Source organism: Oleiphilus sp. HI0128 (assembly GCF_001635365.1).
Genome location: NZ_LWGG01000638.1, coordinates 1 through 46,194 on the forward strand (window position 1 = coordinate 1; position 46,194 = coordinate 46,194).

General features: G+C 45.1%; 30 protein-coding genes and 1 pseudogene. 17 read left to right on the forward strand and 14 right to left on the reverse strand.

All coding sequences use genetic code 11. The features are described from left to right. From hflK to A3763_RS07960, 4 genes are all read left to right on the forward strand, one after another. Positions 1-1,196, forward strand: a 1,196-nt coding sequence (hflK, locus tag A3763_RS07945; RefSeq protein WP_369823100.1) for an FtsH protease activity modulator HflK, incomplete at its 5' end; no start/stop codon positions are given. Then, positions 1,197-2,069, forward strand: coding sequence for a protease modulator HflC (hflC, locus tag A3763_RS07950; RefSeq protein WP_068513442.1), 873 nt, complete (start codon positions 1,197-1,199; stop codon positions 2,067-2,069). 206 nt (positions 2,070-2,275) lie between these two features. Next, on the forward strand, positions 2,276-3,487 hold the full coding sequence (locus A3763_RS07955) for an ATP phosphoribosyltransferase regulatory subunit (RefSeq protein ID WP_068513439.1): 1,212 nt from the start codon (positions 2,276-2,278) through the stop codon (positions 3,485-3,487). A 114-nt stretch (positions 3,488-3,601) separates the two neighbouring features. Beyond that, positions 3,602-4,897 (forward strand): adenylosuccinate synthase, encoded by a 1,296-nt coding sequence (locus tag A3763_RS07960; RefSeq protein ID WP_068513457.1) that lies wholly within the window; start codon positions 3,602-3,604, stop codon positions 4,895-4,897. A 90-nt stretch (positions 4,898-4,987) separates the two neighbouring features. On the opposite strand, the gene cmoB is transcribed toward A3763_RS07960, so the two are convergent. The 7 genes from cmoB to A3763_RS07995 form a co-directional block, all read right to left on the reverse strand. Further along, positions 4,988-5,974, reverse strand: a complete 987-nt coding sequence (gene cmoB, locus A3763_RS07965) for a tRNA 5-methoxyuridine(34)/uridine 5-oxyacetic acid(34) synthase CmoB (RefSeq protein WP_068513437.1) — start codon at positions 5,972-5,974, stop codon at positions 4,988-4,990. Positions 5,975-5,982: 8 nt separating this feature from the next. After that, positions 5,983-6,723 carry a carboxy-S-adenosyl-L-methionine synthase CmoA gene (gene cmoA, locus A3763_RS07970; protein WP_068513432.1) on the reverse strand — a complete coding sequence of 247 codons (741 nt, stop codon included), beginning with the start codon at positions 6,721-6,723 and terminating at the stop codon, positions 5,983-5,985. Then, on the reverse strand, positions 6,723-7,079 hold the full coding sequence (locus tag A3763_RS07975) for a hypothetical protein (protein ID WP_068553207.1): 357 nt from the start codon (positions 7,077-7,079) through the stop codon (positions 6,723-6,725). Before A3763_RS07975 ends, cmoA begins: the two co-directional genes overlap by 1 nt. 61 nt (positions 7,080-7,140) lie before the next feature. Continuing rightward, on the reverse strand, positions 7,141-8,136 hold the full coding sequence (locus A3763_RS07980) for a serine/threonine protein kinase (RefSeq protein ID WP_068513426.1): 996 nt from the start codon (positions 8,134-8,136) through the stop codon (positions 7,141-7,143). 74 nt (positions 8,137-8,210) lie between these two features. Continuing rightward, positions 8,211-8,801, reverse strand: coding sequence for a sigma-70 family RNA polymerase sigma factor (locus tag A3763_RS07985; RefSeq protein ID WP_082880414.1), 591 nt, complete (start codon positions 8,799-8,801; stop codon positions 8,211-8,213). A 21-nt stretch (positions 8,802-8,822) separates the two neighbouring features. Then, positions 8,823-9,647 carry a mechanosensitive ion channel domain-containing protein gene (locus A3763_RS07990; RefSeq protein WP_068513423.1) on the reverse strand — a complete coding sequence of 275 codons (825 nt, stop codon included), beginning with the start codon at positions 9,645-9,647 and terminating at the stop codon, positions 8,823-8,825. A gap of 21 nt (positions 9,648-9,668) precedes the next feature. Next, entirely contained in the window at positions 9,669-9,911 is a 243-nt protein-coding gene (locus A3763_RS07995; protein ID WP_068513420.1) for a hypothetical protein, read from the reverse strand. A gap of 159 nt (positions 9,912-10,070) precedes the next feature. Between A3763_RS07995 and A3763_RS08000 the strand changes: the two genes are divergently transcribed. The 4 genes from A3763_RS08000 to A3763_RS08015 all read left to right on the forward strand — a co-directional run bounded on the left by A3763_RS08000 (position 10,071) and on the right by A3763_RS08015 (position 14,782). Continuing rightward, a complete protein-coding gene (locus A3763_RS08000; protein WP_068513417.1) occupies positions 10,071-10,895 on the forward strand; it encodes a mechanosensitive ion channel family protein in 825 nt (274 codons plus the stop codon). A 59-nt stretch (positions 10,896-10,954) separates the two neighbouring features. Continuing rightward, entirely contained in the window at positions 10,955-12,064 is a 1,110-nt protein-coding gene (locus tag A3763_RS08005) for an OmpA family protein (RefSeq protein ID WP_082865138.1), read from the forward strand. A 338-nt stretch (positions 12,065-12,402) separates the two neighbouring features. Next, positions 12,403-13,512 (forward strand): OmpA family protein, encoded by a 1,110-nt coding sequence (locus A3763_RS08010; RefSeq protein WP_068507820.1) that lies wholly within the window; start codon positions 12,403-12,405, stop codon positions 13,510-13,512. A 139-nt stretch (positions 13,513-13,651) separates the two neighbouring features. Further along, entirely contained in the window at positions 13,652-14,782 is a 1,131-nt protein-coding gene (locus A3763_RS08015) for an NAD(P)/FAD-dependent oxidoreductase (RefSeq protein WP_068513414.1), read from the forward strand. A gap of 23 nt (positions 14,783-14,805) precedes the next feature. Here A3763_RS08015 and A3763_RS08020 read toward each other — a convergent pair whose 3' ends face one another. Both A3763_RS08020 and A3763_RS30075 read right to left on the reverse strand, forming a co-directional pair. Beyond that, complete coding sequence (locus A3763_RS08020) at positions 14,806-15,306, reverse strand: ComF family protein (RefSeq protein ID WP_156490357.1); 501 nt, start codon at positions 15,304-15,306, stop codon at positions 14,806-14,808. Positions 15,307-15,345: 39 nt separating this feature from the next. Then, positions 15,346-15,579 (reverse strand): annotated as a pseudogene (locus A3763_RS30075) (double zinc ribbon domain-containing protein); the annotation flags it as partial. Between the two features lie 65 nt (positions 15,580-15,644). Here A3763_RS30075 and bioB point away from each other — a divergent pair. The 9 genes from bioB to A3763_RS08065 all read left to right on the forward strand — a co-directional run bounded on the left by bioB (position 15,645) and on the right by A3763_RS08065 (position 26,009). Then, on the forward strand, positions 15,645-16,715 hold the full coding sequence (gene bioB / locus A3763_RS08025; protein ID WP_068513447.1) for a biotin synthase BioB: 1,071 nt from the start codon (positions 15,645-15,647) through the stop codon (positions 16,713-16,715). Between the two features lie 108 nt (positions 16,716-16,823). Further along, positions 16,824-18,038, forward strand: a complete 1,215-nt coding sequence (gene bioF / locus A3763_RS08030) for an 8-amino-7-oxononanoate synthase (protein ID WP_068553262.1) — start codon at positions 16,824-16,826, stop codon at positions 18,036-18,038. Next, on the forward strand, positions 18,031-18,798 hold the full coding sequence (locus A3763_RS08035) for an alpha/beta fold hydrolase (protein WP_068511407.1): 768 nt from the start codon (positions 18,031-18,033) through the stop codon (positions 18,796-18,798). The genes bioF and A3763_RS08035 overlap by 8 nt, the downstream gene beginning before the upstream one ends. Then, positions 18,795-19,586, forward strand: a complete 792-nt coding sequence (gene bioC, locus A3763_RS08040; protein WP_068511408.1) for a malonyl-ACP O-methyltransferase BioC — start codon at positions 18,795-18,797, stop codon at positions 19,584-19,586. The genes A3763_RS08035 and bioC overlap by 4 nt, the downstream gene beginning before the upstream one ends. Before the next feature lie 81 nt (positions 19,587-19,667). Further along, a complete protein-coding gene (gene bioD / locus A3763_RS08045; RefSeq protein ID WP_068509783.1) occupies positions 19,668-20,372 on the forward strand; it encodes a dethiobiotin synthase in 705 nt (234 codons plus the stop codon). Between the two features lie 157 nt (positions 20,373-20,529). Then, positions 20,530-20,772, forward strand: a complete 243-nt coding sequence (locus A3763_RS08050) for a flagellar basal body rod C-terminal domain-containing protein (RefSeq protein ID WP_068509785.1) — start codon at positions 20,530-20,532, stop codon at positions 20,770-20,772. A gap of 61 nt (positions 20,773-20,833) precedes the next feature. Then, entirely contained in the window at positions 20,834-21,817 is a 984-nt protein-coding gene (locus A3763_RS08055) for a putative metalloprotease CJM1_0395 family protein (RefSeq protein WP_068509787.1), read from the forward strand. Between the two features lie 402 nt (positions 21,818-22,219). Then, on the forward strand, positions 22,220-24,013 hold the full coding sequence (locus A3763_RS08060) for an acyl-CoA dehydrogenase C-terminal domain-containing protein (protein ID WP_068509789.1): 1,794 nt from the start codon (positions 22,220-22,222) through the stop codon (positions 24,011-24,013). Between the two features lie 211 nt (positions 24,014-24,224). Beyond that, a complete protein-coding gene (locus A3763_RS08065) occupies positions 24,225-26,009 on the forward strand; it encodes an acyl-CoA dehydrogenase C-terminal domain-containing protein (protein ID WP_068509790.1) in 1,785 nt (594 codons plus the stop codon). Between the two features lie 74 nt (positions 26,010-26,083). Here A3763_RS08065 and A3763_RS08070 read toward each other — a convergent pair whose 3' ends face one another. From A3763_RS08070 to A3763_RS08090, 5 genes are all read right to left on the reverse strand, one after another. Next, the gene (locus A3763_RS08070; protein WP_068509793.1) at positions 26,084-28,267 is read right to left on the reverse strand and encodes a hypothetical protein; all 2,184 of its coding nucleotides are present in this window, start codon (positions 28,265-28,267) and stop codon (positions 26,084-26,086) included. A gap of 94 nt (positions 28,268-28,361) precedes the next feature. Further along, a complete protein-coding gene (locus tag A3763_RS29500) occupies positions 28,362-35,237 on the reverse strand; it encodes an immunoglobulin-like domain-containing protein (protein ID WP_068509794.1) in 6,876 nt (2,291 codons plus the stop codon). Between the two features lie 440 nt (positions 35,238-35,677). Beyond that, on the reverse strand, positions 35,678-37,180 hold the full coding sequence (locus tag A3763_RS08080) for a hypothetical protein (RefSeq protein ID WP_068509796.1): 1,503 nt from the start codon (positions 37,178-37,180) through the stop codon (positions 35,678-35,680). A 28-nt stretch (positions 37,181-37,208) separates the two neighbouring features. Beyond that, complete coding sequence (locus A3763_RS27515) at positions 37,209-44,927, reverse strand: immunoglobulin-like domain-containing protein (protein ID WP_068509798.1); 7,719 nt, start codon at positions 44,925-44,927, stop codon at positions 37,209-37,211. 108 nt (positions 44,928-45,035) lie between these two features. Beyond that, on the reverse strand, positions 45,036-45,473 hold the full coding sequence (locus tag A3763_RS08090) for a hypothetical protein (protein WP_156490428.1): 438 nt from the start codon (positions 45,471-45,473) through the stop codon (positions 45,036-45,038). Positions 45,474-46,194: the final 721 nt, after the last annotated feature.

Consider the following 46,194-nt stretch of genomic DNA (forward strand, 5'->3'; position numbering starts at 1 on the left):
TAAAAAATGTAACGGAGTCTTCTATGGCCTGGAATGAGCCGGGTGGTAATCGTAATGATAACGACCCTTGGGGTTCTAATAATCGAGGGAATAAAGGCGGCAATAATCAAGGGCCACCTGATCTCGATGAAGCTTTAAAACAACTGATGGATAAGCTGAATGGCTTGTTTGGTTCAGGCCCGAAAAAAACTGGTGGCTCTTCTGGCGGTTCAAGCCAGGGTGCTGGTGGTGTATTTATTTTGGCATTGATTGCGCTGGTCATCTTTTTAGGCTTTAAGTCATTTTATACCATTGATGAGCAGGAAAGAGGCGTTGTCCTTCAATTAGGTAAGTACAACCGAACCTTGGACCCGGGCTTACGCTTTGTGATTCCTGTTGTCGAGAAGGTCATTCCTGTAAACGTAACTAATGTTCGAAATGCCGAGTTGAAGCAAGAAATGCTGACTCAGGATGAGAACGTGGTTCAGGTTGAACTAAACGTTCAGTATACGGTATCGGACCCAGTAGCATTTGCTTTACGCGTTGAAGATCCAGAGCGTAGTTTACAACATGCTGCTGAATCAGCATTACGGCATGAAGTGGGTAGTACAGATTTGAACCCAATTCTAACGGCTGGCCGTGCTGTGCTTGCAGAAAATGCGCGAACGCGTCTGCAAAGCTTTATGGATTCCTACGACACGGGTGTTAACGTTAGTATTGTTAACGTTAAAGAAGCGCGTGCACCTGCTGCTGTTCAGTCAGCCTTTGATGATGTTCAAAAGGCTAATCTGGATAAAGAGCGTTATGTAAACGAAGCAGAGGCTTATGCCAACACCGTTGTTCCCGAAGCGCGTGGTAAGTCTCAGCGAATGTTAGAAGAAGCGAACGCATATAAAGAGCAGGTTATCTCTCAGGCACAAGGTGAGGCTGATCGTTTTAAGAAGTTACTTGTTGAATATAAAAAAGCGCCAGAAGTTACCAGAGACCGTTTATATCTTGACGCAATCTCATCGGTATACAGCAATAGCAGTAAAGTCTTGGTGGATGTAGAAGGCGGCAACAATATGATGTATTTGCCTTTGGATAAGCTAATGTCTAACCGCTCTGTTAGTCTATCAAATGATGATAGCGTAGATCAGTCTGTGTCAGATATTGCAGACCAAGTTATTGAGGAGCTTCGTTCAAGAAACAACCGTACATCCAGGGAGAGCAGATAAATGTCTAAGTCTTCATTATTATCTTTGATTTCATTACTGGTTGTTGTCGTTGTTCTATCTGCATCGATTTATGTAGTAGATGAGCGAGAAGTGGGTATCAAGCTTCAGTTTGGTGAAATCGTTGAAACAAACATTCAGCCAGGTGTGCACTTCAAGATGCCTTTCTTTCAGAATGTTCGTTTGTTTGATGCGCGTCTTCTAACCTTAGATGCACAGCCAGCACGTTTTCTTACCGTGGGTAAGAAATTTGTAATCGTTGACTCTTTCATTAAGTGGAAGATTGTCGATGTTAAAGCTTATTACAAGGCAACAGCGGGTAATCGTTGGCAAGCCACGACCTTGTTGGCGAACTCAACCAACAAAGGCTTACGAGACGAATTTGCATCTCGCAGCTTAACTGAGGTGGTATCGGGTGAGCGTGATCAGTTGATGAGTATCATTACCAAGAAGCTAAATGAGCAAACGGTTAGTGAGTTTGGTATTCAAGTGGTCGACGTGCGTGTGAAAGGAATTGACCTGCCTGAAGATTTGAGTAAAAACGTATACCGTCGTATGGCGACTGAGCGTGAGCGGGAAGCAAGAGAAACTCGTTCGCAGGGTAAGGAGCTAGCAGAAGGTATTAAGGCAAACGCCGATCGTCAAAAGATTGTACTGGAAGCTGATGCTTATCGTAAGTCGGAAGAAATACGTGGTGAAGGTGATGCCATTGCTGCAAACACCTATGCTGAAGCCTTCAATAAGGACCCAGAGTTCTATTCTTTTACGCGTAGTTTGAAAGCTTATACAGATACATTCTCTGGTAAAGATGATGTCTTGCTGCTTAAACCAGATAGCGACTTCTTTAAGTATATGAAGAAGCCTGACGCGAAGTAATCTAAGTTAATTTCGCTCTATCAAAACGCGAATAGATAAGTTCTATTCGCGTTTTTTTATGCTTTTTGCAAACATTGGTTTTTTTGTGCGCAATAAAACTGTAAAATCGCGTGCTTTTGGGTCTTCTAGAATTTGAAGGCCAATTTCAGCCCTTATTTTGCTGAAATAATGTTGTTTGATAAGACTGTCCATAAGAGAGAATTTGCATGAGTGTGTCTGAACGCTGGTTACTGCCAGATGGGGTTGATGAACTGCTGCCACCAGAAGCGTGGAAAGTAGAGCAGATGCGCCGGTCGATGCTCGATATTTATGCTTCCTATGGTTACGAGCTGGTATCACCGCCGCTTATAGAGTATTTAGAGTCATTGTTGACGGGGACTGGAAACGAGTTAGATTTACAGACGTTTAAGGTGACCGATCAGCTCACAGGCCGTTTGATGGGGGTACGCTCTGATATAACGCCTCAGGTAGCAAGAATTGACTCGCATATGCTTAAAACTAACGGTATTAGCCGACTATGCTATGCAGACACCGTGCTACATACTAGACCTGCACACATGCTTACTAACCGCTGTCCGATGCAAATTGGCTGTGAATTATTCGGTGAGAAAAGCCAGGCGGCAGACCTTGAAGTAATTTCTTTGATGCTAGATACGCTAAATGCCGCTCAGGTAGGTCGTATACATATTGATCTGGCGCATGTCGGAATTTACCGAGGGCTGTTAGAATCTGCAAGCTTTGATGAAAGTACTGAAATTAAAGTGTTTGATGCACTTAGTCGAAAATCTATACCTGAATTGGACGCTTTAGCTCAAGCAGATGATGCAAATAAAGAGATAATTTTACTTATTAGAGATATTGCCAACCTAAGTGGTGGTGTTGAGTCTCTAGAAAAAATTCGTCAAAGTGTTGAGCGTTTAAAGCTAAGCGCTAACGAAGGTATTGTTTCCGCTATTGCTGAGCTGCAGAGAATTATTGATCAAATTCAGCTTCGTTTTGATGGTGTTGAAATCGGGATCGATTTTTGTGAGTTACGTGGATACAGCTATCATACTGGTATTTTGTTTTCAGCGTTCAGCTTGGGTTATGGATATGCCTTAGCGAAAGGTGGCCGCTACGATGATATCGGTAAAGGTTTTGATCATGGTCGGGACGAACGTTCGCGTCCTGCTACCGGCTTTAGCGCAGATCTAAAAGCTATTTTGAAAGTCTCTAGCTTGGCTGCAGAAACGCCTGAAAAGGAAAGAGTCTTTGCACCTCTGTCTGATGATAAAAAATTGCATAGTGAGGTAGCAGCGCTACGTAAGTCCTATCAGGTAGTTCAAGCGTTAAATGCTGCAGATACTGCGAAAGGGTATTCTTGTAGCAAACAGCTGGTATTAAAAGATCAACAATGGGCTCTTGAGCCTGTTGGCTAGTGTTATTTCGGGCGGCTAAGATAGCGGTCCATTCAGTTTAAAGGCTTGTCAGTATCTTGTTTAGCTGGCAATTAGCAATAAAAGCATTGTGCTTTTTCTATGAGAAGAGAAGTTATGGGTAAGAATGTTGTCATTTTGGGCACCCAATGGGGTGACGAAGGCAAAGGTAAAATCGTTGACTTATTAACAGATCAGGTTGCGACGGTAGCGCGATTCCAGGGTGGCCATAATGCCGGTCATACACTGGTAATTGACGGGGAAAAGACAGTATTACATTTGATTCCTTCCGGAATTCTACGTGATAACGTTACTTGTCTGATTGGTAATGGCGTCGTGCTTGCTCCTGATGCTCTTATCAAGGAAATGACTGAACTTGAAGAAAAAGGTGTGCCGGTTAAGGAGCGCTTAAAGCTGAGTTTGGCTTGCCCATTAATTTTGCCTTATCACGTTGCGCTTGATCAAGCGCGAGAGATAGCGAAAGGTGCTGATAAGATCGGTACGACTGGTCGCGGAATCGGCCCAGCGTATGAAGATAAAGTTTCTCGTCGAGGTCTAAGGTTAGGTGACTTGGTTGATGCAGAAAACTTTGCTAAAAAGCTTAAAGAAATTATGGAATACCACAACTTTGTATTGGAAAACTTCTACAAAGTTGAGCCTGTAGATTATCAAAAGACGCTTGATGATGTGCTTGAGATGGCGAAGGTTCTTTTACCGATGGCGGTTGATGTCACGGACGAGCTTCACGCATACCGTAAAGCGGGTGAGAATATCTTGTTTGAGGGTGCCCAGGGCTCCTTGCTAGATATTGACCACGGTACCTACCCATTTGTAACATCTTCAAATACGACCGCAGGTGGCACGGCGACCGGTAGTGGTTTCGGTCCTATGTACCTTGATTACGTACTGGGTATTACTAAAGCTTATACAACTCGAGTTGGTTCTGGTCCATTCCCAACAGAGTTGTTTAATGATCAAGGTCGTCATCTTGCCGAGAAAGGCCATGAGTTTGGTGCAACCACTGGTCGTCCACGTCGTTGTGGTTGGTTTGACGCGGTTGGTTTACGTCATGCTATTCAGATCAATTCGGTGTCTGGTATTTGTTTGACCAAACTTGATGTACTAGATGGTCTTGAAGAGATTCAGGTTTGTGTAGGTTATAAGACTAAAGCGGGTGAAGAATTAACACGCCCACCGCTTGATGGTCGAGGTTATGAAGATCTGGAACCTGTATTTGAGTCGCTACCTGGTTGGTCAGAAAGCACTTTAGGTGTGCAGAAACTAGAAGACCTTCCTGAAAATGCTCGAAGCTATATCAAGTACATTGAAGAGAAGATTGAAGCGCCTGTTGATATTATTTCAACCGGCCCTGATCGTGTTGAGACGATTGTGCTGAGACATCCTTTCGACTGATTTAGCTAATCAATACTTAAAAAGCCTGATTGCTTTATGCTTTCAGGCTTTTTTTATGAGCGAGTGTTTTGAGTTGAGAGTGACTACAAGCTATTTTTTATTTGCAATGAAAGTCGCACGCAAAGGGGCAGGGTAGCCTTCAAGCGTTTTGCTCTGGTCTGTTGGGTCTAGGAAGTCCTTTAAGGATTGGAACTTCATCCAGTCCGTGCTTCGCTGCTCTTCAGTTGAGGTGATGTTGCTCTCTACACAGCGAATATTAGTGAAACCGGCTCGCCTTAGCCATAAGCTCAGGGTTTCTTTAGTTGGTAGATACCAGACGTTTCGCATCATGGCGTAACGATCCTCTGGCATTAGACTATAGCCTAGCTCACCTTCACAAATGAGCGTTTCCAGCACCAGTTCGCCGCCCTGGCGCAAGGTCCCCTTGAGCTCCAATAGGTGATCGATAGGTGAGCGGCGATGGTAAAGCACGCCCATTGAGAAAGTTGTGTCAAAGGCCTCTAGCTGTGGTGTCACATCTTCCATTCGTACTGGGAGCAAATGGATGGGTGCTTGAGGGCCACAATATTTCTTTAGAGTCTCGAACTGTAGTAAGAATAAAAAGTTCGGGTCGATCCCAATAACATTTTGTGCGCCTTCGCCCAACATACGCCAGCAGTGATAACCAGAACCGCAGCCTACATCGAGTATAATCCGGTTTTTTAAGGGGGTGATGTGGTCTTTGATACGTTCCCATTTCCAGTCTGATCGCCACTCCGTATCGATATGAACGCCGAATAAGTCATAGGGTCCTTTTCGCCAGGGTATTAAACCTCTAAGTGCTTGTTCAAGCTGTTTAAACGTATCACTATTTAGGCCTTCCTTGCTGTCGGCACCAACACGTGAAGCATCTAGATTGACGATGTCGGAGTTTAAAACTGGCAGAGAATGATAGGCCTCCAACCAACGCTTTAAGTCACCATGAGGCTTTTCTTGAAGCTTATGTTTGAGTAGGGGGATTAAAGTCTCCAACCAGGGTTCGAGCTTGTTGCTGCGCATGAAAGCAAATAAGTCGTCATAGAGAGGGTAGAAATCCATCGTTATACCTAAGCTGCTTTAATCGCTATCAGCGACATAAAGTTGAAACATTGATACCAAAGGTGGGAGTGAGTAAACCCGGCCTCTTTCAAACGCGCTTGATGGGCTTCTAGGGTGTCTGGCATTAGTACCTTTTCAAGGGCGCTTCGCTTTTGGCTCACTTCCAGTTCACTATAGCCGTTTGCGCGTTTAAACAACCAGTGCAGTTCTTCTAGCTCGCTTTGCTCATTTTGATTGTCAAAACAGATCTTTTCGGAAAGAATTAGTACGCCACCCGGCTCCATTGCAGCATAGATATCTTTGAGGAGTTTTAAGCGCAATGCAGGGTCAACAAACTGCAGGGTGAAATTTAACGTCACGACTGAGCAAGGTTGAAACGCCAGCTCTGTGATATCCTTACACACAAGTTCAACGGGAGTTTCTTCGTTATCTATTTTGATATAGTGGTTGCAGCGATCAAGCATCGACTCTGAGTTATCGACGGCGATGAGTTGGCAACTTTTGTCTCTTAAGCCATGGCGCATAGCAAGTGTTGATGCACCTAGGGAACAACCCAGGTCATAACATGCTGAATCGTTCTGAGCGTAGCGCTCAGTGATGAGACCGATCATCGGAATTATCGTGGTGTAACCGGGAACCGAGCGACGGATCATGTCAGGGAAAACTCGGGCAACTGCTTCGTCAAACTTGAAGTCGCCTACGCTATCAAGCGCTTGAGAAAAAATAGTGTCAGGTTTTTGTTCAGTCATTACTTGCTTACCAGTTCTCCACAGCGTACACCGCGATTTTTATAATCGACTAACAAACCCTGCATGCCATCATTTTTATCTGACTGGATAAATAAATAGCCTTGATGACAAACGGCTGTTTGGTTTGAAGGTTTGTGAGAAAGTCGGTATTCGCCTTGATCAAGTTTTTCTATAAAAATAGCTTTATATTCAGCGACAGGGTAGTCATCTTTTTGTTTGTTATGCTGAATGAGCCCATTTTGTTCCAAAGTGAAAAAGGTTACGAAAACTGTTATGAAAATGGCGATGACAAGTGTCGACTTTTTTACCTTGTCTTGCTCTTCTATTTCTTGATCGTTTGGTGCTTGTTCGTTCATTGTTTGTTCCAGTAATAATCTTAGCGGCCTAGTTTATGCGATGCGTGACTGAAGACAAGTCTTAGTAAGCTTGGAGCTTCAGTGGTGGTTCATCCAAAATTGATAGCTGCTCTCTCAGCTCAAGTATATGTGATGACCAATAGCGCTCGGTATTGAACCAAGGAAAGTGCATTGGAAATGCAGGGTCGGTCCAGCGACGTGATAACCAGGCAGCATAATGCATCATACGCAAAGTACGTAGGGTCTCGATAAGTTTGAGCTGGCGCGTATCAAACTCGCAGAACTCTTCATAGCCTTCAACCAGCTCGATCATTTGCTGGGTTTGTTGATGCCGGTCTCCTGAAAGCATCAACCATAGATCCTGAATTGCAGGGCCATTCAGGCAATCATCAAAATCGACAAAGTGTGCTTGGTCTTCACGCCAAAGAATATTGCCAATGTGGCAGTCGCCGTGAAGTTTAATCGGGTTGAATGGGCAGCTCTTCCATATATGTTGCATCTTATCAATCAGGTCTTGGCTTAAGGTTTCGTATGCCGGTCGAAGCGATCTGGATAGAAAGTCGTTGTCTAGCAAGAACTGTCTGCTCTTGATCGCCCAGTTTTCGATGCAAAAGTTTTGACGGTGCTTAAAGGTTTCTGCGTTACTGACCTGGTGTATTCGGCCGATGTTACAACCGATTCGGTAGAGTGTGTCGGGTATTTCAATCTCGGGTGCATATCCGCCTTGGCGCTTAAATAATGCAAAACGGAAATCTTGGTAATCGTGAAGTGTGCTGCCATTTATTAGCATCGGTGGGACGACAGATATGTCGTTTTCTAGCAAGCTTCTGGTAAATTCATGCTCTTCAAGAATGGCTTCAGTCGTCCAGCGTTGGGGGCGATAAAACTTAGCGATAATAGGCGTGCCATCTTCAATTCCTACCTGATAGACCCTGTTCTCATATGAGTTAAGGCTAAGGATGCGAGAGTCGCTAAATAGCCCGATTGACTCGACTGCGTCGAGTACGAAGTCGGGTGTAAGTTGTGCGTAAGGATGTTCGTTATCAGGTGAACTCAAGGTGTCTTGTCTCTTAGAGAATCGTCTAGGTTAAATACCGCTATTGTAGCATGGGAGGCGGCTTAGTGGCGGACTTAGTGTTGATATGCTTTCATGTGCTCTTTCAGTGCTTCCTGAGCTCGATAAAGGCGCATCTTAGTAGCACTTAGTTTTAGGTCACAGACTTCGGCCACTTCTTCGATGCGTAATTCTGCTGTGTAACGTAGGGTTAGAATTTCTCGTTCTTTAGGTGCTAATAATTGCATTGCGCTATCGAGGTCGCGTTTTGTGGTGTTGATGGTGCTTGTTCTTTCTTGGCTTGGATCATCTGTTAACATTGCTTGCAGTTCTCGGGTGCGTTTACGCTTGTCTGCAGCACTCAAGCAGGTATTCGTGGCAATTCTAGCGATCCAGGTTTTAAAACTGGAGCGACCCTCGAATTTGACTAGCGAGTGGAAAACTTTAAGCATGACTTCCTGCGATACATCATCAGCATCATCAAGATTTCCGAGCATCTTCAGGCAAATATGAAAGACCAGCTTTTCGTATTTTCGAATAAGCTTTTCGTATGCACAGGTACGATAGGGCAGCTCTTCCTGTGCTTGGGTGACCCACTCATTGTCAGGGTCATTATTGGCAGGAAGAGCTACATGGTTGTGCTTGGTTTCTACGCTATTAAGCGTCATGCTAGTAATTGGTAAGCAGAGTTATTGCGATAGAATCTCCACTTGAGAATCAATTAGTTTACTGTTGGGGATTGTGATTTTGCGGCCGTCTTCAGTTTCTATAATCAGCGCAGTAGAGCAGATCTCAATTACTTCACCAGAAACGTTATCAACCTTAATTTTGTTACCCGGAACATATAGTTCACGAGCATAAACGCCTGCAACGACATTTCCGGCAACATGTTTTGTGCCTAAACCGAGTGCAAGTGCAACTGCTCCTGCAGCAGAGAGCAAAAAGATAATAACAACCTGGTTTAGCAAATCGGTTTCAATCTCTAGTTGGTTGATCGCCAGTGACACTACAATGATAACAATTAGCGCATAAATAATTCCGCCAATTGTACGTTCATAACCTAGGTTAATGCTGGCAAGTGAGGCCTCAATGGCAGTTCGCACAAGTCCTGCAATGAATAAACCGATCAAGGTTAGAATAAGAGCGCTAATCACTTTTGGTATATACAGCACGAAGTGATCAATGGTGGCGGAGACTCTATCCAGGCCTAAAGCATCTGAAGCAGAGATGATAAATGTGAGAAATACAAGCCAGTAAATTATCTTAGATAGCAGTATTGACGGCCCTGAGCTCATGCCTGCTTTCTTCAGTGCAACATCAATGCCCGCTGTTTCGGCTAAGCGGTCAAGGCCGATTTTTGAAAATAGCTTTGCTATGGCTCCGGCTAGAAATTTAGCGACAAAGTATCCACCTATCAGTAGGCCTAGTGCGGTGAGTAGGCTAGGTAAGAATTCAGCGATCTTAGCCCATAGTATCATCGGATCGGCTAGGGTTTCTTTCATTGCTTCGAGCATTACTAACTCCTGATAGGTCGCTTAGGTCTGTTGGTCAGACTGATTGTTCTTGGGAGCAAGTTGGTCACTATTTTTAAGTGCCAAGTTTGCGAACATCGGGGCAAACAACTCAGCCATGGTTACCCATATTTTGACCAGCGCAAAGCTCATCGTGTCGTGTTGACTTGTTTGGGTGCGTGTCTTCTGGAGTACCGATTTTATGTTGTCAGATTTTGGTTTTTCATCGGATTTGAACAGTGCGTCAAGATCGTCGAGGTCATCCATAGTGTTGGTCTCAATTTGAATTGATGAAATTACAGAAATTATGACATAAGTCGATAAAAGAAAGTCACAAAATAAAATTAAAAAATAAATTGTGACTTTTGGCTTTCTTAGGAGTGTAATTTGATGGAATTAAAACTAAAAGGTATTAGGAGATAAATAATGGAACAGCAACTACAGGATATTTGGAAGCAGGTAGAAGAGCCCGTCATGCTTTATGGAGGGCAGGTAGTATTAGCGATACTGTCTTTAATTATTGGCTGGTGGATTGTTAACAGGATTTCGTCGCTGGTAAATAGTAGTCTGCATAAGAATATGCCAGATGAAACGTTGGCAAAATTCTTCTCAAGCGGTGTCGAAATAGTTTTAAAAGTATTGCTCGTAATTAGTGTTGCCTCAATGGTCGGAATTGAAACGACATCGTTTGTAGCTGTGCTTGGTGCTGCGAGTTTGGCAGTGGGCCTTGCCTTACAAGGGAGTCTTTCTAACTTTGCGGGTGGTGTCATGATTCTAATATTCCGCCCAATACAGGTGGGTGAATACATTAGTGCACAAGGCCATGAAGGAACCGTCAAGGATATCGGTATATTTGTAACAACCTTACTGACCTTGGATGAGCGTATTATAATCGTGCCAAACGGGCCCTTGGCCAATGGTTCCATTACTAATTATTCCCGTAACGAAACACGCGCTGTTGAGATCGCGATCGGTATTAGTTACTCTGACAATATAAGAGAAGCAAAAGAAGCAATGGAATTAGTGTTGCGAACCGATCAGCGGGTGCTTGATAATAAAAATAATTTGGTAGGCGTATCGAATTTAGGTGACAGTTCGGTTGATTTTCTGGTTCGTGCTTTTGTTCGCTCGGAAGACTACTGGAGCTTTTACTTTGACGCGAGACCGTTACTTAAGCAAGCTGTTGAAGAAGCTGGTGCAACAATACCTTTCCCTCAGCGCGATATTCATTTGCTCAAAGAAAGTGCCTAAATATAGTTACATATACGAATTAATAGTTTTAGATAAATGAGAGTTCTGGAGAACTGATTATGAAGAAGAATTTACTACTTGCGGGTGTCCTTGCTGCTGGCGTATCAACTGCAACTGTCGCTGACGAATATCCAAATTTTGAGGCATTTTTAGGGGGGGCTTTTTACCACCATGATGACGACCGCTCATTTGATGACGCATTTAGCCTGGAAGGTGGTATTGAACTTCCTGTAAACGAAGTGATGTCTCTTGAAGCATGGTTATCTGCTTATGAGGTTGAAGGGAAATATAGTGGTGCTGAGCTTGATGCAGAGCGCATCAATCCCGGTCTGTTGTTCCATTTGAAGCGTGGTGATGTGCGTCCATTTATTTCTGCTGGTTTCAGTCATTTAGAATATGAAACAGAGGGTGGCGATGACCACAGTGAGTCATTGATCAATTTAGGTGTGGGTGTTAAAAAGTACTATGACTCAAACTTGATTCTTCGAGCTGAAGTGCTTGCGATGAATAGCCTGGATAACGAAGTGCTGGATGTTGGTGCTCGCTTAGCTGTTGGTTATGCATTTGGTCGTGATGTCGCGCCAGCAATGATGGTGGAAGCACCTGTCATCACTCCTGTTAAGCAAGTGGTTCAGAAGCAAGAGCCTGCTCCCGTTAAAGAGGAAGTTAAGCCAGCGCCAGTTCAAAAGGTAGTGATCAAAGACTCTGACAAAGATGGCGTAGCGGACAACATCGATAAGTGCGCGGGTACTAATGCTGCGTTTAAGGTCGATGCGTCGGGATGTCCCGTCATGCTGACAGAAACTGTTTCTATCCAGATGGATGTCAAGTTCCCGTCAAATAGCTCTATACTTTCTAAGGATAACTACCCGGAAATCGAGAAAGTTGCCGAGTTTATGCAGCAGTTTGAGAAAACTGTTGTGACCGTAGAAGGGCACTCTGATGATCGCGGTAATGATGCATACAACAAAGCTTTATCGCAGCGTCGTGCAGATTCTGTAAGTAAGGTTTTGACTGATAAGTTTGGTTTGCCTGCTGCTCGTGTTAAGTCTGTAGGTTTTGGTGAGGAGCAGCCTATTGCTGATAATGCTACATCTGAAGGTAGAGCGGCTAACCGTCGTGTTGTAGCGGTAGTTGAATCAAGTATTAAGAAGGCTGCGACTAAATAAGCGCTTAATCAATATCGGCCTCATGGTTTGAAGGCCGATCTCTATCTTAAACCGCTCTGCACCGAAAAGTGCAGGGCGGTTTTTTGTGAGTGAGGGATAGTTTTAATTCTTCAGAAGGCGTTTTGAGTTAATATTTTTAGATCGAAGCGCTAACTGCCTAGCAAATGCGACAAAAGCGCATGGAATTGTATGAGATTCCTTGGTAAGTTTGCGCCTTAAAAGTAACGGGAATTGCATTAACAGTTAATCAGCGTCACCGAAGTTTGTACGAACGTATCAAGTTCTTTCCAATTATAATCTACGTGAGTTGTGGTGCGCGATTTAAGGATAGCCGAAACATGAACTTTAAAATCATACTTGCCTTATTGGCTTGCTTTTTAGCTCACCCCGTGAGTGCAGAATTTATTCGAGATGGTGAATTATATCTTGGTGCAGCAGGGTATTTGTTCGACTCAGATCGCAATCTTGAGGAAGGGCTTAGCTTTGAAGCTGGGTTTGAGCGACCATTAAGTAGTGACTTATCCTGGGACCTGTGGTTTTCCATGTATAACGCTGATGGCAAAAGGGGAGGTCCTGATAGCCGGACTAAACGTTTGTCTCCAGGCGTGCTCTATCACCTGAATGAGGGTAACACCCGAGCTTTCTTATCGGCGGGCATGGGCCATCAGAAGTTTGACTTGAAAAGTAGCAGCAAAGTAAAAGAAACTGCAATTCACTTGGGCTTAGGAGTAAAGGCCTATCAGGATACCAACTATATTTTTCGTGGTGAACTGTTAGCTTTGCATGGTGCCGATCATGAGCAAACAGACTTAGGTGTCAGAATGACTTTGGGTTATTCATTTGGTCGAGAGTTTATTCGAGAGGCTCCAGAGCCTGAACCAGAGCCAATTCCGGAACCAGAGCCGGAACCGGAGCCAGAGCCCGAACCAGAACCCGAACCAATACCGGAGCCTGAGCCTGAGCCTGAGCCAGAACCAACTGATGAAGATTTAGATGGTGTATTCGATGATACTGATTTGTGCCCTGGTACAAACCCATCATTCCGTGTAGATGAAACGGGTTGTGCCGTCATGTTGACCAAGCAGGTTGCAATTACCATGGATATTAAGTTTGCAGCGAAAAGTGATGAGTTAACGCTAGAATACTACCCGGAAGTTAAGAAGATCGCAGACTTTATGAAAGAAGTCGTATCAACGACTTTGACGGTGGAGGGACACACGGATTACCAAGGCAGTCGTCGGTACAATCTGAAGCTATCTCAACGTAGAGCTGAGTCTGTTAGGCGAGTATTGGTTGACGAGTTCGGCATCGCTGAAGAGCGAGTTGCCGCAAAAGGCTTCGGTGAGGAGCAGCCGATTGCAGACAACGAGACTGAAGATGGGCGCGCTAAAAATAGGCGAGTGGTCGCAGTGCTTGAGGCTCAGGTGACCAAAGAAGCATTGCGTTAAGTCAGCTCTAGTCTTTAGAGCAATAGTATGAGGGTCTACATGGGTCGAAGTTTCGGTCTTGTAGGCCTTTTTTGTTTAATGTAGGGTCATAGCTGCTCGCTAAAGGAGTTAAGAGAAGAATTGTGAGGCGCAAATAGCGATGGAACAGTTTAATGTGGATTGCCTGGTGATCGGAGCTGGAGTTGTTGGTTTAGCAATAGCGAGGCGAATAGCTCTTGAGGGTCGGGAAGTTTTGCTCGTCGATAAAGAATCCAGCATTGGCACGCAGACTTCTTCACGCAATAGTGAAGTGATCCATGCAGGAATATATTACCCAAAAGGTTCCTTAAAAGCTCAGCTATGCGTGGCTGGGAAAGAAATGTTATATGACTATTGTGCTAAGCATCACCTTCCTTTCAAAGCTTGTGGAAAATTGATTGTTGCGACAAGTGATGATCAGATAGCTCGTCTTCAGGAAATTAAAAACCAAGCTCAACTTAATGGTGTAGACGATCTTCGCTTCATCGGTTCTGTAGAACTTAATAAGCTAGAGCAAGCGATAGTGGGTAAAGCAGCCTTATTGTCGCCTTCGACAGGCGTTTTGGATAGTCATGCCTATATGCTTCAATTGCAGGCTGATCTTGAGGCAAACGGTGGTCAGTGCGTGTTTAACTCAGAGCTCCAGATAACCGGGCAGGATGAGGGTGGAGTTGAGCTTACTCTCAATGGCGGGGAGGCTCTGATAAGAACGAAGTGCTGCATCAACTCTGCAGGTCTAAATGCTCAGCCTCTTGTTAATGATTCTCCAGCCATTTCTATTGCCGAGTTACCGAAAGCTTTCTTTGCCAAAGGAAGTTACTTTGCTTATAGCGGCGCAGCTCCTTTTGATCATTTAGTCTATCCGGTTCCTGAGCCGGGAGGTCTGGGTGTTCATCTTACGCTTGATATGCAGGGAGCTGCTAAATTTGGCCCGGATGTTGAGTGGCTGGACGTGACTGATGTTGAGCACATTGACTATAAGGTGGACCCGAAAAAACGGGAGCAGTTTTACGCAGAGGTGAGTAAATATTGGCCTGAAGTAGAGCTCGATAAAATGCATGCTGATTACTCCGGTGTCCGGCCTAAAATTGTCCCTCCCGGAAACATGGCAGCTGACTTTTCCATACAAGGGCCTGCTGATCATGGTGTAGCAGGCTTAGTAAACTTACTTGGAATTGAGTCGCCAGGTTTAACATCTTCTTTGGCTATTGCAGAGTATATTTACTCTATTCTGAAGAAAGAAAAACTATAACATTACTCTTTATGGCTATTTGCCTAGCTGGCTTTTGGTGTTCTGGCCAGACTCCAGATATCAACGCGACTCGCCCCTTTATCAAGGAGTAATTGGCTACATATTTCGCTGGTCGCTTTTGTGGTCACGACGTCATCAACTAACACAATGTGTTTGTCTTTGACTACTTGAGGGTTATCTATAGTAAAACATCCTTTGAGGTTTATTAGTCGCTGAACTTTGTTAAGACTTTTTTGGTCGGCGCTCATCTTGGATTTAACTATCAACTTTGTATTTACGGCTAACTTTTGATGTTTCCCTAACAGTACTGCTAACGATTCGGCTTGATTGAATCCGCGCTCTTTGAGTTTATCCCTGTGCAATGGAATGGGAACGATAAAGTCTGGTTGGGGAAGGTCCTTATGGTAGAGCTCTAGGTAACGACAAAACTCGAGACCTAAGCTCTTCAGCCAATATTGTTCTCCAGATGATTTAACTCTATAAATGATGCTATTGATCGGGAAGGAATAGTTGAATGGCGCCACACATGTCTTGAACGGGGGAGGACTGCTAAGGCATTCTCCACAGATAAGCTCTTTACAACTCTCGCTATTCATTGGAAGCGAGCATTGCTTGCAGAATGTAACATTCCATTCCAAGTCCGCTAAGCAAGATTTGCAAATCGCTGATTTATTTAGAGTTATGGCGTCGCATAGTAAGCAAGGGGATTGAAAAATAATATCCAGAGCATGCCAGTTGTTAACCAAAAAATGAAATTTGGTTGACAACTTTTTGGTGAAGCTTATCATTACACTCATCCTTAAGCGTTGATGTATAAAGTTGACGCATGTTTTACCATGGTTTTGCACACGAGAACATACTTATGAGCGTACGACACGATTGGACTGCTGCCGAAGTTCAGGCTTTATTCGACTTGCCGTTTAATGATTTGATGTTTAAAGCGCAAGTTGTGCATAGAGACAATTTCGATCCCAACGAAGTTCAAGTGAGTACTTTGCTGTCGATCAAGACGGGTGCTTGCCCTGAGGATTGTAAATATTGCCCGCAGAGCGGACATTACAATACTGGCCTGGAAAAAGAGCGCTTGCTACAGGTTGAAAAAGTACTAGAGAAAGCCAAAGAAGCAAAAGCAAAAGGAAGTAGTCGTTTCTGCATGGGGGCCGCTTGGAAACACCCGAGTGATAAAGACCTACCTTATGTATTAGAAATGGTTAAAGGTGTTAAAGATATGGGGCTTGAGACCTGTATGACCTTGGGTAAATTAACCCAGGATCAGGCCGACCAGCTGGGCGATGCAGGCCTGGATTATTACAACCATAATTTGGATACCTCTCCCGAATATTACGATAAGATTATTACCACTAGAAGCTATCAGGATCGACTGGATACACTGTCTCATGTTCGTGACGCAGGTATGAAAGTCTGTAGTGGCGGCATCGTTGGTATGGGTGAAAAGGCAACTGATCGTGTAGGACTTTTTGTGCAGTTAGCAAACTTGCCAGTTCATCCTGAAAGTGTCCCCATCAATATGCTGGTTAAAGTGAAGGGAACGCCACTTGAAAACGTTGACGACTTGGATAAGTTTGAATTTATTCGTTGTATTGCTGTTGCACGTATCATGATGCCTAAGAGTCATGTGCGCCTATCTGCAGGGCGGGAAGCGATGTCAGATGAGATGCAGTCAATGGCATTTATGGCTGGAGCAAACTCAATTTTCTATGGTGAGTGCCTGTTGACTACTCCTAACCCTGAGTCTCATAAAGATATGCAATTGTTCAAGCGTTTGGGCTTACGCCCTGAACAGCGCATTGAAAAGTCTGATGCCGATCAGGAAGCTCAACTAAATAAGGCGATTGACGCAGAAGCTAATAAGCATTTGTTTTACGAAGCGGCTTCCCCAGCTGGAAATGAACAATCTCAATCACTTGTTTAATTTCTGATGGTTCGCAACGAGTGGTCTGCTTAATCAAATTAGGCCACTGATCCTTTCTTCTGAGTAGATAGGTTTTGTTAGCTGTATAAGCAGTAATTGGTTTAGTGTATGTCTATTTTTGAAGACCTTTGGCAGCAAGAGATTGACGCTCTAAAAGCTAAGAGTTTATTGCGTTCTCATCGCTTGCTAAGTTCGCCTCAGCAGATTGAACCGCTTGTTGATGGTCGTAAGCTTCTTTCCTTTTGTAGTAATGACTATCTAGGTTTAGCGAATCATACTGCGCTGAAGAAAGCAGCCAAATCCTGTATCGACAGGAGTGGTGTGGGCAGTGGCGCCTCGCATCTTGTCGTTGGGCATCATCAAGAACATGAAGCCTTAGAGTGCGAACTTGCAGAGTTTACCGGGCGTGATAAAGCGCTGGTTTTTTCTAGTGGCTATATGGCCAACTTGGCAGTGGTATCTACCCTGGTAGGAAAGGGCGACATTGTGCTGCAGGATAAGCTTAACCACGCCTCGCTTATAGATGGTGGCTTATTGAGTGGAGCTCGCTTTCAACGCTACTTACACAATGACGTTTCCAGCCTTAGTTCTCATTTAGATAAGCTCTCGACACGTAGTCAGCCGGTAGGTGTGAAACAAAGCAAGGCCTTAGTCGTCAGTGACGGCATATTCAGCATGGATGGAGATATCGCACCCCTGAAAGATATTGCAGCAACCTGCACTGCGCAAGGTGCCTTATTAATGGTTGATGACGCGCATGGCTTGGGTGTTATTGGTGAACAGGGAAAAGGCTCATGTAATGTATTTGGACTTGCTCAGAAAGACGTTCCTGTGTTGATGGGTACCTTTGGCAAAGCCTTTGGTACATCAGGTGCTTTTGTTGCTGGTTCAGAGCTTCTAATCGATTACCTGACTCAAGCGGCACGCCCTTATATTTATACAACAGCTATGCCACCGGCGATTGCGGCTGCAACACGAGCTAGTCTTGATCTGATTAAAAAAGCCGATCAGAAGCGAGCACATTTATCCTCTTTGATCACTTACTTTAGGCTTGAGGCACAAGCGCTAGGTTATTGTCTTGTTGAATCAAATAGTCCTATTCAGCCTTTGATTATCGGCAGTAGTGATGATGCTATCGCACTGTCAAACTTCCTGCTTAGTCAGGGCATACTGGTAACCGCTATTCGTCCTCCTACTGTTCCTGCTAATACCTCGCGCTTACGTGTGACCTTTAGTGCTGATCATGATCTAGCCCACGTTGAGCAACTGCTCGATGCCCTCAGTATGGCGATAGATTTAGGTATTGTGACACCAGATGTCTAAGCAAACTGTGCAACATATTGTGTTAGTGAATGGCTGGTCAGCGCCGACCTCGATGTGGGAAGACTTTTTTGCAGAAGGTTTTGACGGATATTCTATTGATGTCTTGAGTCTTGCTGGTCTGACATCCTTGGATGAATGTAGTCGAGCTATTGACGACTGTGTTCAGCCAGGAACGCTTGTTGCAGCTTGGTCTCTTGGTGGTCAGCTGGCTCTTAACTATTTGTCTAACTATAGTTCTGAAAAGTTACGTAAGGGATTTGTTGAAGGCGTGGCTCTTCTTCAATCGACCCCATGTTTCGTTAATCAGGATGGTTGGCCCTATGGCGTCACAACTGAAGACTTTGATTCGTTGCAGGGCTTGGTTGAGGCTGAAGAGTGGTCGCAGCTGGTTCGTCGTTTTTCCTTTTTACTGTTATCGGGAAGTCAGTACCGACACTTGGACAAAAAGTTCCTGCATTTAGTTTATACAGTGGAGTCGCTGCCGCCAAAATCTAGTTTAGAGTTTGGTTTAGGTTTACTGAAAAGCTTGGACTTAAGACAGTGCCTGGAAAATATATCAACTCCAATGTATTGGCTTCTAGGTAGTCATGACAGTCTAATCGCTCAAGACTTGGCAATCTATATCGAGAATCAAGTTGCTGAGAGTCCGGTAGCTAACGAATGTCGCGTAAAGGTAGTTAATGACATGGGGCATTTACCCTGTGCCAGGCATGCTATGGATATTAAAAAGCACTTGTTCTCGTTTTTGGAAACTCTATGACGATTGACTCGATAGAAAAATCCCAGATAGCCCGGTCTTTTGGTCGAGCTGCTGCCAGTTATGACTCAGTAGCGCATTTTCAACGTTGGACTGCTGATAGGCTCTTGAGTAAGATTTCCTTAAACGATTGCCGTCGAATGATTGACTTGGGCTGTGGTACCGGGTATTCGTCTGATAAGTTAAAGGAGAGATTTTCTTCCGCAGAGTATATGGGCGTTGATTTGTCGGTAGATATGCTCACTTATGCGCGTTCTCAGCATGCGGCTGATGGTCAGTTTTGGCTTGCTGGCGACGCCGAAAATTTACCAATAGCGTCCAGTAGCCATGACTTGGTTTTTTCCAGTTTAGCGATTCAATGGTGTGCCGACCTCCCAAAGATGTTTGCAGAAGTACAGCGAATATTAAAACCGGGTGGCATGTTTGCATTTTCTACCCTGATTGACGGTTCCTTGTTTGAATTAAAAGAAGCGTGGCACGAAGTTGATGAACTTCAGCATGTTAATGAGTTTGGTAGCTTTCAGGAGCATAAGCGGGCCTTGGATAATATAGCGTTTGATGTTCGCACCTTTAGTCAAGAGGCTAAAGTTCTTCGATACTCTTCAGTGCGGGAGTTAACTCGTGAGCTAAAAATGTTGGGAGCGCATAACATTACGGCTCATCGACCAACGGGAATGACAGGCAAGGCCAAGCTAAGAGACTTTGTTTCAGCTTATGAGGCGAAGCGTGTAGAAGGCGGTTATTTGCCCGCAACATATCAGGTTTTGTGGGGGGTATTGGTTAAAACGTAGTTTTAGCGTAGGTCTAGTAACTTAGCCTAGAAAACTGTAGCCAATAGACTGACTCAATATTAAAGAAATATAAGGTAATAGATGATGGCGAATGTATATTTTGTCGCGGGTACCGATACAGAAGTTGGAAAGACTTTTTCCAGCTGTGCTCTGTTGGCTGCTGCAAACTCGAAAGGCTTGAGTTCGATGGCTCTAAAGCCAATCGCTGCAGGTGCTGATGAGTATAAAGATGCTAATGATAAAGTAAGCATGCGAAATGAAGATGCTGTCGCCTTGATGTCACATATGTCGGTCGATCTACCGTACAGTCAAGTTAACCCAGTATTACTCAAAGAAGCAGCTTCGCCACATATTGCTGCTGCGCTTGAAAAGCGAACGCCAAGTGCATCGCGTATTACGGGTATCTGTCGTGGAGCGCTGATGAAGAAACCGGATTTCGCACTTATCGAAGGAGCAGGGGGGTGGCGGGTACCGATTAGCCCAAGAGAAACGATGGCTGACTTGGCACGACAGTTGAACTATAAAGTTATTCTAGTTGTTGGTTTGCGTTTGGGGTGTTTGAATCATGCGATGCTAAGTGCAGAGGCAATCAGAAGAGATGGCTTGGAGATAGCTGGTTGGGTTGCGAATAGTTTGTCGAGAGAAACAATGAGCTATGAAGCTGAAAATATAGCGACTTTAAGCTCGGCTTTAGGTGCACCGCTTATTGCTCACTTACCTTTTAGCGAGAGCGGTAAGCCTGAGGAGCTTTGTAAATATGTGAATCTGGACTGTCTAGATTTGTAAGGCTTTGATCAGGCTGGTTGAAAAACATACAGATATTTGCTTAAATAACATACATAAGGAGAGCAGTGTCTGAATTGCTCGAGTAATTAGTATTAGAGTGTTCGCAGAAAATAGTCACAATATTTGCTGAATTCTTTACTTCGTATAGGTGCTTGTCATGAATGTAAATACTGTTTTACAGACCGGTATTCAAGGCTTACAGCAAGGTCAAGAGGGTATGCAGAAAGCTGCAACAGAGATTGTGAATGCGAGTACTGTAAGTAATAGCGAAGGCTCCAGTTCTAGTGTAATTGAACCAATAGTTGATTTAAAATTATATGAAAGGTCAGTTGAAGCATCGGCGCAAGTAGTCAAAACAGCTGACGAAGTTTTAGGAACCTTGCTTGATACCTTGGCTTAATACGTGAGGGCCTTAAGTTTTATTTAATAGCTGGAAGTTACCTCAATAGAGAGGTTTTGTTATGAATATATCGCCGCAAACAAATCTATCTTCGCCAGTTCATGCTGAGCAGAAGACGGTGACGTCTGAGCAAAACTCAAATAACTCCAGTTCAAAAGACTTGGCTTCGGTCAGTACCACGCCAGCGGTTAAAGTTGGCCTGTCAGTAAGTGAGAATTCCCAAGCTGCTGCCAATGCAGCCCTTCCCCAGTTATACAGCCGAATTTCATTGGCTAAGAATAACCAAGAACAACTTTATGTCGACGATGATCAACGAGCAGCGCCTTTTGAGAACGATGAGGTCGCGAGCAAGCTAATTGCTGATGAAGATGGTCGTACAGTTGGGAGTGATGACTCCGACCTTGAAGATGAGGTGCGAACTCAGAATGGCGACCAGCAGAGTGTTGAGCGAAGTTCAACAGAAAGTGCCGGTGAACGCCGTATAGAAGAGCAACAAGAAGCGATTATTGAGGAACAGATAGCGGAGCTTAGAGCAAGAGATCAGGAAGTGAGAGCACATGAGCAGGCCCATAAAGCGGTGGGCGGTCAATATGCTGGTGCCGCATCATTTACTTATCAGTCTGGCCCTGATGGAAATCGTTATGCTGTGGGAGGGGAGGTTTCAATCGATATATCGCCTATTCCCAATGACCCTCAAGCTACAATTTCAAAAATGAATACGGTCAAAGCTGCAGCGAATGCTCCTGCCGAGCCTTCTGGTCAGGATCGTGCTGTGGCAGCTCAGGCTCAAAGGGTAATAGCTCAGGCTCAAGCTGAATTGGTTGAAAAGAGAGCTCAAGAGTTAGAGCAAACACAGCTACAAGCTCAAGAGTTAGAGCAAACACAGCTACAAGCTCAAGAGAATAAAGATCGCCTTGAGAAAGAGAAAGAGCAGACCGACGCTCGAAAAGATGAACGCAGTGCTCAGGTTTTAAGTGTTCAGGAATTCGAAAGAATTGCTTCACTTGATCAAAAAACTGTTTCTGATATTGACGACCTAATCTAAAACAATAAAAAATTACAAATTCCCTTTTCTATTTCAGTGCAGTTTTTAAAAAAGCTGCTAATCTTCTGTTTTACAACTAATTTTGCCGATATGTCGTGGTTTGGTGGCGGTATTTTCCTGTCCGCTATGCGCTTTTTTTTCATATGAATTATCGGATTTTTTGTAAGGAAATCTTGACATTGGCTTTAAGCAAACGTATGTTTCAAACAGTCGTTTGATATTCAATGCTTGAAAATCGAGTAAATGCTCGAATTGAAGTGACCCACTCAACGACCTGCTATGAACGAATAGCTTAATACGGTGGGTGACCTGATTGACTGTAAGAGTCGACGTTAATAAACGAATTTTATTAGTTTTTAACAAGCGTTAAAACGTAAATAAATATATTTGAGGTTTTTAGCTATGCCAGAATACAAAGCTCCCCTACGAGAAATTAAGTTCATCATGAACGAAGTTTTGAACAGTGAACAGCACTACGCAACCATAGGAGCAGATGATGCTTCTCCAGACATGGTCGAAGCGATCATCGGCGAAGGTGCAAAGTTTTGTGAAGAAGTACTAGCTCCTCTTAACCAAGTAGGTGACCAGGAAGGTTGTACTTGGAGTGAAGATGGTGTTAAAACGCCAACAGGTTTTAAAGAAGCATATAACCAATTTGTAGAAGGCGGCTGGCCTTCAATGAACGCGCCTGTTGAGCACGGTGGACAAGGTCTACCTGAGTCCATCAACATCGCTTTGAGTGAAATGATTGGTACTGCTAACTGGTCTTGGGGTATGTATCCAGGCCTAAGCCACGGTGCACGTGCGACAATTCAAGAGCATGGTACGCCTGAGCAGCAGGAAACTTATCTAACTAAGCTGATCAGCGGTGAGTGGACGGGTACCATGTGTTTAACAGAGCCTCAGTGTGGTTCTGACCTAGGTATTTTGACTACTAAGGCTGAGCCAAATGCTGATGGTAGCTACAACATCACGGGTACGAAGATCTTCATCTCTGCCGGTGAGCACGATATGGTTGATAACATCGTTCACATTGTTCTAGCACGTCTTCCTGGCGCACCAGAAGGTACTAAGGGTATTTCTCTGTTTATCGTACCTAAGTTGTTGCCAGATGCAGACGGTAATCCAGGCGAGAAAAACAACGTTACCTGTGGTTCTATCGAGCACAAAATGGGTATCCATGGTAACGCAACTTGTGTGATGAACTTTGATGCATCAAAAGGTTGGTTGATTGGCCCAGAAAACAAGGGTCTAAACTGCATGTTCACATTCATGAACGTTGCACGTATCGGTACTTCTATTCAAGGTCTTGCTGCTGCTGAAGGTTCTTTCCAGGGTGCGCTAACTTACGCTAAAGAGCGTCTAGCTATGCGTTCTTTGACTGGTAAGAAGAACCCGGAAGGTAAAGCTGACCCAATCATTGTTCACCCAGACGTTCGCCGTATGCTTCTAACTCAGAAGTCTATCGCTGAAGGTTCTCGTGCAATGATCTACTACGCAGCGCAACAGGCTGATTTGGTAGAGCACGGTAGTGATGAAGAGAAGAAAGCAGCTGACGAGATGTTAGGCTTCTTAACGCCTATTCTTAAAGCTTTCTGTACTGAAGCTGGTTACGAGGCTGCTAACCACGGTGTTCAGGTATTCGGTGGTCACGGTTTCATCGCTGAGTGGGGTATGGAGCAGATCGTTCGTGATACGCGTATCGCACTAATTTATGAAGGTACAACTGGTATCCAGGCACTTGACTTGTTAGGCCGTAAAGTTCTAATGACGCAAGGTGCTGCACTTAAGAACTTCACTAAGTTGGTTCACACTTTCTGTAAAGAAAATGCAGATAACGAAGGTTTGGCGCAGTTCATTGAGCCGCTAACCAAGCTAAACAAAGAGTGGGGCGATATTACGATGAAGATTGGTATGAATGCCATGAAGAATCGTGATGAAGTTGGTGCAGCGTCAGTTGATTACCTAATGTACTCAGGCTATGTATGTTTAGCATACTTCTGGGCGAAGATGGTTGATGTTGCTCAGCAGAAGCTAGCAGAAGGTACAACAGAAGAAGCGTTCTACAAGACTAAGCTGCAAACTGCTCAGTTCTACTTTGATCGTATCTTGCCACGTACTTTAGCTCACGCTCAAATGATTGAAGCGGGTGCCGAGTCTATGATGGCTGTTGAAGAAGATAACTTCGCTTTCTAAGCTTGAGTTAATCTGATTCAAAAAAAAGCCCGCATTCGCGGGCTTTTTACGTTAAAATGCGCCGCATGATTTAAATGTGCGGCGTTAGGTTTTCCCGGACATAAGTAAATCACACCCGAATAGCCACAAGCAGCTCGGGGTTTTTATTGAAAAATACCTTGTAAGACAAGGTTGTTACGTGTTGGATCAACAGAGGATAGAGGGTAGTTACATGGCTGAGTATAAGGCTCCGTTAAAAGATATTCGTTTCGTGATGAATGAAGTGTTTGGTGTAGAGCAGCTTTGGGCTTCGCTTGCGGGCACAAAAGACACCATCGATATTGATACTGCTGACGCAGTATTGGAAGAAGCGGGTAAGATCACTGCATCACTAATTGCACCTTTAAGTCGTAATGGTGATGAAGAAGGTTGTAAGTGGACTGACGGTGTTGTAACGACTCCAGCGGGTTATAAAGAAGCTTATAAGACTTTTGTTGAAGGTGGTTGGTCAGGTCTTACGGGTAACCCTGAATACGAAGGAATGGGTATGCCTAAAATGGTAGGTGCTCAGTATGAAGAGATGCTTTATTCTTCTGATATCTCTTTTGGTTTATATGTATGCCTAACTTCTGGTGCAAGTTTGGCAATTGATGCACACGCCACTGAAGAGCTTAAGCAGAAGTATCTACCTAAGATGTATTCTGGCGAGTGGGCTGGTGCGATGGACTTAACTGAGCCGCATGCAGGCACAGATCTAGGTATGATCCGCACTAAAGCTGAAGACAACGGTGACGGTAGCTACGCGATCACAGGTACTAAGATCTTCATTACAGGTGGTGACCAAGATCTTTCTGAAAACGTTATTCATTTGGTCCTCGCTAAGCTTCCTGATGCGCCTGCCGGCCCTAAAGGTATTTCTCTGTTCTTGGTTCCAAGAAACAAGGTTGATGAGAACAACGTTGTTGGCGAGAACAATAATGTAACGGTTGGCTCTATCGAGCATAAAATGGGTATCAAAGCTTCTGCAACCTGTGTCATGAACTTTGACGGCGCTCAAGGCTGGTTGGTTGGTGAGATTAACCAAGGTCTAAACGCAATGTTCACAATGATGAACTACGAGCGTTTGAGTGTTGGTATTCAGGGCTTAGGTGCTGCTGAGCGTTCATACCAGAATGCTGTTGAGTATGCATTGGATCGAATTCAGGGTAGAGCGGCAACAGGCCCGGCTCAACCTGAAAAGGCTGCTGACCCACTAATCGTGCATCCTGATATTCGCCGTATGTTGATGACTATGCGTGCTTACAATGAGGGTGGTCGTGCCTTCTCTAGCTATGTTGCGACTTTCTTGGATACAGCGAAATACTCAGATGACGCTGATGAGAAGAAGCATGCATCAGCAATGGTTGCATTGATGACGCCTATTGCAAAAGCATATTTGACTGATCGTGCTTTAGATTGTTGTATTGCTGGCCAGCAAGTATTTGGTGGTCACGGTTTCATTCGTGAGTGGGGCCAGGAGCAGTTGGTTCGTGATACGCGTATTACGCAAATCTACGAAGGTACTAATGGTATCCAATCTTTGGATTTGATGGGCCGTAAGATTGTCGCCAATGGCGGTAAGTTCTACGAACTATTTGCTTCAGAAGTCGCTTCGTTTATTCAGGTAGAGGCTGATAATGCTGACTTGGCTGAATTCGTTAAGCCACTGTCTGCAGCGCTTGAGCGTTTAAGTGATGTAACAGAATATGTTATCAATAGCGTTAAGGATGATCCAAACGCAATTGGTGCTGCATCGGTTGAATACCTGGAATTGTTTGGCTTAACTGCTTACGCTTACATGTGGGCGAAGATGGTTAAAGCGGCAGCACCAAAAGTAGGCTCAGATGAATTTTATGCGTCTAAGGTCAAGACAGCTAAATTCTTCTATAGCCGTTTGTTGCCTAAGACTGTTTCTCTAGCCGAGCTTGTACGTTCTGGTAGTGAAGATATGATGGCTTTGGCTGCGGATCAGTTCTAAGACTGATTTACTCCAGGCATAAAAAAACCTGCTTTTTGCAGGTTTTTTTATGCCTGATTTTTATAGTAGCTAAGCTACTTGGAAATTATATTTCTATTTCCATTATTAATATCAACAGCGAAAATCGCTTTTTCTTCAGAATCGGTAACGAGAAGTGAGTTAGAGTCTGGGTTGAAGCTTAGGCCTGTTAGGTTTTTAAATAAAGGGCCAGAGCCGATCGCACGGTTAGATAAAACTTCCCGGTCACCACTGCTTAAATCAACTGATATTATCGCCTTGAGTTTCTGGTCAGCGATGTAGGCGGTATTCTGTGCAAGGTTCAAATCGATTGCTATTGGGTTGAGCAGGTTAAGCCCCGAGCCAACATCGATCGAAGATACGATTTCAGCGTTTTCTGACTCGGCGTTCCAACGGATGACGGCATTTAAGGCGCTATCGACTGCGTAGATTGATGTGTTTTGCTGGTCGTAAGTGATGTCGCTTGGCTTGGATAGTTTTGATGTTGAGTTTCGAGACAAGCGTTTGTTAGCCGCGATATCAGTTTCGTAGCTGTTTAGATTTACTGATTGAATTCTATCCAGGTAAATGTCACTCACAAGTAATTGGTTGCTCTCTGGCTTAAGTGCTAGCCCTGATGGAAGCTTAAGCTCTGTTGCGCCTAGTCTAGGGGAGGGGGTAATTAAGTTTCTGTCGCCACTAGCTAGGTCAATTTCCCAGATATTTTTTTGCTCGCGCATGCTAACCCATACACTTGATTGAGAGGCGTTAATCTCCAGGTCGACTGGGTTCAATATAGCGGGGCCTGAGCCTAGTTCGAGGTTCGAGTTCGACGCAGAGATAACTTTACGGCTACCTGTCTGTAAGTCGACTTCAAATAGCGCATTGTGATGCCCTTCGGTAATCAAAGCCATATTATTGCCAATGTGCTGAATCGATGTAGGTGCTTCAAGGTTTGGGCCACTACCGTAGCGGTTGCTAACAAAAAGTTCGCGCTGACCTGAAGAAAAGGCAACTGAGAATACGACCTTAAGCTCGGTGTCGTTTACAAGTAATCGTTCATTTTGCTGATCGACGACCAGCTGTTTAAACGTTTTGAACTCTTCACCCTTACCATCGTTTGCTTGGCTCAGTATCGTTCGGTCACCAGTCTCGACATCAATCTCGATAATTGATTTTGAGTCTTCATCAATTAGCCATAATTTGGTCTTTGTGGTGAGCTCCTGGTCTATATCAGTGACTTCAACAACCCCTGCAGCAATATCCGATATGTATGAGAAAGAGCCCGAGGCGCTACCTTGCTCACTTGAAGAAATGATTGAGCTTGTACCTGTTTCTATATCAATGGATAGAACCGTATTATTGCCATTGTCAGAACAGTAGAGCACACCATTGTGAAATACGATTGCAGTTGGTTTTAGTAATTCAAGGCCGGGATTAGCATTGTCTGAGAGGATGGGCCAGCGATTAGGACTTAACTGCTCGTCGATATCAAACACTTTAATGATTGCACCACTTTCTGAATTTTCATTCGCCATCAACAGGTAGAGGATGCCGCCGTCGCTATCGATGGATATATCAATAACATTGTTTAGGCCGTTGGCCAGAGTGGTTAAATTACCGCTGGGGTATTGGCGAGCGAGAATAGCTTGTGAAACTGGCTGCGTTTCCCTTACATCAAGAATAAGTTCTCGCTCTTGGTTTGTGTCAAAAACAGTTGTTTGAGGTTTGATTAGGCTTTCGCTGTCATTTGCAGCATACAAGGTTAGTCTTGGTGAGTTTATATCTGTAGCGTAAGTCTTAAGCTTATTTGCATCGCTTATTAATAATTTATTATCAGAGGTGATAGCCAGGTGGCTTGGTTCTTCAAAAATCTCATCGATTCTTGTAACCCTTAAGTCAAACTTATCTTCGCGTTTATTGCCTGCACCATCAATTGTATTGATGTTCAGTTCACCGATATCAGGTTCGGTTGGAAGATCTACACGCCAGTTTGCGTAATTATCATCACTCGTAACTGGTTCACCATTTACTGTGACGCTTTCGATACCACTATGCTCATCATAACTGGAGCCGCTAATTGTCACCACTGAGTTAGTCGTTGTTCTACTGTAGGTAGGTGATGTGAGCGTTGTTGTTGGCTCCGCTTTATCTCCACCGGAGTTACTACCTCCATCACAGCCAAACAAGGAGAGCGCCATTATCGGCAGGCTCACCTGTAGAGAGCGTTTAAAATTGATTCCATTAAGCAACTTGTTCATATCTATATTCTTTAGCCGGGATATCTGATTGGTTGGCACCAAGCTCGATTTTAGCGCTTGGTGCCTTTGCACAATAAACTTAGTACAGTGCTAACTATTGGATTATCGTTTCAAGAGCCCAGGTGTTTAGCGTTCCTGAGTTGGTGATCGTTGCTTTATCCTCTACTTTGAGTGTCCAGACACCTTGAGTAGACTCACCGTTAAATGCGCTTAAGGCGTTGTGAGGAATAACTGTGCCGCCGATACCGGGGGAAGAGTTACAAACGTTCTCTACAGCGGAGCTTCCCTGATCATCGAATGTTGCGTCGACATCATCGTTGGCGCAACCGAAATCGAACCAGCCGCCGGTTGTTCCAGGTCGGTCCATAATTACAACAGATGTGCCTGCAGGGCTTGTGAGCGTTAGGATCAGGTCTCCTGGTCGGCCATGCGATATATCAATCATAACATTAAGGTCAGCTAACTGACGGTCATCGGATATAGTCATACTGGTTGAGTTCGATGATGACCCCGCATCCAGTCCTGGGCTTGCACTAAATGTTTTAACAAGTGGAATGACTGTGACGGTGCGGGTTTGGGTTAATGCGCTATTCCCCGCCGCGTCAGTGACATTAAAGTGAACTTGATAACTGCCTGGTGTCGACATATCTAGCCCGCTTGTATCAATACTTACGTTCGATGATATGTCGCCATCGATGTTATCAGTTGCTGAAACCCCCAGGTCGCTATAAACATGTCCTTGAATAACTTCAACTGGATTGTCTCCTAGTACTGAAATACTAGGGGGGGTGGTATCGACTACATGTACTGTTCTCGTCACGGTTGTAGCATCGTTACCTTGAGCATCGGCGACATCATAGCTTAATGTGTAAGTGCCAGCGATATTCTCGTTTACATCTCCCGATACAAAGATACTAGAGGATATATCGCTACCGAAATCACTCGCGGTCGCGCCTGCATCAATGTAAGTCGTTCCTTGCTCATGATAGGTTGGGTCCGAGCCTAATAGGCTTATGACCGGTGCGGTAGTATCTTGAACGATAACTGTTCTTGTCACCGTTAGGGCAGCATTACCCGACAAGTCCGAGACATTATAAGTTACCTGATAGCTTCCTACGGCGTTCGTTGCGACGAATCCTGAAATGGCGATAGAAGCTGATAAATCACCATCAACGCCATCGACTGCAGTTGCGCCAGGCTCGAAATAGGTGCCACCCAGTTCAATTAAGATTGGGTTGTTTCCAAGTAAGGAGATAACCGGTGGAACGGTATCGCTACTAGTGTTATCGATTACATTGACTTGGCGGGTAGCATTACCAACATTACCCTCGCTGTCACTGACACTATAGCTAATGGTGTACGTTCCAGGTGTGTCCGTATCAACTGATCCGTTAATAGCAATGCTGCTTGTTAAGTCACCATCAACGTTATCGGTCGCAGTCGCTCCGGCCTCGTTGTAGCTGCCGCCGAGCGATATGTCCATTGGGTTGTCACCTAATAGGCTGATAAGTGGTGCGCTATTATCTTCAACGTTAACAACTCTAGTTACGGTAAGTGCAGCGTTACCAGCACTATCGCTGACGTCATAGGAAAGCGTATAGCTGCCCAAAGTTGTTGGGTCCACGCTACCGCTAGGGATAATGCTAGTGGAAATATTTCCATCGATATTATCACTTGCTGTTGCGCCCGGGTCGCTGAAGATGCTTCCCAATGCAATGCTCATAGGGTTTGAGCCCAGTAGTGAAATAACGGGGATCGTCGTATCTGAAACAAGGACTGTTCGAGTTACTTCTATAGCGGAATTACCTGTGTTATCGCTGACGTTATAACGAGTGATATAGGTTCCAGCAATAGAGGTATTGACAGCGTCACCGGAAATAATAATTGCAGAGCTTAAGTCTCCGTCGACACTATCGCTAGCAGTCGCGCCAAGTTCAGTAAAGCTGCCATTTAACTCAACATGAAGAGGGTTATCTCCGATCAGCGTGATAACAGGTGGTAAGGAGTCTGCAACATTGACAGTACGAGTTACCGGGGTTGCAGGGTTTCCTTGAGAGTCACTGACGTTGTAGGTTAGGGCATAGCTACCTGCGACGCTTGCGTTAACAAAGCCGGTAATAGAGATATTTGAAGAAACGTCTCCGTCGACAGCGTCGAAAGCACTTGCACCAGGGTCGTTGAATATCGTGCCTTGTTGGTGCTCGATGGTGTCACCACCGATTAATGTGATTGTTGGTCCTGAGCTGTCTGATACGTTTACAGTTCGGGAAACAGTGGCTGCAGCATTGCCAGCGGCGTCACTCACGTCATAGTTAAGTGTGTAGCTTCCAGGGGTACTGGTGTCAACGAAACCACTAGGGATTATATTGGATGAAATGTCGCCATCTATATTATCCGAAGCGCTTGCCCCCGCATCTGTATAAATACTGTCAATATCAACACTTACAAAACTATCTCCGATAAGTGTAATGACGGGGTCAGTAAAGTCATTCACGTTAACCGTACGTGTTTGTTGAGGTGCAGGATTTCCATTGGAGTCACTGACATCATAGGTAATGATATAAGTGCCAGCAACGCTAGAGTCGACCATTGTGCCGCCAACTATAATGCCTGCAGATAGGTCTCCGTCAAGTGCGTCATTCGCAGTCGCACCAGCATCGGTATAAGGGGTATTTAGCTCATGGTTAAGTGGGCTGCTACCTAACACGGTGATGCTAGGAGCGCCGGTATCCTGAACATTGACCGTTCGATTAACGGTGTTGGCAGGGTTACCCGATGAGTCGTTCACGTTGTAGCTCAGTACATAGCTACCAACAACTGCAGCATTGACCGTACCACTGACACCGATATTTGAAGATACATCTCCGTCGACATTATCTAGCGCTGTCGCACCCGGGTCGGTGAAGATTGTATTCACCTCATGATCGATCGGGTTGTTTCCGATCAGTGTAATAACAGGGCCGCTCGCATCAGCAACATTAACTGTTCGTGTGACGGGCATTGCATCGTTGCCAGCCGCATCACTTACGTTATACACAAGTGTATAGCTGCCAATTGTACCGGTATCAACAGCGCCACTCTGAATAATGCTTGCTGAAATATCGCCATCAATATTGTCCGACGCACTCGCACCCGCATCATTGTAGACACTACCTAGAGCGATATTAATGCTGCTGTCACCATTAAGTGTAATGACAGGGGCGGTAAAGTCGTTCACATTTACCGTGCGCGTTTGCTGTACGGCAGGGTTACCGTTGGAGTCACTGACATCATAGGTAATGACATAAGTACCAGCAACGCTAGAGTCGACCATTGTGCCGCCAACTATAATGCCTGCAGATAGGTCTCCGTCAAGTGCGTCATTCGCAGTCGCACCAGCATCGGTATAAGGGGTATTTAGCTCATGGTTAAGTGGGCTGCTACCTAGCAGAGTGATGCTAGGTGCGCCAGTATCTTGAACGTTAATTGTTCGGGTAACGGTAGTAGCAGAGTTGCCTGAGGAATCGTTCACGTTGTAGCTCAGTACATAGCTACCAACAACTGCAGCATTGACCGTACCGCTGACACCGATATTTGAAGATACATCTCCATCGACATTATCTAGCGCTGTCGCACCCGGGTCGGTGAAGATTGTATTCACCTCATGATTAATGGGGTTGGTTCCGATCAGCGTAATAACAGGGCCGCTCGCATCAGCAACATTAACTGTTCGTGTGACGGGGATTGCAGCGTTGCCAGCCGCATCACTCACGTTATACACAAGGGTGTAGCTACCAATTGTACCGGTATCAACAGTGCCACTCTGAATAATGCTTGCTGAAATATCGCCATCAATATTGTCCGACGCACTCGCATCCGCATCATTGTAGACACTACCTAGAGCGATATTAATGCTGCTGTCACCATTAAGCGTAATGACTGGGGCAGTAAAGTCGTTCACATTTACTGTACGTGTTTGCTGTACGGCAGGGTTGCCGTTGGAGTCACTGACATCGTAGGTGATCACGTAGGTACCAGTAACACTGGAATCTACGGTAGCACCACCGACGATGATGTTAGTTGAGATATCACCATCCAGCGCATCGCTTGCAGTCGCGCCAGCATCGGTATAGGGGGTATTTAGTTCATGGTTAAGTGGGCTGCTACCTAGGAGAGTGATGCTAGGTGCGCCAGTATCTTGAACGTTAATTGTTCGGGTAACGGTAGTAGCAGAGTTGCCTGAGGAATCGTTCACGTTGTAGCTCAGTACATAACTGCCGATTACGGTTGCATTGACTGTACCGCTGACACCGATGTTTGCAGAAATATCGCCGTCAGTATTATCTGTGGCTGTGGCACCAGGGTCAGTGTAAATTGTATTCACTTCATGATTAATTGGGTTATTGCCAACTAAGGTGATTACCGGTGGTGTTACATCATCTACCGTCACAAACCTTACCATGGGGTTTGCAGCATTTCCTGATGAATCAGTGACATTGTAGATAACTGTGTAAGTTCCTTGAGTATTTCCATCGACGGTATCACCGCTAACAACAATATTTGAGCTAATATCGCCATCTATATTGTCTAATGCTGTAGCGCCCGCATCGACGTAGGCTGTGCCAAGCTGGTGATTGGTGTTTGTATCGCCAATTAAAGTAATTACTGGGGCTGTTGAGTCATCTATGTTGACTGTACGGGTTACGGTTGGAGCAGGGTTGCCCGATGAATCTGAGACATCGTAAGTTATAAGGTAGCTGCCGATTAAGTTAGGGTCTACCGTGTCGCCACCGACAACAATGCTTCCGGAAAGGTCACCATCTACCGCATCCGTAGCTGTTGCTCCAGGGTCAGTGTAAGGCGAGCCTTGTGCGTGAGTGAGAGGGTTATCTCCGAGTAGGGTGATCATAGGGCTACCGGAATCGGCAACGATAACATCTCGGAAAATGCTTGTTGCAACGTTACCCGATGCATCGCTTACATCGTAAGAAAGAGTGTAGGTTCCCTCGACTGAAGTATTTACCGTACCTGTTACGACAATCGAACTTGATAAGTCTTCACCAGGAACATCAATTGCGGTAGCGCCTGGGTCATTAAATGGGGTGTTAATTTCTTGATTATATGGAGCAGCTCCTAACAAGGTAATGATTGGCGCGGTGCTGTCGACGACGTTAACTGTACGCGATACAACAATAGCTGAATTACCAGCAGTGTCAGAAACATTGTAGTTTATGATGTAGCTGCCAACGCTTCCGCTGATTACGCTACCTGAACTTACTATGCTTGCACTAATATCTCCGTCAACATTGTCGACGGCGCTGGCACCTTCATCTGAGAAGCTATCGCCTCTTTCTAGTGTAACAACTGCGTCGCCGATAAGTGTTATTACTGGTGCAGTCGTATCTTGAACGATCACCTCGCGCGTTACGGTCGTGGCTACATTGCCAGCTTCATCGGTAACATCGTAAGCAAGTGTGTAAGTGCCGGCAGTGTCAGAATCGACGTTTCCACTGATCATAATGTTGGCGCTGATATCTCCATCACGGTTATCGATAGCGGTAGCGCCTTCTTCATTATAAGTCGAAAGCTGTTCAACATAAGTAGGGTCGTCACCAATAAGAGTGATCACTGGTGCAGTAGTATCTTCTTCGATGACGTATACAGTTCGGATAACTGTTGTCGCGTTGTTGCCTTGGCTGTCGACAACATCGTATTCAATTTGAATGCCGGAGTTATTAGGGGTGGAAGTATCAATAATAGAGGGAGTATCAAGGACGTTTGGTCTAGTGATAACATCGACACTAATGTCACCGTCCTCTGGGTCTATCGCAACGAAGCCAGGCTCTGCATAGGTATCGCCGACCAAGAGGGTGACATCAGTTGAACCAGGTGACGTTTCACTAAGTGTAATAACCGGCTTAAGGTCAACACCTGACTCGTTTGCTTGAAGCTGAATCGGGGAGCCAGCAACAAAATTGGTAAACTGGAAGCAACCATCCACATCGGTGCTTGTGGTTATATCCGATTGTGCTGTTTGGCTGAGAAGTAGGTCTGCTTCGATTGCTACACCATTCTTTTCGATACAGCCTGTGATACCGAAAGGTATGACACCTGTTTCAATCGCGTAAATTAGGCCTGTTGTTTGGTCAGCGTGCCAAATTAGTTCCCCGTCCCAGCTTAAGCCCTTGGGGTTTGAGCCTGGTGTTTCAAAAAAACCGACCACGCTACCGTCAGTGGGGTCAACCCGAAATATCTTTTGTTCTTGTTGGTCTGCTACCCACAAGTCGCGACCATCCCAGGTAATACCGAAAGGACGAGCATTGGTGACAGAAGGGTTAGACTGATAAGAAGGTAGTGTTGAAGGGCCGGGTAATGATAGAAGTAGCGCGCCATCTTCAGGGCGAACCTTATTAATAGTGTTAGTTTGCCAGTCAACTATCCAGAAGCTATGTCCGTCATAAGTCATGTCGGTTGGTGATGGAAACTCGAGCTCTGATAGTGCATTTTCGGATTCGAGGTTATCTCCATCAACAGGGTCGATTTTTATAATGTTGTCTGTAATAGGGCTGGCATTCCAAAGATAATTCTCGGCAAAGGTTAAACCGCCACCGCCACAGTATTGACCGGCCGGTGTTGCACCGCAAGTAGGGATGGGGTTTCCGTCACTGTTAATTGGCGGATTATCTGTGTCTGTAAGGGGAAGGTTTAAATCACTATCACCGGCAGAAAATTGAAGCGCTCCTTCTTCGTCATAGACATCTTCTGGATAGACCCTGTAGATTCTGTCGGTGCCAAAATCGACGACCCAAAGGTAGCCGTCATGCATGGTGACGCCGTGGGGGGTGGAAGGGGTGCGACCATCACCACTGATGTTGTTAATGCTTAGTGTCGTTAGAATATTGCCAGGGTCACCCGGGGCCGAATAGGAAACTCCCGAGAACAATGAGATAAATAGAGAGGCAAAGGCGACCGCTAGCTTTAGCTTGTACATATTTATTATCCATAACGAATGAGGTATGAAAGTTCTTGGTCGCCTTACTGTTCCATGGCCTGAATTTCAAGTAAGGCTTCCAAGGCGGCGAATATAACGGCAATACTTACCTGAGTCTAATGAATGAGCGAAGCTGCTTAACAAACGGCGATATTTTTTTTCAAAAATTGAAATGGAGCACGCTTGTCGGGTGAAATGGTTCTTTTTTTGGGTTTGGGTGTTTTTGTTTTGCTGTGGCGTGGCTTTATAAGTTGTTGAAACTAAAAATGAATAATATTTATGTTTCTAGTGTTTGTGGTTTTTGTGTGTGGTCTGGCTTCTTATTTCTGTATGCCTGTAAGGTGAGTCGTTAATTGAGGGGCTGCTTGTTAACTGCTTTTAGAGTATAAAAAACCTGCTTATCGCAGGTTTTTAAAAGGAATTATGAATCTTTAATTAGCTCAGAGTTGTTCGATAATTCTGTCCCAGGCGTTGTCAAATGATGCTGCCTGATAGTCTGCAAACCAAGCCTTGTCGACAATGCCGTTGCCATCGCTATCTTCAAGCATTTGTGTTCGGTTTCCATTGATATCGTAATCATATTGGGCTACAAAATCCCAAACACGATCGCCATCGAGGTCTTTTTTGTATTCGGTCCGCTTGTTCAAATTATTATATTGATATGACTCGATATATTCTGGTGTGCCGTCCTGGTTATCATCACGCTCGTAGCGGTTTGGGCGATTGTTACTGTCGTAGCTGAAGCGGCTTATAGAAGTTTGAGTGTTTTCCTGGTTGGATCGAATGTTATGCTGGCTTAGGATATTGCCGTTTAAGTCATAGTTATAGCTGATTGAAGAGTTTGCTTCGCCGTCATTATCACTATCCTCAGATTGAGATCTAAGCCTGTTTCCGGAGTATGTATATGAGACGCTTGAAGCAAGTTCGCTATTGCGACTGACTGTATACAGAATAACATTGCCCTCGGTGTCATATTGATATTCTGCCAAAATATCTATTGTGCCATCATTCCCCAAATCAGTTTCGAGTTTTGACAGTAGAGAGTCTTGGTAAGTGTAGGATTGCAATATATCGAGTTCGTCTTCAGGTCTATCTATTTCTTTGCTCAGGATATTACCGTCATCATCATAGCTGATTGTTTCAACTGTATTTGACGCGCTATCAGATGTTTGCGTTAAACGGTTTTGACTGTCATAGCTGTAGTGAATGGTTTTGTCGACAGTTCCATCGTTATTGAAGTCTGTTTCCTGGCTTGTTAGAAGCCGCTCTTGGCTGTATGAATACTGAACGAGGGTTTTATCTAACTTACCTTCATTCGATAAAACTGCAGAGTTAAGGTTTGATTCGATACTGATATCGAGGTTTTCATAAAGATGTTGGGCTGCTTGAGTGAAGGTTCTGTGGCTTTCGATATTGAGTTGCGATAGAACGCCTTTAAAATCGACTTGCTCGGTAAACTGGGAGGCCTTTACATAGAAATTGATTGTTGAAAGCTCTAATTCTGTGTGAGCGTTTCCAAGGTCTATGCCGTTCTCAGGCTCGCCGTCCTGGTCGAGTGCCTGAAGGAGTGTCGCTATGTTGATGACGCGGTCAAAGCTGGATATGTCGGTGCTTTGCAGACTTGTAATGATACTTTTTTCACTGTTTAGCGGGGCGGAACCGGATAGATCAAAAGGCGTGATAAGTTCCTGTGCTTCTGATGTACCTAGATAGATTCCACCAATAGAGAACTTAACCTGTTCGCCATCGCTATAAGAAAACTCACCACGCTCATTCGTCATGCCTGACTGTGTTTCTGTTTCATAATATAGGCCTGATACCGGGCTATCAATAAAACTGCCTGTTCTGATATCCGCTGGTTCAGTGCTCGATTGCTTGCTACCGCCATCACAGGCACTTAATAATATTGGTAGACAAGCAGCGTAAATAAATCGATTCAACATAGTTTCACCTTAAGCTTTAATCTCCATTCTATTGCGGCGTTAGAGTAAACGAGTCGATTCGTTTATCGGTTGGATCGACAAGTATATTGAATCGCAAGGTGTTAGCGCCCGATACTAGCGTGACAGGCAAAGCAGCTGAATCCAAATAGAGAGCGTTATCACCAGTCGCAGAAAGAGCGATGCTACCAGCGGCGCTACCGTTCACAAGGATATCGAAAGAAGAGCTATCATTTGATGAAGCGTATCGGATTGTTAGGTTGTAAGGGATGGCGAACGCCTGAATATCCGAGAACTCAATGTAATCTCCATCCTGTGCCAAGCTTATATTGATATAACCTGAGCCGGTAAAGCCTGAGCCATAACTTTCTACATCTGGCCCATCACCGATTGTGCCCGTTTCGGCCTCGACAAATATTGCAGCAGGGGTGACAACATTAATGGTTCTTTGCACGGTTATAGCGGCATTCCCAGCAGCGTCGACAAGGTCATAGCTCAAGACGTAGGTGCCATCGGTATTAATATCGACAAAGCCGCCTGTTGTAATGTTGAGGCTAATATCTCCGTCAAGGTTGTCTGATCCTATCGTACCAGGGTCAGTGAATAACTGGCCATTAACATGATCAATGGTTGAGTCACCTACAAGGGTGATTACAGGAGCGATGCCGTCCGTTACGTTTACTGTTCGAGTAACTGTAGCCGCGGCATTACCGGCAGCGTCACTAACATTGTAACTTAATACATAACTTCCAATCGTGTTGATATCGAAAGAGCCTGTCCTTGCTATGTTGCCGTAAATGTCTCCATCAGCGCTGTCTAGAGGCGTTTCGCCGGCATCATTATAAGCAGTACCTTGAACGTGGTTGGTCGGGTCGGAGCCAGTAAGTGTAATCACTGGAATCGTTGTATCCTGAACAGTGATTGTGCGACTAAGCTTTAGAGCAGCATTACCGGCAGTATCACTGACGTCGTATCTTATCGTGTATATGCCTGCAATATTTGCATCGATGGTATCACCGCTTATGACGATGCTGGAAGTTAGGTTGCCATCCACGTTGTCGTTGGCTGTTGCACCAGCGTCGGTATAGCTCGTTCCTTGTTCAACTGTTTCAGCTGCATTGCCTGTTAGCGTAATGACTGGAATAGTTGTATCGGCAATGATGACTGTTCTAGTAACGGTCGTTGCAGCATTCCCCGCGGCATCATTGACGTCATAGCTGAGCACGTAGGTTCCGGGAGTATTAACATCAACAGCTCCACTAAGTACGATATTGGTGGTGACATCACCGTCAAGGTTATCGTCAGCTGTTGCGCCTGCATCTGTGTAAGAGGTGCTCTGTTCATGATTGACAATCGTGTTGCCCAGAAGAGTGATTGTTGGTGCGATGCCGTCTGTTACATTCACTGTGCGTGAGACTGTTGTTGCAGCGTTACCCGCAGCATCACTTACGTCATAAGAAATTAGGTAAGTGCCAATTATATTGGTATCTACATCGCCTGTTCGCGTGATACTGGCAGTAATGTCGCCATCAGCACTGTCAGAGGCTGTTGCACCGGCATCGGTATAAGGTGTGAGCTGAACATGATTAAGCGGGCTGGAGCCCAGTAGGGTAATCAGTGGTGCAGTACTGTCTTCGACTGTGACGGTTCGTGTTACTTGTACAGCATTATTGCCCGCAGTGTCACTGACATCATAGCGAGTGGTGTAAATCCCAGCTGTATTAATATCAACCGTATCGCCGGATACGATGATGTTGCTGCTTAGGTTGCCATCGACATTGTCGCTTGCCGTCGCGCCTGCGTCGGTATAGCTGGTAGCTTGTTCAACGGTTTCGTTAGAATTACCGTTGATTGTAATGACTGGAACTGTTGTATCGGCGATAACAACGCTTCTATTAACTGTAGCAGCGGCATTACCAGCGGCATCATTGACATCATAGCTGAGTATGTAGGTGTCTGGCGCATTTACATCGACAGTTCCGCTAACAACGATGTTTGCAGAAATATCCCCGTCAAAATTATCGTTAGCGCTCGCTCCTGCATCGGTATAGCTTGTTCCTTGTTCATGATTTTCAATTGCATTTCCAAGTAAGGCTATTGTTGGTGCAATTGTATCGCCAACATTTACAGTTCTTGTTGCGGTGGTCGCGGGGTTTCCTGCTGCATCTGTTACGTCATAACTGATGATATACGAGCCTTCAACATTAACATCTACACTGCCCGTGACAACAATACTAGCGCTCATATCGCCATCGATAAGGTCGGAGGCAGTAGCGCCTGCATCTGTATAGGTGCTGCCTTGTTCATGGTTGACGGCTGAACTGCCGATAATGGTAATAGCAGGGGCTGTCGTGTCGGCCACGATAACGGTTCTTGTAATTGATGTGGCTGCGTTACCGGCTGTATCGCTAACATTATAAGTAAGAATATAGGAGCCGGCAGTATTTGCATCAACGGAGCCCGTGACAAGGATATTTGCAGTTAAGTCTCCGTCAACGGTATCACTGGCGGATGCGCCTGCATCGGTATAGCTTGTTCCTTGCTCATGATTAGTTGGAGTACTTCCGCTTAAGGTCAATACCGGTAGCGTTGTATCAACAACTGTAATAGTACGTGTTAGTGTTGTTGCGTTATTTCCTGCGCTGTCGCTAACGTTGTAATTGAGAGTGTATGTGCCAGCGGCATTTGCATCGACAAAACCGGATACAGTGATGCTGGCGGTGATATCACCGTCAGTATTGTCTGTAGCACTGGCGCCACGGTCGCTATAAGCAGTTCCTTGTTCATGGTTGATGCTTGCCGAGCCAAGTAATGTGATAACCGGTGCGGTAGTATCGGTGACGATTACTGTTCGCGTAAGCTGTACGGCATTGTTCCCAGCTGCATCACTTACGTCATAGCTAATTACATATGTTCCAGTCGCAAGAGGGTTGACTGTTCCGCTTGAAATAATACTGGAGCTCAGGTCGCCATCAATATTATCTGTCGCACTTGAGCCTGCATCGGTATAGCTTGAGCCAAGTTCAATATTTACGGTTGTGTTGCCAATTAGAGTTATCATTGGTGCAGTAAAGTCGCCGACATTAACTGTTCGGACTTGTTGTGCGGCAGGGTTTCCACCAGAGTCTGTCACATCGTAAGTGACCGTGTATGTGCCTGCGACATTTTCATTCACGTTGTTAATGGTGACAATTGCTGCGCTAAGCGTAGCGTCATCATCGACTACGTCTGATGCAGTCGCACCCTGGTCGGTGTAAATTGTATTTAGCTCATGATTAAGTGGGTTGGCACCAGACATGGTGATGGTTGGTGCGCCAGTATTGGCAACGTTTACAGTTCTATTAACCGTGGTTGCGGCATTGCCTGCTGCATCAGAAGCGTTATATGACAAGATATAAGCGCCGACAGTGTTGGCATCTACTGAGCCTGTAACTCCAATATTTGCTGAAATATCACCATCAATATTATCTGAGGCGATAGCGCCTGGATCGAGGAATATGGTGCCTACTTCATGATTGAGCGGGTCTGTGCCGACTAAGCTGATTACCGGCGCAGTCATGTCACTAACAATAACAGTTCGCGAGACTTGCGTCGAAGCGTTGCCTGAGGCGTCACTAACGTTGTAAGTAAGGGTATAGCTTCCACTTACGCTGGTATTAACTGCACCACCAAGCACAATGTTGGAGCTTAAGTCACCATCAATGGCATCTGATGCCGTAGCACCCGCATCCGTGTATGTCGCGCCTTGCTCTACATTAACTGTAGCGCTGCCAAGTAGAGTAATCACGGGGCCGGTTCTATCGGCAACGATTACGTCTCTGGTAACCGTGGGTGCAGCATTGCTTTGTAGGTCGGTAACGTTGTAAGACAGGGTGTAGGTACCCGCGATATTCGCATCGACTGTCCCACTAACGATGATGGATGCACTTAAGTTACCATCTACAGCATCCGTAGCGGTAGCGCCAGCATCTGTGTAGGTGGTTTGTAGTTCATGCAGGGTAGGGTTGTCGCCATTTAGTGTTATGGTTGGTGCGCCAGTATCCACAACATTCACTGTTCGTGTAGTGGTTGCTGCAGCATTTCCTGATGAATCGGATACATTGTAGGTAAGCGTATACGTGCCTTGTGTATTGGCATCGACTGTTCCTGTGACGCCAATACTTAGACTGATATCTCCATCAATATTATCGCTAGCGCTAGCGCCAGGATCGACGAAGATTGTTCCTACTTCGTGATCTAAGGGGTTGGCTCCAGCAAGGGTGATAAGTGGGGCTGTTGTATCGCTTACGATTACAGTTCTACTCGCCTGAATAGCGGGGTTTCCAGCGGCATCGCTAACATTATAGTGAATGGTGTAGTTACCAGCGGTATTTGTATCAACTGCGCCAGTGGTAATGATATTTACGCTAATATCGCCATCTATGATGTCTGTTGCGGTCGCTCCGGCATCGCTATAAACCGTTCCTTGTTCAGCGTTAACGGTGCTGCCTCCAGTAATCGTTATTACTGGAGCTGTTCTATCAGCAACGATTACATCTCTGGTTACCGTTGTTGCAGCATTACTTTGGGAATCATTTGCATCATAGCTAAGTGTGTAAGTTCCGGCGATATCCGGATCGACTGACCCAGTCACTGTGATTGAAGCGCTTAGGTCGCCGTCTGCTGCATCTGAAGCGGTCGCACCAGCATCTGTGTATGGCGTCTGTAGTTCGTGTAGCACTGGATTGTCACCAATAAGTGCAATAGAGGGTACTCCAGTATCCACGACGTTTGCAGTTCGAACTACGGTTGCTGCTGCGTTACCAGATGAGTCAGAAACATTATAGGTAAGGGTGTATGCACCTTGCGTATTGGCATCAACAGTTCCGGTAACGCCAATTGCTGTACTGATATCTCCGTCAGTGTTGTCACTGGCTGTTGCGCCTGGGTCGACGAAGATTGTGCCGACTTCGTGATCCAGCGGGTTCGTTGAGTTAAGGGTGATTACCGGAATAGTTGTGTCACTGACAATAACGGTTCTGGTGAGTTGTGTTGCCGCGTTTCCAGTAGCGTCACTTACATTGTAATTGATGCTATACGTACCGGCAGTATTAACGTCAACAGTACCGCTTGTGACGATGTTTGCACTGATATCACCGTCAATTACATCACTAGCAGTTGCGCCAGCGTCTGTATATAAAGTGCCTTGCTCATGATTAACTGTAGTACTACCGGTAATAGTGATGAGTGGAGCGCTTCGGTCTGCAACGATAATGTCTCGTGTTACGGTTGTCGCAGCATTGCTTTGTGAATCCGTCACATCATAACTGAGTGTATAAGTTCCAGCGGTATTTGAGTCGACTGAGCCTGTGATGACAATACTAGATGAAAGGTCTCCGTCTGCGGCATCTATTGCAGTGGCACCAGGGTCGGTAGAGGTAGTTTGCAGCTCGTGTAAAATGGGGTTGTCGCCAAGTAGCGTGATGGCCGGCACTCCGGTATCGACAACATTAATTGTACGAACTACCGTCGTTGCAGCGTTTCCTGCCGAGTCGCTGACATTATAGGAAAGTGTATAAGTGCCAATTGTGTTTGGGTCAACCGAGCCAGATACGCCAATATCGGCACTAACATCGCCGTCTATAATATCGGATGCTGTTGCACCAGGGTCAACGAATATGGTGCCTACTTCATGATCCAAAGGGTTTGCGCTAAGTAAGCTTATTACCGGTGCTGTGCGGTCAGCAACGTCAACAACTCTGCTGATTGGTGCGCCTGCATTGCCCGCGGCATCACTTACGTTATAAGTGATGATATATACACCGGCGGTATCACTATCTACTGTATCTCCGCCGACTACAATACTCGTAGTGATGTCTCCATCGGTATTGTCATTTGCGCTTGCGCCAGCATCTGTATAGGGGGTTCGTAATTCATGCAGAACTGTTGAGTCGCCAGACAAAATGAGAGTTGGAGGTGTTGTGTCGTTTACGTTTACTGTTCTTATTTCGGTAGGTGCAGCGTTGCCAACTGAGTCCGAAACATCGTATGTGACATTGCATGTGCCTGTTAGGTTCGGGTTGACGGTATCTCCAGCTACGGCAATGCTGCTGCTTAAGTCTCCGTCGATTGCATCTGATGCAGTAGCGCCTGGATCGGTGTAGGCATTTCCAAGCTCGTGATCAAGAGGGTTGCTTCCAAGAAGGGTGATCGTTGGCGCGCCGGTATCGGCAACGATTACGTCGCGAGATATTGTTGTCGCTATATTTCCTGCTGCATCGCTTAGGTCATAAGAAAGTGTGTAAGTACCAGCAATGCTTGAATCAACAGAACCGCTGACGACAATGGAGCTGCTTAAGTCTTCGCCTGGAACATCTGATGCAGTAGCGCCAGGGTCGGTGAACCGGGTGTTTAATTCTTGATTATACGGGCTGGCGCCTATTAGCGTAATAATCGGTGCAGTGGTATCGACAACATTAATTGTGCGAGAAACGACTACTGCTGCATTGCCTGATGAGTCTGACACGTCGTAGTTTAGGACATAGCTTCCAACCGTATCGTTCGTGACGCTTCCTGAGATAATGATATTAGCCGTAATATCACCATCAACATTATCGGTGGCTGTGGCTCCTTCTTCTATATAAGTGTCGCCTTTTTCCAGAGTGATACTCGAAGCTCCGCTTAGTGTAATGCTAGGGATAGTTGTGTCTTGGACGATTACATTACGAGTGACAGTCGTTGCGATGTTTCCAACGGCATCCGAAACGTCGTAGGACAGGGTGTAAGTTCCAGCAGTGTTTGCATCAACGGTTCCGGAAATAGTAATGTTTGCGCTGATATCTCCATCACGATTATCGATTGCTGTTGCGCCGGGTTCTATATAGCTGGTCAGTTGTTCAACGTATGTCGGATCGTCGCCAGTAAGAGTAATAACGGGAGCGATGATATCCTCTTCTAGAACGTAGACCATTCTAGATACCGTATCAGCGTTGTTACCTGCGCTATCAACGACATCATATTCAACTAGTATTCCCGTAGGGTTTGGTACGGATGTATCGATAATAGTGGGAGTATCGATAACGTTCGGCCTAGTAACGACCTCAGATGTCAAATCCAAGTCTTCTGTATCATAAGCGGAGTAGCCGGGCTCGGAATATTCGTCGCCAACAATAAGTGTGACGTCAGTTGAGCCCGCTGATGTTTCGGCAAGAGTAATGATAGGTTTTTCATCAACGCCAGCTTCACTGGCTTTTAGTTGGATTGGTGTGCCAGCGGTGAAGTCAGTGAACTGGAAGCAGTCATCAATATCAGTGCTAGTTGATTGGTCAGATAAAGCTGTTTGGCTAAGTAATATATCAGCATTGACTGCTACACCGTTCTTTTCAAAGCAGCCGGTAATGCCAAACGGGATAACCCCTGTTTCGATAGCGTAAATCGTAGCGGTGGTTTGGTCTGTGTGCCAAAGATATTCGCCGTTCCAACTTAATCCTTTAGGGTCAGCTCCTGGTGTGTCAAAGAAGTCAACAACGCTACCGTCGCTTGGGTCAATGCGGTAAACCTTGAGTTCTTCTTGGTCAGCTACCCATAAGTCTCTACCGTCCCAGGTAATACCAAAAGGGCGAGCATTAGTGACTGAGGGGTTAGATTGGTATGAAGGTAAAGAGGAGGGGCCTGGTAAAGACAAAAGAAGCGCACCATCTTCAGGGCGTACTTTATTGATAGTGTTAGTTTGCCAGTCTACGACCCAAAAGCTATGACCGTCGTATGTCATGTCGGTGGGTGATGGGAATGCCAGTGACGCGAGTGCATTCTCCGATTCGAGGTTATCACCATCTACCGGGTCTACTTTTATGATGTCGTCAGTTATAGGGCTGGCATTTCATAAATAGTTTTCAGCAAAAGTCAGACCGCCGCCGCCACAGTATTGGCCTGCAGGCGTTGCGCCACAAGTAGGGATGGGGTTGCCATCGCTATTTATTGGTGGGTTATCGGTGTCTGCAAGAGGAAGGTTTAAATCACTGTCGCCTGCAGAGAACAATAGTACGTCGTCACCTACGTCACTTGTGCCCATGTCATCATATATATCTTCAGGATATACCCGGTATATTCTATCGGTGCCAAAATCGACTACCCTAAGATAGCCATCATGCATGGTAATGCCTTGAGGGGATGTAGGTGTTCGACCATCACCGCTTACATTATTAATAGTCAGTGTTGTTAGGATATTACCTGCATCGCCGGGCGCAGCAGATAAAAACTGAGCGTAGAGAAGAACAATAAATGATAGGGAGGTAATACTCAGTTTTCTTATTGGCATCTGATTATCCATGGCTCTTTATGTTCAAAGACATTAAGTAATAAACGATCGGTGTTAGCTTGTTGCACGGTCTGGCTTTTATGAAGCGACTTTATAGAAATGAATATTGAGGGGCTTGTTAGCGCAAAATTGTAAAATTATGAAAGAACTTTGAACTCTGTCTCATGAATATGCCTGTTAGATGTAGCGCTAGCTAGGCTTGTCTCTTTAAAGAAATAAGTGCTTATTTAAGTTGTTGTTTGCAAACTAAAAAATTGTAAAGTCATGAGCGTACAGTTGTTAGGTTTTATCATAGAAAAAGCCTAAAAAAACGTTGCATATAAATGTGAATGTTATTAATGTTTATATTTTGAGAGGGGGGGTGTAGGTTGAGTTTGTGTGATGTTGGTCGGTTTTGGATGGCTTGGTGGTAAATGGAGGCTATATATCGGTGGTTAGAAGGTGGGTTGATGTCGTATTAGTATAAAGAAGGGTTATAAAGAGGGGGTTAAAAATGGGTGCAGCAGTGGTTGCTGTCTTTGGCGTATTAATTTATAAAAAAGTTTGATAAAGGTGTTGACCTAAAGAATCAGCTCTATATAATGCGCACCTCCTTAAGACGAACCGCTTCGAAAGCGGCGAAGTTTGAAGGAGATAGAGGATAAATTAAGTGATTAAAATCAGTAATTTATCTTCGCTTGTTAAAGGTTTTGGTTTTCGGTTTTGAATTTAAATTTCTTCG

What these genes read in the sequence shown, in the direction of transcription:
- A3763_RS08090 (WP_156490428.1), bottom strand. Translation starts at nt 45,473, where the DNA reads ATGCCAATAAGAAAACTGAGTATTACCTCCCTATCATTTATTGTTCTT.
- A3763_RS08060 (WP_068509789.1), top strand. Translation starts at nt 22,220, where the DNA reads ATGCCAGAATACAAAGCTCCCCTACGAGAAATTAAGTTCATCATGAAC.
- A3763_RS08015 (WP_068513414.1), top strand. Translation starts at nt 13,652, where the DNA reads ATGGAACAGTTTAATGTGGATTGCCTGGTGATCGGAGCTGGAGTTGTT.
- A3763_RS08010 (WP_068507820.1), top strand. Translation starts at nt 12,403, where the DNA reads ATGAACTTTAAAATCATACTTGCCTTATTGGCTTGCTTTTTAGCTCAC.
- A3763_RS08055 (WP_068509787.1), top strand. Translation starts at nt 20,834, where the DNA reads ATGAATATATCGCCGCAAACAAATCTATCTTCGCCAGTTCATGCTGAG.
- A3763_RS08070 (WP_068509793.1), bottom strand. Translation starts at nt 28,267, where the DNA reads ATGAACAAGTTGCTTAATGGAATCAATTTTAAACGCTCTCTACAGGTG.
- hflC (WP_068513442.1), top strand. Translation starts at nt 1,197, where the DNA reads ATGTCTAAGTCTTCATTATTATCTTTGATTTCATTACTGGTTGTTGTC.
- A3763_RS08065 (WP_068509790.1), top strand. Translation starts at nt 24,225, where the DNA reads ATGGCTGAGTATAAGGCTCCGTTAAAAGATATTCGTTTCGTGATGAAT.
- A3763_RS07955 (WP_068513439.1), top strand. Translation starts at nt 2,276, where the DNA reads ATGAGTGTGTCTGAACGCTGGTTACTGCCAGATGGGGTTGATGAACTG.
- A3763_RS29500 (WP_068509794.1), bottom strand. Translation starts at nt 35,237, where the DNA reads ATGTACAAGCTAAAGCTAGCGGTCGCCTTTGCCTCTCTATTTATCTCA.
- bioF (WP_068553262.1), top strand. Translation starts at nt 16,824, where the DNA reads ATGTCTATTTTTGAAGACCTTTGGCAGCAAGAGATTGACGCTCTAAAA.
- A3763_RS07975 (WP_068553207.1), bottom strand. Translation starts at nt 7,079, where the DNA reads ATGAACGAACAAGCACCAAACGATCAAGAAATAGAAGAGCAAGACAAG.
- A3763_RS07990 (WP_068513423.1), bottom strand. Translation starts at nt 9,647, where the DNA reads ATGCTCGAAGCAATGAAAGAAACCCTAGCCGATCCGATGATACTATGG.
- bioC (WP_068511408.1), top strand. Translation starts at nt 18,795, where the DNA reads ATGACGATTGACTCGATAGAAAAATCCCAGATAGCCCGGTCTTTTGGT.
- A3763_RS08035 (WP_068511407.1), top strand. Translation starts at nt 18,031, where the DNA reads ATGTCTAAGCAAACTGTGCAACATATTGTGTTAGTGAATGGCTGGTCA.
- A3763_RS08005 (WP_082865138.1), top strand. Translation starts at nt 10,955, where the DNA reads ATGAAGAAGAATTTACTACTTGCGGGTGTCCTTGCTGCTGGCGTATCA.
- A3763_RS07960 (WP_068513457.1), top strand. Translation starts at nt 3,602, where the DNA reads ATGGGTAAGAATGTTGTCATTTTGGGCACCCAATGGGGTGACGAAGGC.
- cmoB (WP_068513437.1), bottom strand. Translation starts at nt 5,974, where the DNA reads ATGGATTTCTACCCTCTCTATGACGACTTATTTGCTTTCATGCGCAGC.
- bioD (WP_068509783.1), top strand. Translation starts at nt 19,668, where the DNA reads ATGATGGCGAATGTATATTTTGTCGCGGGTACCGATACAGAAGTTGGA.
- bioB (WP_068513447.1), top strand. Translation starts at nt 15,645, where the DNA reads ATGAGCGTACGACACGATTGGACTGCTGCCGAAGTTCAGGCTTTATTC.
- A3763_RS27515 (WP_068509798.1), bottom strand. Translation starts at nt 44,927, where the DNA reads ATGACATACGACGGTCATAGCTTTTGGGTCGTAGACTGGCAAACTAAC.
- A3763_RS08080 (WP_068509796.1), bottom strand. Translation starts at nt 37,180, where the DNA reads ATGTTGAATCGATTTATTTACGCTGCTTGTCTACCAATATTATTAAGT.
- cmoA (WP_068513432.1), bottom strand. Translation starts at nt 6,723, where the DNA reads ATGACTGAACAAAAACCTGACACTATTTTTTCTCAAGCGCTTGATAGC.
- A3763_RS07995 (WP_068513420.1), bottom strand. Translation starts at nt 9,911, where the DNA reads ATGGATGACCTCGACGATCTTGACGCACTGTTCAAATCCGATGAAAAA.
- A3763_RS08000 (WP_068513417.1), top strand. Translation starts at nt 10,071, where the DNA reads ATGGAACAGCAACTACAGGATATTTGGAAGCAGGTAGAAGAGCCCGTC.
- A3763_RS08050 (WP_068509785.1), top strand. Translation starts at nt 20,530, where the DNA reads ATGAATGTAAATACTGTTTTACAGACCGGTATTCAAGGCTTACAGCAA.
- A3763_RS07985 (WP_082880414.1), bottom strand. Translation starts at nt 8,801, where the DNA reads ATGACGCTTAATAGCGTAGAAACCAAGCACAACCATGTAGCTCTTCCT.